This window comes from Streptomyces millisiae (genome assembly GCF_031845425.1).
In the GTDB taxonomy this organism is placed as follows: Bacteria; Actinomycetota; Actinomycetes; order Streptomycetales; family Streptomycetaceae; genus Streptomyces; species Streptomyces millisiae.
The window spans coordinates 1-56097 of sequence record NZ_JAVREM010000008.1; the positions used below are offsets into that span (position 1 = coordinate 1).

At 74.9% G+C, this 56097-nt stretch carries 51 protein-coding genes (1 of these 51 only partly in view); 20 read left to right on the forward strand and 31 right to left on the reverse strand.

Annotated features, from left to right (window positions below; translation table 11 throughout):
- Window positions 1-282 precede the first annotated feature (282 nt).
- The 3 genes from RNC47_RS10030 to RNC47_RS10040 all read right to left on the reverse strand — a co-directional run bounded on the left by RNC47_RS10030 (window position 283) and on the right by RNC47_RS10040 (window position 4813).
- Window positions 283-876 carry a coiled-coil domain-containing protein gene (locus RNC47_RS10030; RefSeq protein ID WP_311597496.1) on the reverse strand — a complete coding sequence of 198 codons (594 nt, stop codon included), beginning with the start codon at window positions 874-876 and terminating at the stop codon, window positions 283-285.
- A gap of 45 nt (window positions 877-921) precedes the next feature.
- Window positions 922-3768 carry a leucine--tRNA ligase gene (gene leuS / locus RNC47_RS10035; protein WP_311597498.1) on the reverse strand — a complete coding sequence of 949 codons (2847 nt, stop codon included), beginning with the start codon at window positions 3766-3768 and terminating at the stop codon, window positions 922-924.
- Between the two features lie 223 nt (window positions 3769-3991).
- Window positions 3992-4813 carry a TIGR02452 family protein gene (locus RNC47_RS10040; RefSeq protein ID WP_311597500.1) on the reverse strand — a complete coding sequence of 274 codons (822 nt, stop codon included), beginning with the start codon at window positions 4811-4813 and terminating at the stop codon, window positions 3992-3994.
- A gap of 148 nt (window positions 4814-4961) precedes the next feature.
- On the opposite strand from RNC47_RS10040, the gene RNC47_RS10045 reads away from it, so the two are divergent.
- The 3 genes from RNC47_RS10045 (at window position 4962) to RNC47_RS10055 (ending at window position 7784) form a co-directional block, all read left to right on the forward strand.
- Window positions 4962-6182, forward strand: coding sequence for a M20 metallopeptidase family protein (locus tag RNC47_RS10045; RefSeq protein ID WP_311597502.1), 1221 nt, complete (start codon window positions 4962-4964; stop codon window positions 6180-6182).
- Window positions 6183-6224: 42 nt separating this feature from the next.
- Window positions 6225-6752 carry a flavin reductase family protein gene (locus RNC47_RS10050; protein WP_311597503.1) on the forward strand — a complete coding sequence of 176 codons (528 nt, stop codon included), beginning with the start codon at window positions 6225-6227 and terminating at the stop codon, window positions 6750-6752.
- Between the two features lie 96 nt (window positions 6753-6848).
- The gene (locus RNC47_RS10055; RefSeq protein WP_311597505.1) at window positions 6849-7784 is read left to right on the forward strand and encodes an alpha/beta hydrolase; all 936 of its coding nucleotides are present in this window, start codon (window positions 6849-6851) and stop codon (window positions 7782-7784) included.
- 4 nt (window positions 7785-7788) lie between these two features.
- Here RNC47_RS10055 and RNC47_RS10060 read toward each other — a convergent pair whose 3' ends face one another.
- On the reverse strand, window positions 7789-8883 hold the full coding sequence (locus tag RNC47_RS10060; protein ID WP_311597507.1) for a helix-turn-helix domain-containing protein: 1095 nt from the start codon (window positions 8881-8883) through the stop codon (window positions 7789-7791).
- Between the two features lie 45 nt (window positions 8884-8928).
- Between RNC47_RS10060 and RNC47_RS10065 the strand changes: the two genes are divergently transcribed.
- Window positions 8929-10230: an extracellular catalytic domain type 1 short-chain-length polyhydroxyalkanoate depolymerase gene (locus RNC47_RS10065; RefSeq protein ID WP_311597509.1), complete on the forward strand. Its 1302-nt coding sequence runs from the start codon at window positions 8929-8931 to the stop codon at window positions 10228-10230.
- Window positions 10231-10264: 34 nt separating this feature from the next.
- The gene (locus RNC47_RS10070) at window positions 10265-11602 is read left to right on the forward strand and encodes an SGNH/GDSL hydrolase family protein (RefSeq protein WP_394814747.1); all 1338 of its coding nucleotides are present in this window, start codon (window positions 10265-10267) and stop codon (window positions 11600-11602) included.
- 34 nt (window positions 11603-11636) lie between these two features.
- On the opposite strand, the gene RNC47_RS10075 is transcribed toward RNC47_RS10070, so the two are convergent.
- The gene (locus RNC47_RS10075) at window positions 11637-12758 is read right to left on the reverse strand and encodes an NADH:flavin oxidoreductase (protein WP_311597511.1); all 1122 of its coding nucleotides are present in this window, start codon (window positions 12756-12758) and stop codon (window positions 11637-11639) included.
- 51 nt (window positions 12759-12809) lie between these two features.
- Window positions 12810-13196, reverse strand: a complete 387-nt coding sequence (locus RNC47_RS10080; RefSeq protein ID WP_311597512.1) for a RidA family protein — start codon at window positions 13194-13196, stop codon at window positions 12810-12812.
- Between the two features lie 95 nt (window positions 13197-13291).
- Between RNC47_RS10080 and RNC47_RS10085 the strand changes: the two genes are divergently transcribed.
- Entirely contained in the window at window positions 13292-13693 is a 402-nt protein-coding gene (locus tag RNC47_RS10085) for a winged helix-turn-helix transcriptional regulator (RefSeq protein WP_311597514.1), read from the forward strand.
- Between the two features lie 54 nt (window positions 13694-13747).
- On the opposite strand, the gene RNC47_RS10090 is transcribed toward RNC47_RS10085, so the two are convergent.
- The 4 genes from RNC47_RS10090 to RNC47_RS10105 form a co-directional block, all read right to left on the reverse strand.
- Window positions 13748-15061 carry an SGNH/GDSL hydrolase family protein gene (locus tag RNC47_RS10090; RefSeq protein ID WP_311597516.1) on the reverse strand — a complete coding sequence of 438 codons (1314 nt, stop codon included), beginning with the start codon at window positions 15059-15061 and terminating at the stop codon, window positions 13748-13750.
- A gap of 110 nt (window positions 15062-15171) precedes the next feature.
- Entirely contained in the window at window positions 15172-16503 is a 1332-nt protein-coding gene (locus RNC47_RS10095; protein ID WP_311597728.1) for an enolase C-terminal domain-like protein, read from the reverse strand.
- Window positions 16504-16533: 30 nt separating this feature from the next.
- On the reverse strand, window positions 16534-17871 hold the full coding sequence (locus tag RNC47_RS10100; RefSeq protein ID WP_311597517.1) for a gluconate:H+ symporter: 1338 nt from the start codon (window positions 17869-17871) through the stop codon (window positions 16534-16536).
- A 33-nt stretch (window positions 17872-17904) separates the two neighbouring features.
- Entirely contained in the window at window positions 17905-18828 is a 924-nt protein-coding gene (locus RNC47_RS10105; RefSeq protein ID WP_394814748.1) for a 5-dehydro-4-deoxyglucarate dehydratase, read from the reverse strand.
- 115 nt (window positions 18829-18943) lie between these two features.
- Between RNC47_RS10105 and RNC47_RS10110 the strand changes: the two genes are divergently transcribed.
- The 4 genes from RNC47_RS10110 to RNC47_RS10125 all read left to right on the forward strand — a co-directional run bounded on the left by RNC47_RS10110 (window position 18944) and on the right by RNC47_RS10125 (window position 21405).
- On the forward strand, window positions 18944-19711 hold the full coding sequence (locus RNC47_RS10110; RefSeq protein WP_311597520.1) for an IclR family transcriptional regulator: 768 nt from the start codon (window positions 18944-18946) through the stop codon (window positions 19709-19711).
- Window positions 19712-19804: 93 nt separating this feature from the next.
- A complete protein-coding gene (locus RNC47_RS10115) occupies window positions 19805-20077 on the forward strand; it encodes a type II toxin-antitoxin system HicB family antitoxin (protein WP_311597521.1) in 273 nt (90 codons plus the stop codon).
- On the forward strand, window positions 20074-20421 hold the full coding sequence (locus RNC47_RS10120; RefSeq protein ID WP_311597523.1) for a hypothetical protein: 348 nt from the start codon (window positions 20074-20076) through the stop codon (window positions 20419-20421). Before RNC47_RS10115 ends, RNC47_RS10120 begins: the two co-directional genes overlap by 4 nt.
- Before the next feature lie 30 nt (window positions 20422-20451).
- Complete coding sequence (locus RNC47_RS10125) at window positions 20452-21405, forward strand: SMP-30/gluconolactonase/LRE family protein (RefSeq protein WP_311597525.1); 954 nt, start codon at window positions 20452-20454, stop codon at window positions 21403-21405.
- Window positions 21406-21425: 20 nt separating this feature from the next.
- Here the strand turns inward: RNC47_RS10125 and RNC47_RS10130 are convergent, their stop codons facing one another.
- On the reverse strand, window positions 21426-22094 hold the full coding sequence (locus tag RNC47_RS10130; protein WP_311597527.1) for a TetR/AcrR family transcriptional regulator: 669 nt from the start codon (window positions 22092-22094) through the stop codon (window positions 21426-21428).
- 60 nt (window positions 22095-22154) lie between these two features.
- Between RNC47_RS10130 and RNC47_RS10135 the strand changes: the two genes are divergently transcribed.
- Complete coding sequence (locus RNC47_RS10135) at window positions 22155-23129, forward strand: quinone oxidoreductase family protein (protein WP_311597529.1); 975 nt, start codon at window positions 22155-22157, stop codon at window positions 23127-23129.
- Window positions 23130-23139: 10 nt separating this feature from the next.
- Here the strand turns inward: RNC47_RS10135 and RNC47_RS10140 are convergent, their stop codons facing one another.
- The 3 genes from RNC47_RS10140 to RNC47_RS10150 all read right to left on the reverse strand — a co-directional run bounded on the left by RNC47_RS10140 (window position 23140) and on the right by RNC47_RS10150 (window position 24976).
- Window positions 23140-23751 (reverse strand): dihydrofolate reductase family protein, encoded by a 612-nt coding sequence (locus tag RNC47_RS10140; RefSeq protein WP_311597531.1) that lies wholly within the window; start codon window positions 23749-23751, stop codon window positions 23140-23142.
- Window positions 23752-23894: 143 nt separating this feature from the next.
- Window positions 23895-24587, reverse strand: coding sequence for a maleylpyruvate isomerase family mycothiol-dependent enzyme (locus RNC47_RS10145; protein ID WP_311597533.1), 693 nt, complete (start codon window positions 24585-24587; stop codon window positions 23895-23897).
- A gap of 32 nt (window positions 24588-24619) precedes the next feature.
- On the reverse strand, window positions 24620-24976 hold the full coding sequence (locus RNC47_RS10150; RefSeq protein WP_311597535.1) for a DUF6223 family protein: 357 nt from the start codon (window positions 24974-24976) through the stop codon (window positions 24620-24622).
- 197 nt (window positions 24977-25173) lie between these two features.
- On the opposite strand from RNC47_RS10150, the gene RNC47_RS10155 reads away from it, so the two are divergent.
- Together RNC47_RS10155 and RNC47_RS10160 are read left to right on the forward strand one after the other, a co-directional pair.
- On the forward strand, window positions 25174-26289 hold the full coding sequence (locus RNC47_RS10155) for a sensor histidine kinase (protein ID WP_311597536.1): 1116 nt from the start codon (window positions 25174-25176) through the stop codon (window positions 26287-26289).
- Window positions 26286-26954 carry a response regulator transcription factor gene (locus RNC47_RS10160; RefSeq protein ID WP_311597538.1) on the forward strand — a complete coding sequence of 223 codons (669 nt, stop codon included), beginning with the start codon at window positions 26286-26288 and terminating at the stop codon, window positions 26952-26954. Before RNC47_RS10155 ends, RNC47_RS10160 begins: the two co-directional genes overlap by 4 nt.
- Before the next feature lie 23 nt (window positions 26955-26977).
- Here the strand turns inward: RNC47_RS10160 and RNC47_RS10165 are convergent, their stop codons facing one another.
- The 3 genes from RNC47_RS10165 to RNC47_RS10175 are packed head-to-tail and all read right to left on the reverse strand — an operon-like array spanning window position 26978 to window position 29967.
- Window positions 26978-27901, reverse strand: a complete 924-nt coding sequence (locus RNC47_RS10165; RefSeq protein ID WP_311597540.1) for a GNAT family N-acetyltransferase — start codon at window positions 27899-27901, stop codon at window positions 26978-26980.
- A 24-nt stretch (window positions 27902-27925) separates the two neighbouring features.
- Window positions 27926-28678, reverse strand: a complete 753-nt coding sequence (locus tag RNC47_RS10170) for a DUF72 domain-containing protein (RefSeq protein WP_311597542.1) — start codon at window positions 28676-28678, stop codon at window positions 27926-27928.
- On the reverse strand, window positions 28666-29967 hold the full coding sequence (locus RNC47_RS10175) for a glycosyltransferase 87 family protein (RefSeq protein WP_311597544.1): 1302 nt from the start codon (window positions 29965-29967) through the stop codon (window positions 28666-28668). Before RNC47_RS10175 ends, RNC47_RS10170 begins: the two co-directional genes overlap by 13 nt.
- A gap of 175 nt (window positions 29968-30142) precedes the next feature.
- Here RNC47_RS10175 and RNC47_RS10180 point away from each other — a divergent pair, with 175 nt between their 5' ends.
- Together RNC47_RS10180 and RNC47_RS10185 are read left to right on the forward strand one after the other, a co-directional pair.
- A complete protein-coding gene (locus tag RNC47_RS10180) occupies window positions 30143-30961 on the forward strand; it encodes a polyprenol monophosphomannose synthase (RefSeq protein WP_311597546.1) in 819 nt (272 codons plus the stop codon).
- A 3-nt stretch (window positions 30962-30964) separates the two neighbouring features.
- Window positions 30965-32155, forward strand: a complete 1191-nt coding sequence (locus RNC47_RS10185; protein WP_311597547.1) for a hypothetical protein — start codon at window positions 30965-30967, stop codon at window positions 32153-32155.
- Window positions 32156-32162: 7 nt separating this feature from the next.
- Here RNC47_RS10185 and RNC47_RS10190 read toward each other — a convergent pair whose 3' ends face one another.
- From RNC47_RS10190 to RNC47_RS10225, 8 genes are all read right to left on the reverse strand, one after another.
- Window positions 32163-33038 (reverse strand): carbohydrate ABC transporter permease, encoded by an 876-nt coding sequence (locus RNC47_RS10190; protein ID WP_311597548.1) that lies wholly within the window; start codon window positions 33036-33038, stop codon window positions 32163-32165.
- Window positions 33035-33949 carry a carbohydrate ABC transporter permease gene (locus RNC47_RS10195; protein WP_311597549.1) on the reverse strand — a complete coding sequence of 305 codons (915 nt, stop codon included), beginning with the start codon at window positions 33947-33949 and terminating at the stop codon, window positions 33035-33037. The genes RNC47_RS10190 and RNC47_RS10195 overlap by 4 nt, the downstream gene beginning before the upstream one ends.
- Window positions 33946-35274, reverse strand: coding sequence for an ABC transporter substrate-binding protein (locus RNC47_RS10200; protein ID WP_311597551.1), 1329 nt, complete (start codon window positions 35272-35274; stop codon window positions 33946-33948). Before RNC47_RS10200 ends, RNC47_RS10195 begins: the two co-directional genes overlap by 4 nt.
- Before the next feature lie 84 nt (window positions 35275-35358).
- Entirely contained in the window at window positions 35359-36015 is a 657-nt protein-coding gene (locus RNC47_RS10205) for an aspartate/glutamate racemase family protein (RefSeq protein WP_311597553.1), read from the reverse strand.
- Between the two features lie 114 nt (window positions 36016-36129).
- Entirely contained in the window at window positions 36130-37134 is a 1005-nt protein-coding gene (locus RNC47_RS10210) for an NAD-dependent epimerase/dehydratase family protein (protein ID WP_311597554.1), read from the reverse strand.
- Entirely contained in the window at window positions 37131-38765 is a 1635-nt protein-coding gene (locus RNC47_RS10215; protein WP_311597556.1) for an AMP-binding protein, read from the reverse strand. The genes RNC47_RS10210 and RNC47_RS10215 overlap by 4 nt, the downstream gene beginning before the upstream one ends.
- Window positions 38762-39697, reverse strand: a complete 936-nt coding sequence (locus tag RNC47_RS10220; RefSeq protein ID WP_311597557.1) for an alpha/beta fold hydrolase — start codon at window positions 39695-39697, stop codon at window positions 38762-38764. Before RNC47_RS10220 ends, RNC47_RS10215 begins: the two co-directional genes overlap by 4 nt.
- A 26-nt stretch (window positions 39698-39723) precedes the next feature.
- Window positions 39724-40752: a 3-oxoacyl-ACP synthase III family protein gene (locus tag RNC47_RS10225; protein WP_311597559.1), complete on the reverse strand. Its 1029-nt coding sequence runs from the start codon at window positions 40750-40752 to the stop codon at window positions 39724-39726.
- Between the two features lie 148 nt (window positions 40753-40900).
- Between RNC47_RS10225 and RNC47_RS10230 the strand changes: the two genes are divergently transcribed.
- Window positions 40901-48385 (forward strand): SDR family NAD(P)-dependent oxidoreductase, encoded by a 7485-nt coding sequence (locus RNC47_RS10230; protein WP_311597561.1) that lies wholly within the window; start codon window positions 40901-40903, stop codon window positions 48383-48385.
- A gap of 9 nt (window positions 48386-48394) precedes the next feature.
- Here RNC47_RS10230 and RNC47_RS10235 read toward each other — a convergent pair whose 3' ends face one another.
- Genes RNC47_RS10235 through RNC47_RS10245 form a run of 3 tightly spaced genes read right to left on the reverse strand, consistent with a single transcriptional unit; the run spans window position 48395 to window position 50132 of the window.
- Complete coding sequence (locus RNC47_RS10235; RefSeq protein ID WP_311597563.1) at window positions 48395-48922, reverse strand: SRPBCC family protein; 528 nt, start codon at window positions 48920-48922, stop codon at window positions 48395-48397.
- A gap of 2 nt (window positions 48923-48924) precedes the next feature.
- Window positions 48925-49233, reverse strand: a complete 309-nt coding sequence (locus tag RNC47_RS10240; RefSeq protein ID WP_311597564.1) for an ArsR/SmtB family transcription factor — start codon at window positions 49231-49233, stop codon at window positions 48925-48927.
- A gap of 56 nt (window positions 49234-49289) precedes the next feature.
- A complete protein-coding gene (locus RNC47_RS10245) occupies window positions 49290-50132 on the reverse strand; it encodes an SDR family NAD(P)-dependent oxidoreductase (protein WP_311597565.1) in 843 nt (280 codons plus the stop codon).
- 63 nt (window positions 50133-50195) lie between these two features.
- On the opposite strand from RNC47_RS10245, the gene RNC47_RS10250 reads away from it, so the two are divergent.
- Window positions 50196-50612: a winged helix-turn-helix transcriptional regulator gene (locus tag RNC47_RS10250; RefSeq protein ID WP_311597567.1), complete on the forward strand. Its 417-nt coding sequence runs from the start codon at window positions 50196-50198 to the stop codon at window positions 50610-50612.
- 150 nt (window positions 50613-50762) lie between these two features.
- Window positions 50763-51860 (forward strand): serine hydrolase domain-containing protein, encoded by a 1098-nt coding sequence (locus RNC47_RS10255; RefSeq protein ID WP_311597569.1) that lies wholly within the window; start codon window positions 50763-50765, stop codon window positions 51858-51860.
- A 7-nt stretch (window positions 51861-51867) separates the two neighbouring features.
- Here RNC47_RS10255 and RNC47_RS10260 read toward each other — a convergent pair whose 3' ends face one another.
- A complete protein-coding gene (locus tag RNC47_RS10260; protein ID WP_311597571.1) occupies window positions 51868-52692 on the reverse strand; it encodes a MerR family transcriptional regulator in 825 nt (274 codons plus the stop codon).
- Between the two features lie 94 nt (window positions 52693-52786).
- On the opposite strand from RNC47_RS10260, the gene RNC47_RS10265 reads away from it, so the two are divergent.
- Window positions 52787-54043 carry a HEAT repeat domain-containing protein gene (locus RNC47_RS10265; RefSeq protein WP_311597573.1) on the forward strand — a complete coding sequence of 419 codons (1257 nt, stop codon included), beginning with the start codon at window positions 52787-52789 and terminating at the stop codon, window positions 54041-54043.
- A gap of 11 nt (window positions 54044-54054) precedes the next feature.
- Here RNC47_RS10265 and RNC47_RS10270 read toward each other — a convergent pair whose 3' ends face one another.
- Entirely contained in the window at window positions 54055-54924 is an 870-nt protein-coding gene (locus tag RNC47_RS10270) for a serine hydrolase (RefSeq protein ID WP_311597730.1), read from the reverse strand.
- A 38-nt stretch (window positions 54925-54962) separates the two neighbouring features.
- The gene (locus tag RNC47_RS10275; protein WP_311597575.1) at window positions 54963-55883 is read right to left on the reverse strand and encodes a LysR family transcriptional regulator; all 921 of its coding nucleotides are present in this window, start codon (window positions 55881-55883) and stop codon (window positions 54963-54965) included.
- Window positions 55884-56001: 118 nt separating this feature from the next.
- Between RNC47_RS10275 and RNC47_RS10280 the strand changes: the two genes are divergently transcribed.
- Window positions 56002-56097 carry the 5' portion of a penicillin-binding transpeptidase domain-containing protein gene (locus RNC47_RS10280; RefSeq protein WP_311597577.1) on the forward strand. The gene runs 1812 nt beyond the window's last position, so the window shows 96 of its 1908 coding nt (coding positions 1-96); its start codon is at window positions 56002-56004; its stop codon lies beyond the right edge, outside the window.

The window sequence follows — 56097 nt, forward strand, 5'->3', positions numbered from 1 at the left end:
CGACACGGCCGCAGGCCGACACGGCCGCAGGCCGACACGGCCGCAGGCCGACACGGCCGCAGGCCGACACGGCCGCAGGCCGACACGGCCGCAGGCCGACACGGCCGCAGGCCGACACGGCCGCAGGCCGACACGGCCGCAGGCCGACACGGCCGCAGGCCGACACGGCCGCAGGCCGACACGGCCGCAGGCCGACACGGCCGCAGGGCCCGGCTCGTGGCGGCGGAGCCGCCGAGCCGGGCCCTGCGAGCCGGTGGCCAACGCCAAGCGCCCAGCGAAACGTCAGGAGGGTGTGCCCTTGTCGAGGCCCGGTGGGGTGGCCTGCGGGGGTGCTTCGGGGGCCGGTGCCGGTGTCCAGTGGCGGAGGGCGTTCGCCTCCAGGTCGATCTGGTCGTGCAGCGCGTCGAGCGCCTCCGTGTCGTGGCGGTGGGCCCGTTCCTGGGCCGCGAAGCGGAGGGAGTCGGCCGAGCGGCGGATCCGGTCGGCGCGGGTGCGGAGTTCGGGGAGGCGTGCCGCGAGTCTGGCGCGGTCCGGTTCGCCGGTCATCAGCGCCGTCAGCTCCCGGTCGAGCTGCTGCGCGTGCCCGGTGAGCTGTTCGAACAGGGCACGCGCCTCGGCAAGCGACGCGTCGGCGCGCAGCGCGGCGCGCGTGCTGTCGAGGGCGGCGCGCAGCTCCCTGCGGGTGCGCGCCGCGTCGCCGACGGCGCCCGGCTGGGCGGCGCGCGCGTTCAGCATGGCGTCGGTGAAGGTGCGGCGGATGTCGTCGCGGGCGTGCGCGGCTCTTCGGGCGACCGCGCGCGCACCCCACACCACCAGCCCGGCGACGACCAGGAAGGCGAGGAACGACAGGCCGAGCAGAGTGATCAGGATGTCCATGTCCGACACACCTCCGCCCTCCAGGGTAGGGCCACCGCCCCGGGATCAGGCCGGGACGATGTTCACCAGCTTCGGGGCCCGGACGATGACCTTGCGGATCCCGGCGCCGCCCAACGCCGCCACCACGGCGGGCTCGGCCAGGGCCCTGGCCTCCAGGTCGGCCTCGGCGATGGCCGGCTCGACCTCGATCCTGGCCCGTACCTTGCCCCTGATCTGGACGACGCAGGTGACGGTCTCGTCGACCAGGTAGGCCGGGTCGGCGACGGGGAAGTCGGCCCGGGTGACGCTGGTGTCGTGGCCCAGCCGCTGCCACAGTTCCTCGGCGACGTGCGGGGCCAGCGGCGCGATCAGCAGCACCAGGGTCTCGGCGACCTGGCGCGGCACCTCGGCCAGCTTGGTGACGTGGTTGTTCAGCTCGGTGATCTTGGCGATGGCGGTGTTGAAGCGCAGCGCGTCCAGGTCCTGCCGGACGCCGTCGACGGCCTTGTGGACGGCCCGCAGCGTGTCCTCGGTGGGCTCGACGTCCACGACGGTGACCTCGCCCGTCGTCTCGTCCAGCACGTTGCGCCACAGCCGCTGCAGCAGCCGGTACTGGCCGACGACCGCCCGGGTCTCCCAGGGGCGGGAGACGTCCAGCGGGCCCATCGCCATCTCGTACAGCCGCAGCGTGTCGGCGCCGTAGGTGGCGCAGATGTCGTCGGGCGAGACGACGTTCTTCAGGGACTTGCCGATCTTGCCCAGCTCGCGGCTGACGCGGGCGCCCTCGTACCAGAAGCCGTCCTCGCGCTCCTCGACCTCGGCGGCCGGGACCGGGAAGCCACGCTCGTCGCGGTAGACGTACGCCTGGATCATGCCCTGGTTGAACAGCTTGTGGTACGGCTCGGCCGAGGACACGTGGCCCAGGTCGAACAGCACCTTGTGCCAGAAGCGGGCGTACAGCAGGTGCAGTACGGCGTGCTCCGCGCCGCCGACGTACAGGTCGACGCCGCCGGTGGGCCGGCCGTCGCGCGGGCCCATCCAGTAGCGCTCCAACTCCGGGTCGACCAGGGCCTGGTCGTTGTGCGGGTCCAGGTAGCGCAGGTGGTACCAGCAGGAGCCGGCCCAGTTGGGCATGGTGTTGGTCTCGCGCCGGTACCTCTTCGGCCCGTCGCCCAGGTCCAGGGTGACGTTCACCCACTCCTCGTTGCGCGCCAGCGGCGGCTCGGGCTGGGTGTCGGCGTCGTCCGGGTCGAAGGTGCGGGGCGAGTAGTCGTCGACCTCGGGCAGTTCCAGCGGCAGCATCGAGTCGGGCAGGGCGTGCGCGATGCCGTCCTCGTCGTAGACGATCGGGAAGGGCTCGCCCCAGTACCGCTGGCGGCTGAACAGCCAGTCCCGCAGGCGGTAGTTGACGGTGCCCTCGCCCAGCCCGGCGGCGGTCAGCCACTCGTTCATCCGGGTCTTGGCCTCGGGCACGGTCAGCCCGTCCAGGGAGACGGCGTCGCTCGCGGAGTTGATCAGCCGGCCGTCGTGGGAGGCGAACGCGTCGTCCCAGGTGGCGGGGTCCGCGGAGCGCCCGTCCGTCGGCTCGACGACGCAGCGGATGGGCAGGTCGAAGGCACGGGCGAACGCGAAGTCGCGGCTGTCGTGGGCCGGGACGGCCATGATGGCGCCGGTGCCGTAGCCGACGAGCACGTAGTCGGCGATGAAGACGGGGATCCGCTCGCCGGTGGCGGGGTTGACGGCGCGGGCGCCGGTGAAGACGCCGGTCTTCTCGCGGGCCTCGGCCTGCCGCTCGACGTCGGACTTGGCGCCGGCCTGCTTGCGGTAGGCGGCGACGGCCTCGGCCGGGGTGGCGTGGCCGCCGGTCCAGGCGTCGCGGGTGTCGGCCGGCCAGGCGTCGGGCACGACGGCGTCGACCAGGTGGTGCTCGGGGGCCAGCACCATGTAGGTGGCGCCGAACAGGGTGTCCTGGCGGGTGGTGAAGACGGTCACCGTGCCGCCGTCGCCCTTCTCGCCCACCTGGAAGTCGATGCGGGCGCCCTCGGAGCGGCCGATCCAGTTCCGCTGCTGCAGCTTGATGGCCTCGGGCCAGTCGACGGTGTCCAGGTCGTCGGCCAGCCGGTCGGCGTAGGCGGTGATGCGCATGTTCCACTGGCGCAGCGTCGACTTGAAGACCGGGAAGTTGCCGCGCTCGGAGCGGCCGTCGGCGGTGACCTCCTCGTTGGCCAGCACGGTGCCCAGGCCCGGGCACCAGTTGACCGGGGCGTCGGCGGCGTAGGCCAGCCGGTGGCCGTCCAGCACGGTGGCGCGCTCGGCGGGGGTCAGTTCGGCCCAGGGGCGGCCGTCCGGGGTGGGGCGCTCGCCGGCCTCGAAGGCGGCGACCAGTTCGGCGATGGGCCGGGCGCGGCCGGCCTCCTCGTCGTACCAGGAGTTGAAGATCCGCAGGAAGATCCACTGCGTCCAGCGGTAGTAGTCCGGGTCGATGGTGGCGAAGGACCGCCGCTGGTCGTAGCCCAGGCCCAGGCGGCGCAGCTGGGCGCGGTAGTTGGCCATGTTGGCCTCGGTGGAGACCCGGGGGTGGGTGCCGGTCTGCACGGCGTACTGCTCGGCGGGCAGGCCGAAGGCGTCGAAGCCCAGGGTGTGCAGCACGTTGTGGCCGGCCATCCGCTGGTAGCGGGCGTAGACGTCGGTCGCGATGTAGCCCAGCGGGTGGCCCACGTGCAGCCCCGCACCCGAGGGGTACGGGAACATGTCCATGATGAACTTCTTGGGCCTGGCCGCCTGCTCCGGGTCGTCGGCCAGGTCGCCGCTCGGGTTGGGCGTCTCGTACGTGCCGTGCCGCTCCCAGTACTCCTGCCAGCGCGCCTCGATGTCAGCGGCCAGGGCGGCGTCGTACCTGTGTGTCTCGCTCATCGTCTTCGGAACTCCATCGATCGTCTCCGCCACGTCATGAAGAAACCCCTCACTCAGGAGGGGCCGCCGCGCTGACGTCTTGCCTGGTCAGCGCGGCCACGTAAGCAGAAGGCGTACGGCACGCATAGCGTCAGGGTAGCGCACGGGGCCAGGGGGCCGCCCGGCCTCGCGCCGGCCGCCGGGGCCGGGCGGCCGGCCGGCCGTCGTGCCGTCGGGAGGCCGCTCAGCCGGCGGTCGTGAAGCGTGCCTCGAAGGCGGCGCGGTTCGGCGACTCGGGGCCGCGGCTCCAGACGGCGAAGACGACCCGGTCGAAGGCGGCGCCGTGCACGGTGAGGGCCCGGTCGAAGGCGGCGGCCACCTCGGCCGGGTCGTTGCGGAAGACGCCGCAGCCCCAGGCGCCGAGCACCAGCTCCCGGGCGCCGTGCCGGGCCGCGACGGCCAGCACGCGCTCCGCGCGCTCGGCGAGCAGGTCGGCGACGTCCACCGGCCGGCCGCCGGAACGCAGGGCGAGCTGGCCGGCGTTGGGCGCGGGGGAGGTCAGGAAGGACACGGGGTAGGGGGTGTCGAGCAGCGCGTGGTGCTGGTCGCGGATCACGGGCACGTGCGGGGACCAGATGACGCGGTGGCTGTAGCGCAGGTCGCGGGAGGCCCGGTGGGCGGCGTAGTAGTCGGGGGCGGCCAGCAGGCAGTGGTGGAGCAGGGCGCCGCGGCACAGGTCCTCCTCCTGGGCGCGGGCGCCGCGCAGGTAGCCGCCGCCGGGGTTGCGGGCGGAGGCGAAGTTGAGGACGGCGACGTGGGCCGCGCCGTCGTCGGTGAGCCGCCTGGCGGCGGCGAGGCTGCCCTCGCCGGTGACCTCGGGGCGGCCGGTGAAGGGGCCGTGGGCGGTGCCGGTGACGCCGGCGTCCGGCGGGTAGGAGACGGTGCCGGCGCGGGCGGCGGCCAGCGGCTCGCCGATGGCCACGAGCGTGCCGGTGGTCGTTCGGTAGGTTCCTCGCTGGGCGATCTCCTCGTTCTCGGTCGCGACGGACCGCAGTCTGCTTGCCATGTGCCGGACACTAGCAAGGAGTTCGCGTCAGTTCGACGAGATTTGGGGGGCCGGTGGGTTGGCCGGGTTCCCTACGCTGGTCGAGCAGGTCGAGGCCGCCGAACGAGCCCTGCCCGACCGGCGGGACGCATTCCAGGGAGAGTGACGCATGAGCACCGCGACCGCACCGACGAGGGCCCAGGCGACCGCCATCGGCGACGAACTGATCGCGCTGCGGCGGGCGTTGCACGCGGACCCGGAGGTCGGCCTGCGGCTGCCGCGGACCCAGCGCCGGATCCTCGACGCCCTCGCCGGCCTCGGTCTGGAGATCACCACCGGCACCGCCACCACCTCGGTCACGGCCGTGCTGCGCGGCGGCGCGCCCGGGCCGACCGTGCTGCTGCGCGGCGACATGGACGCGCTCCCGATCGTGGAGACCACCGGGCTGCCGTTCGCCGCCGCCAACGGGGCGATGCACGCCTGCGGCCACGACCTGCACGTCGCGGGCCTGGTCGGGGCGGCCCGGCTGCTGGCGGCCCGGCGGGCCGAGCTGGCCGGCTCGGTGCTGTTCATGTTCCAGCCGGGCGAGGAGGGGCACGGCGGCGCGCGGGTCATGATCGAGGAGGGGGTCCTCGACGCGGCCGGCGAGCCGCCGGTCGCCGCCTACGGGGTGCATGTCGCCGCCGACCTGCCCGCCGGGCTCGTCACCACCCGCCCCGGCCCCCTGATGGCCGGCTACTCACTGCTCGACGTCACCGTGCGGGGCCGGGGCGGGCACGGCTCCCGGCCGCACCACGCGCTGGACCCGGTGCCGGTCGCCGCGGAGATCATCACCGCGCTCCAGACGTATGTCACCCGCCGCTTCGACGTGTTCGACCCGGTGGTGATCACCGTGGGCGAGGTGTCGGCCGGCACCGCGCCCAACGTCATCCCGGAGACGGCCCGGCTGCGGGCCGGGGTGCGCGCCTTCAGCGCGACGGCCGCCGACCGGCTCGCGGTCGAACTGCCGCACCTGGCACGCCACATCGCGACCGGGCACGGGCTCAGCGCCGAGGTGGAGTACGGCGCGCTGCTGCCGGTGACCGTCAACGACGAGGCGGCGGCGGCCCGTTACGCCGCCACGGCGATCGGTCTCTTCGGCGCCGAGCGCTACCGGCCGCTGCCCAACCCCCGCACCGGGTCCGAGGACTTCTCCCTGGTGCTCCAGCGGGTCCCCGGCTCCTACGGCTTCCTCGGCGCCGCGCCGCCGACCCCCGACGACCGGCCGATCGAGGGCAACCACTCCCCCAACGCCCTCTTCGACGACTCGGTCCTGCCCGACCAGGCCGCGCTCCTCACGGAGCTGGCCCTGGGCCATCTGGTGACAGGCCATCCGTTCAACGGGAGGTAGTCCGTGTCCCACCGTCCCGCACCCCGGACTCCGCGGGCGCCCGTGTCCGCCGCCGACGACGACGACGCCGGCGAGGCCGCCGGCGGGCTGCCGGCCGCCGAGTTCAAGCGGGTCTTCCGGCAACACCCGGCCGGCGTCACGGTGATCGGCCTCGTGCACCGGGGCCGCCCGGTGGGCTTCACCGCGACCTCGGTCATCTCGGTCTCCGCCGAGCCGGCGCTGCTGGCGTTCTCGCTGGCCGCCGGCTCCTCGTCGTGGCCGGCGGTCGCGGCGGCGGAGACGCTGGCGGTGAGCTTCCTCGCCGACCACCAGGACGACGTGTCGGCCCGCTTCGCGACCAGCGGCATCGACCGCTTCGCCGCCGGCGGCTGGTCCACGCTCGACACCGGCGAGCCGGTGATCGACGGCGCGGTCTCCTGGCTCCGCGCCCGCGTGCTGGAGCGGACCCCGGTCGGCGGCAGCTACCTGGTCTCGCTGCTGGCCCTCGCGGCCGGGACCCGCGAGGGCGTGGCGCCGCTGGTCCACCACGACCGCACGTACCACCGCATAGGCGACCACTCGGCGATCTGACCGAGCGGGCCGCGACGCGGGCGTCGGGTGCCGACCCGGCGCACGACCGACGCACGTCTGATGACCCGGACATGCCACTGGTGCCACGGTGGGCGCATGCCCTACGCGTTCGATCCCGAACTGGCCGCGGCGCTGGTCATGATGTCGGCGGTGGACGTATCCGACCTGGCCGCGGCCCGCGCCGCCCAGCGGGCGCAGCTGGCCGCCGCCGTGGCCGCGGCCGACGCCACCGGGGTCACGGTCACCGAGCTGCGCGGGCCCGGCGTGCCGCTGCGCCTCTACCGGCCGGCGGCGGCCGGGAGCGAGCCGCTGCCCGCGGTCTACCGGATCCACGGGGGCGGGTTCACGATGGGCCATCCCGACGTGGACCACGAGATCAACCTGCGGCTGTGCCGGGCGCTGCCGTGCGCCGTGGTCTCCCCCGACTACCGGCTCGCCCCTGAACACCCGTACCCCGCCGGGCTCGACGACTGCTACGCGGGCCTGTGCTGGCTCGCCGAGCACGCCCCCGAACTCGGCGTGCGGCCCGAGGCGCTGGCCGTGGCCGGCGACAGCGCCGGGGCCTGCCTGGCCACCGGCGTCACGCTGCTCGTCAGGGACCTGGGCGGGCCCGAGCTGCGCCTGCAGTACCTCGACAGCCCGGCGCTCGACGACCGGCTCGCCACCCCGAGCGCCCTGCGGTTCACCGACACCCCGATCTGGAACCGGCCCAACGCGCTGCGGAGTTGGGCCGCCTACCTGGGGGAGGGCGTGCCGGGCTCGCCCGACGTGCCGGTGACGGCCGCGCCGGCCCGTGCCACCGCGGCCGACCTCGCCGGGCTGCCGCCCGCCCATGTCACCGTGATGGAGATCGACCCGCTGCGGGACGAGGGCATCGACTACGCCCGCGCCCTGCTCGGCGCCGGCGTCACCACGGAACTGCACCTGTACCCCGGCACGTTCCACGGCTCGGCGCTGGTGCGGCACTCGGCGGTGGCGCGCCGGATGGCCGCGGAGGAGGTCGCGGTGTTGGGCCGGGCGCTCGCGTGGTGAGCGCTCAGCCCTCCGCCGGGGCCAGCGCGAGACGCCGGGCGTACAGGGCGAGTTGGGCCCGGAAACGGTGCGCCGGGTCGCGCAGCCGCCAGCCGGTGGCGGCCTGCACGTGGCCGAGCCTGGCCGCCACCGAGCTGTGGTGCAGGTGGAGTTCGGCGGCCGCCTGGCGCAGCGAGCCGGTGCGGCAGAACGCGGCGAGCGCCGCCAGGTTCAACTCGCCGCCGTCGCGCGCCGCCAGCTCACCGAGCCGCCGCACGTCGGGCAGCGCGCCGAGCCGCGCCGCCGGCACCTCGGCGAGCACCGCGGCCGGGCCGAGCTCGTCGTGGTCCACCACCGCCTCGGCCGGCGGCCCGGCGGCCGCGAACCGCAGGGCGACCGACGCCTGTTCCAGGGAGTGCCTGGCCCGCGGCGCCTCGACGCCGCCGCCGATCCCGACCCGCACGCCGCCGCGCACCGCCGAGCGCAGCTCGACCGCCGGCGAACCGGCGCCGGCCGCCCGGTCCTGCAGCAGCGCCACGCCGAGCCCGCCGAGCCTGGCCACCCGCAGCGTGCCCGGCACCGCGCCGCGGCCGAGCAGCGCCAGGGCCGCCACCTCGGCGTCGCCGCCGTCGGCCGCCGCGAACACCAGGACGCGCAGCGGCGCCTCGGGCGCCAGGCCGAGCAGCCGCAGCGCCCTGGCGCGGTCCGCCAGTGACTCGCGCGCGGAGAGCGCCACCTCGACGAGCGCCGGGTCGGCCACCCGCAGCGGGTGTTCGAGCGTGTGCGCCGCGATGGCCAGCCACTCCAGCAGCAGATCGTCGAACGGGCCGGCCTCGCCCGGCCGTTCGAGCCAGACGCGGCCCGCGGGGCGCAGCGCCGCCTGCCCCGAGGCCCGCCCCGGCGGGCCGGCGAGCCCCGCGCCGTCGGGACCGGCGCGGAAGATCCGGCCGCCCGCCAGCTCCACGCCCACCGGGCACTCGGCGAGGCCGGCCGCCGAGCGGGCCAGCGCCGCCGGGTCGAGCCGGCCGGCCGCGAGCAGCGCCTGGAAGTGCGCGATGACCCGGACGGCGGCGGCGGCGTCGGCGTCAAGGGACGACAGGCGCAGCAGCAAGCCCTTCACAACCGCAAGTCTAGAAAAGGATGTCGAAAGGACAAGGACACCGACATGCCCAACAGAGCCGCCCGACACGTCCGTTCACTGCTCGCCGCGTTATTCGCCGGCGTGCTGCCGCTCCTCGCGGCGCTCCTGGTGACCGCGCCCCCGGCACACGCCGCGACGCTCACCGAGGTCACCAACTTCGGCACCAACCCCAGCAACCTGCGCATGCACCTCTATGTGCCCGACACGGTCGCCACCCGCCCCGCCGTGCTGGTGGCCGTCCACTACTGCACCGGCTCAGGGCCCGCGTTCTACTCGGGCACCGAGTTCGCGTCGCTCGCCGACCGCTACGGCTTCATCGTCGTCTACCCGTCCGCCACCCGCAGCGGCAACTGCTTCGACGTGTCCTCGCCCCAGGCGTTGACGCGCGGCGGCGGCAGCGACCCGGTCGGCATCAGGTCGATGGTCGACTACGTGCAGCGCACCCACAATTCCGACCCGGCGCGGGTGTTCGTCACCGGCGCCTCGTCGGGCGCGATGATGACCAACGTCCTGCTCGGCGTCTACCCCGACGTGTTCCGGGCCGGCGCCGCCTTCGCCGGCGTGCCGTTCGGCTGCTTCGCCACCACCGACGGCTCGGGCTGGAACAGCGCCTGCGCCCAGGGCCAGATCTCCCGCACCCCGCAGGAGTGGGGCAACGCGGTCCGCAACGCCTACCCCGGCTACACGGGCGCCAGGCCGCGCATGCAGATCTGGCACGGCACCAACGACGACACGCTGCGCTACCCGAACTTCGGCGAGCAGGTCAAGCAGTGGACCAACGTGCTCGGCGTCAGCCAGACCCCGGCCTCCACCGACACCCCGCAGGCCAACTGGACCCGCACCCGCTACGGGGGCACCGGCGCCCAGGCCCCGGTCGAGGCCATCAGCCTCCAGGGCGTCGGCCACAACGTGCCGCAGTCCGGCATGGCGGCCCGGGTCATCGAGTTCTTCGGCCTCAACTCCACCACCACGCCGCCGCCGGGCGGCGGCGACCCCGGCACCCCGGCGTCGTCCTGCCGGGTCGGCGTCACCACCAACGCCTGGAACACCGGCCTGACCACGTCCCTCACCGTCACCAACACCGGCGGCAGCCCGGTCAACGGCTGGTCGCTGCGGTTCACGCTGCCCACCGGGCAGACCATCACCTCCGGCTGGAACGCCGGTTACAGCCCGAGCAGCGGCACGGTCACCGCCACCAACGCCACCCACAACGCGACCATCGCGGCCGGCGCGAGCGTCTCCATCGGCTTCCAGGCCAACCACACCGGCAACGCCGGCGCACCGACCGGTTTCACCCTCAACGGCGCCAGCTGCGCCACCGGCTGAGCGGAAAGGACTCGACATGAAGGGGCGCGCTCCCATGAGAGAGCCGAGGAGAACGACGCCGAGAACGACGCCGTGGCTCGTCCAGTTGGCCGCCGTGGCGATGCTCGCGATCGCCCTGGTCGCCGCGTCGTCGGTGGTCGGCGCCTCGGGCGCGGGCAACGCGGCACCGGGCGGCCGGCACTGGGTCAACACCTGGACGGCGATGCCGCAGCTCACCGAACCGGGCAACATGCCGCCCACCCCGTTCACCCAGGACGGGCTCGTGCTGGCCGACGCCACGCTGCGGCAGACCGTGCGGGTCACGGTCGGCGGCGAACACGCGCGGCTGCGCTTCTCCAACGCCTTCGGGGGCGCGCCCCTGCCCATCACCGCGGTCTCGGTGGCGCTGCCGCGCGCCGGACTCGCCGGCGTCAGCGCCGTCGAGCCCGGCACCTCGCGGCCGGTCACCTTCCAGGACCGGCCGTCCGTCACCGTCCCGGTCGGCGCGCAGGCCGTCTCCGACCCGCTCGACCTGGACCTGGCGGCCGGCACCAACCTGACCGTCACGCTCTACCTGGCCGAGGGCCAGGCCTCGAACGACATCACCTCGCACCCCGGTTCGCGCACCGCCTCCTGGCTGCTGGCCGGCGACCACGTCACGGCGGACGACCTGCCGGGCGCCACCCGCACCGACCACTGGTACTTCCTCAGCGGCGTCGAGGTGTGGTCGCCGAGTTCCACCGCCGCCGTGGCCGTCGTCGGCGACTCGCTGACCGACGGCCGGGGCTCCACCACCAACGGCAACGACCGCTGGCCCGACCAGCTCTTCGACCGGCTGCGGGGGTCGACCGCCGTGCTCAACCAGGCGGCCGGCGGCAACCGGGTCCTGAACGACGGCCTCGGCCCCAACCTGCTGGCCCGCCTCGACCGCGACGTGCTCGCCACCAGCGGCGTCTCCTGGCTGGTGGTCTTCGAGGGAATCAACGACATCGGCACCGCGCCCGCCACCCCCGAGGACCAGCGCGCGGTCGCCGACCAACTGATCGCCGCCTACGAGCAGATCGTGGTGCGCGCCCACGCCCAGCGGATCCGGGTCTACGGCGCCACGCTCACCCCGTTCGGCGGCAACGACCTCTACGACGACCCGGGCGGGCTGCGGGAGGCCACCCGGCAGCGGGTCAACGACTGGATCCGCGCCAGCGGCCGGTTCGACGCGGTCATCGACTTCGACGCCGCCGTCCGCGACCCGGCCGCCCCCGAACGGCTCCGGCCGGCGGCGGACGTCGGCGACGGCCTGCACCTGAACCCGCAGGGCTACCGGATGCTGGCCGACGCCGTACCCACCCGCCTCTTCCGGCCGGCGCCGCTCCCCGTCGACTTCGGCTTCGAGTGAGCACGACCTCACATGACGTGCCGGGCTTCCGCCCTCACCGGCCGCCGAGCTCGGTGTCCTTGATGTCCGCGAGGGGTGCGAGCAGGTCGGTGAGCGACCGACTGCCGGGGTCACGGCCTTCCCGGGCGGCACGCACCCAGTCGCGGTCGGCGAGGGCGGGTTTGCCCAGGGCCACCATGTCGGCCGCGCCGGCGGTGATGAGGGAGCGGGCGGCCGCGGGGGTGGCCAGCCCCCCGTTCGCGAGGACCGACGTGCCGCTGTGCCGCTTGGCGTGTTCGGCCAGGGTCAGGGGGCTGTCGCCGAACGCGGGGGCGGTCGCATCGGGTTCGGTGGTGTGCACGTAGTGCACACCGGTCCGGCCGAGGACGCCGAAGATGGTTTCGGCGTCTCCGCTCCGGCCGGCCCAGCGATGTGTGGCGTCGCCGACCTTGGCCTGGGAGATTCTGATGCCGACGGTGACCTCCGAGCCCACGGCCTGGACCACGTCGGCACAGATCTCGGCAGCCAGGCGCACCCGGTTCCGCACCGTGCCGCCGTAGCGATCCGCCCGCTGATTGGTGTAGTCGGTCAGGAACTGGTCGATGAGATAGCCGTTGGCGCCGTGGATCTCGACCCCGTCGAATCCCGCGGTGACCGCGCGTCGCGCGGCGGCGACGAATCCGTGCCTCACCTCGGCGATCTCCTCCAGGCTCAACATCCGCGGTGTCCGGAAAGGGCCACTGCCCCGGTAGAAGCTCAGCTGATGGCCCCGCGGCGCGACGGCCGACGGGCCCACCGCGCGGTCGCGGTGGCGGTTCCCCTGGCTCTGGCCGCCGGCGTGCATGAGCTGGGCGATGATCGCGCCCCCGGCCCGGTGCACGGCGTCGACCACCGTGCGCCACGCGGCTGCCTGCGCGCCGGTGGACAGCCCGGGCTGGTTCCAGTAGCCCTGACTGTATTCGGCGTCCGGATAAATCCCCTCGGTGATGACGAGGCTGAAGCCACCTCGCGCAAAGCGTGCGTAATAGTCGGCGTTTCGGTCGGTGACCCTGCCGTCGTCGGTGGCGCTGATCCGGGTCATGGGCGCCACCGCGACCCTGTTCGGCAGGACGACGTCACCAAGAGGCACGGGCGTGAACAAGGGGTCCGCCACGGTGGTCTCTGATCCTGCTCCCATTATTCCTGAGCCTTGTTCGTCGTCACTTTTCGCATGTGAATCGAGCCGCCGTCATCGGGCGATCGCGATCGCGTCGATCTCCACCAGCCAGTCGGGCTGTGCGAGTCCGGCCACCTGGAGCAGCGTGTCGGCCGGGTAGGGCTCGGTGAAGTACTCCGCACGCAGCCGGATGATCTGGTCCAGGAAGCTCATGTCGGTGACCATGATGGTCACCTTCACGACATCGGCCAGGCTGCTGCCGCCCTGTTCGAGCACCGTGGCCAGGTTCTCGAACGCCCGGCGTGCCTGGGTCTCGAAATCACCCCCGACGGTGCGGCCTTTCTCGTCGATTCCCGCCTGGCCGGAGACGAATACCAGGCCATTCGCCTTGATCCCCAGGGAGATGCGGTACGGCTCATACCAGTCGGGCTCGTTTTCCACACGCTCTATCGCTGTCATGTGGACAGCTTCAGACGTAGTATCGATCACCGCAAGTACGGTCTTTAATGACCTGTACTATCACGTTGTATAGTGCCGAGGTCAGGAGGGTTGGAATGCGCCCGCGCATTGAGGACGTGGCCGAGGAGTGCACGGTGGAGGCCGCACTGGAGGTCATCGGCGGCAAGTGGAAACTGGTCATCCTGCGGCATCTCCTGGAAGGCACCATGCGCTTCGGCGAGCTCGACAGGGCACTCCACGGGATCACCCCGCGCATGCTCACCAGGCAACTTCGTGAACTGGAGACCGACGGTCTGGTGCTGCGGACCGTGTACCCGCAGGTGCCACCGAGGGTCGAGTACTCCGTCACCGCGGTCGGCGAGAGCCTGCGCGCCATCATCGGCCAGCTCGAACAGTGGGGCCAGGAGTACCGGGCATGGAGCCCGGCGGGACACCACACCGCTCCGCCCGGAGTCGCGGCGGCGGGTGCGAGTGCGAGTCCGCTCTCCGGGGAGTGAGGCCGCCGCCTCCGCCACCTCCGGTGCCGGCGGAGGCGGCGGAGGCGTGGGGCGTCACCGCCCGCCGAGCGCCTCCAGCGGGAACGCGGCGGCCAGCGCCGCGTTCCCGGCGTCGTTGAAGTGCAGGTGGTCGCCGCGGTCGTAGGCCGGGTTCAGCCGGTCGGGCTGTGCCGGATCCCGGACGGCGGCCTCGAAGTCGGCGACCGCGTCGAACTCGCCGCTGGTCCTGATCCAGTGGTTGACCTGCTGCCGCACCTCCTCCTTGGCCGGGCTGTAGAAGCCGAGGGTGTCGTCGCGGAACGGGGTGATGGTGGCGCCGATCACCTCGACGCCCCGTTCGTGCGCGCGCCTGATCAACTGCCGCTGCCCGGCGATGACCTCGGCGGCCGTGACCTGCTCGGAGGCCGGCGCGGAGCGGGTGCCGGGCTGGCCGATGTCGTTGATGCCGAGGAACAGCACGAGGTGGGTGACGCCCGGCTGGGACAGCACGTCCCGGTCGAAGCGGGTGATGCCGGCCTGGCCGTAGTACGCGGCCCAGCCGTGGGCGGGCGACCCTTCGGGCGGGTTGGGGTCGCGCAGCAGCCGGTTGCCGCTGATGCCGGCGTTGAGCACGCCGGTCCCCGCCAGCCGGCCCGGCTCCGCGCGCAGCCGCTCGGCGAGGAAGTCGGTCCAGCGGTGGTTGCTGTTGAGGGTCGATCCGACGGTGAGCGAGTCGCCGAGCGCGACGACCGCGCCGCGCGCCGCCTGGCCGGTCACCTGGACGCCGGTGAGGAAGTACCAGCGGTCGGTGGTGCCGGTCGGGGTGATGGTGGCGCGGGCGGCGACGTTGCCGTCGGCCAGGTAGTTCTCCTGGTTGGCGTAGGCGTTGAGGGTGGCGCCCGGGGTGCGCTCCGGCAGGTGGACGCTGATCAACAGGTCGGCGCGGGCCGGGATCCGCAGCCCGACGGGGTCGCTGACCAGCCGCTCGCCGGGGGGCACGGTGACCCGGGCGCGGCCGTTGAACGTCAGCCGCCGGTCGGTGCCGGGCAGGGCGCTCGACCCGTCGCCCGCCGGGTCCCGCCTGGCGATCCTGGCCTCGCCGATGACCAGCGGCTCGGTGCCGAACTCGTTGGAGAACCTGACCCGGGCCGCGGCGCCGCCGACGCTGGCGCGCACCACCTGCCGGATCGTCTGGTCCTCGAAGGTGGTGGTGTCGGTGACCGGCCGCGTGGTGGGCGCGGTCGCCCACGTCCCGACCCAGGACCGCCCGCCGGACCCAGACGCCTGCGCCGACGCCGACGCCTGCGCGGCGGGCGCGAGCAGCAGGGCGCCGAGCAACAGCGCCAACACGGCGGCCGCCAGGCGGCCGAGGTATCTCAAGGGCTTCAACGGTGTCCCCTCCGCTGCGGGTTCGCGCCGGACGGCGCGAAATCACCGACACGTTGCCCTGCGGCTCGCCGCCACACACCCGACATTCGTCGGCCGACGGCAGCGGGTCGTCAGCGGACCAGGGACGGGCGTTTGGGGTCGAAGGTCCAGTCCGGGACCAGGTAGCGCATCGCGGTGGCGTCGTCGCGGGCGCCGAGTGCCTTCTCGCGGTAGAGCTCGTGGGCGGCCAGCAGCCGGTCCTCGTCCAGGTGGACGCCGAGGCCCGGCGCGTCCGGTAGGGCGACCTCGCCGCCCACGATCCTCGGCGGTTCGACGGTCAGCCGTTCCAGGCCCTCCTGCCAGATCCAGTGCGTGTCCAGCGCGTTGTACTCGCCGGGCGCGGCGGCGCCGCAGTGGGCGACCATGGCCAGCGAGATGTCGAAGTGGTTGTTGGAGTGGCATCCCCACGTCAGCCCGGTCGCCTCGCAGAGCTGGGCGACCCGCACCGAGCCGCGCATCGTCCAGAAGTGCGGGTCGGCCAGCGGGATCGACACCGACTGCAGGGCCAGCGCGTGCGTCAACTGTCGCCAGTCCGTGGCGATCATGTTGGTGGCGGTGGGCAGCCCGGTGGCGCGGCGGAACTCGGCGAGGATCTCGCGCCCCGAGTAGCCGTCCTCCGCGCCGCACGGGTCCTCGGCGTAGGCCAGCGTGCCGAGCAGTGGCCGGCAGAGTTCGACGGCCTCGCGCAGCGACCAGGCGCCGTTGGGGTCGAGGGTGATCCTGGCCTCGGGGAAGCGGTCCTTGAGCGCCCGTACCGCCCGTACCTCCTCGGCCCCGGCCAGTACCCCGCCCTTGAGCTTGAAGTCGCGGAAGCCGTACAGCTCGTGGGTGGCCTCGGCCTGCCGCACGATGGCCTCGGGGGTCAGCGCCTCCTCGTGCCTGATCCGGTACCACTCGGCGGCGGCGGCCGGCTCGCGCGTGTACTCCAGGTCGGTGCGGTCCGGGTCGCCCACGTAGAAGAGGTAGCCCAACACCCGTACGGAGTCCCGCTGTTGTCCGTCCCCGAGGAGTGCGGCCACCGGCACCTCCAAGTGCTGGCCGAGCAGGTCGAGCAGCGCCGACTCGACGGCGGTGACGGCGTGCACGGTGGTGCGCAGGTCGAAGGTCTGGGCGCCGCGTCCGCCGGCGTCGCGGTCGCCGAACCGGGCGCCGATCTCACGCAGCACCCGCTGGTGGTCGGCGATCCTGGCGCCCACGACGAGCGGTTCGGCGTCCCGCAGGGTGCGGGTGATCTGCTCGCCGCCCGGCACCTCGCCGAGCCCGGTGCGGCCCTCGGAGTCGGTGAGGACGACGACGTTGCGGGTGAAGTAGGGGCCGTGGGCGCCGGAGAGGTTGAGCGCCATGCTGTCGCGGCCGGCTACCGGGTAGACGGCGAAGGAGGTGACGGTCGGCTGCGGGCTCATGAACTCGGTGCTGCCTTTCACGTGTGGTGCTCAGACGTTGAGGAGGTCGAGGGCCTGTTCCATCGCCAGGACGCCGCCGAGGCCGAGGACGGCGAGCACGGTGGTGTAGCTGGTGCGGGCCTTGAGCGCCTGGACGACGGTGAGGTTGAAGTACTCCTTGAACATCCAGAAGCCCGGGTCGTTGACGTGGGAGAAGGCGATCGAGCCGCAGGAGACGGCGAGCACCATCAGCTCCGGGTGCACCCCGCTGCCGGCGAGCAGCGGCTCCACCACGCCGGCGGCGGTCACCACGGCGACCGTGGCGGAGCCGAGGGCGATGCGCAGGATGACGGCGATCAGCCAGGCCAGGATGATCGGCGAGACGCCCCAGCCGTCGGTGAGGTCCTGGATGTAGTCGGAGATGCCGCCCTCGACGAGGACGTTCTTGAAGGCGCCGCCGGCGCCGATGACGAGCAGGATCATCGCCATCGCCCGCACGGCCGAGGAGCAGGAGTTGGCGACCTCCTCCAGGCTGCGGCCGACGCGCGGGCCGAACGCCCAGACGGCGAGCAGCAGGGTGAGCAGCAGCGCGATGGGGGCGGCGCCGACGAAGGTGACGAACGGCAGCGCGCCGTCGTCGTCCGGCACCGACATGTCGTAGACGGCGGCGCCGGCGATGAGCACCACGGGCACCAGCGCGACGGACAGCGACCAGCCGAGCCCCGGCATCTCGTCCTCGGCGAACTCCCGCTCGGTGACGAGGCCGGTGGGGATGGCCGGGTCCATCCGGCGGATGAACGGCAGCCGCGGCCACACCAGGGCGATGGCCGCGCCGATCGGCACGGCGAAGAAGAGCCCGTAGAACAGGGTCAGGCCGACGGAGGCGTCGAAGGTGGCGGCCACGGCCGTCGGCCCGGGGTGCGGGGGCAGGAAGCTGTGCATGGTGGACAGCGCGATGGACATCGGCAGCCCGACCCACAGCAGGTTCTGGCGGGTGACGCGGACGATGGTGAACGCGACGGGCACGATGATCACGAAGGCGACCTCGTAGAACATGGTGACGCCGATCAGCATCGCGGTCACCACCATGGCCAGTTGGACCCAGCGCACCCCGAACGAGTCGACGAAGTGTCCCGCGATCCGCTGGGCGGCGCCCGAGTCCCCCATGACCCGGCCCACCATGGCGCCGAGCCCGACGACCAGCATGGTGTCGCCGATCTGTCCGCCGACGCCCTCGGCGAGGACGTCGGATATCTCGGCCAGCGGTATGCCCTGGACGAGCGCGACGCCGACGGCGACCAGCAGCAGGGCGACGAAGCCGTTGAGCTTCAGCCTCGTCATGAGGAGCAGCAGGATCAGCACGCTGATCCCGACGACGACGAGTGGCATGCGGGATTCTCCTTCGAACCGCGTGAGTCGTTCTCAGGCGCCGACCAGGTCGAGCCCTCGGGTGAGCAGCCGCTCCAGCTCCGCCAGGTGCGCCGGCCCCGGGTCGGTGAGCGGCGCGCGCACCGGCCCGACCGGCAGGCCGCGCAGCCGGGCCGCGGCCTTGACCAGCGAGACGGCGTATCCGGGCGTGGTGTCGCGGAGTTCGACGAACGGCACGTAGAAGTCGCGCAGCAGCCGCTCGGTGGTGGCCTCGTCGCCCGCCTTCAGCGCCCGGAAGAAGGCGCCGGCGATCTCGGGCGCGAAGGCGTGCACAGCGGACGAGTAGGCGGGCACGCCGACGGTGGCGTAGGCCCTGGCCTGGATCTCGGCGGTGGCGGCCCCGTTGAAGAACAGGAAGCCCTCGGGCGCCGCCAGGGTGAGCCGCTGCAGCCGGTCGAGGTCGCTGTGCCCGTCCTTGAGGCCGACGACGGTGGGGATCTCGGCGATGCGCCGCACGCTCTCCGGGGTGAACGCGACGTGGTCGCGCTGGTAGGCGATCAACGGCAGCGGGGTGGCGTCGGCGATCCGCCGCAGCTGCTCGACGAGGCCGTCCTGCGGCGCCCGGCTGAGGTAGTGCGGCAGGACAAGCAGCGCGTCGGCGCCGGCCGCCTCGGCGATCCGCGCGAACCGGCGGGCCTGCGCCCAGCCGTAGCCGATGCCGGCGACCACCGGGAGCCGCCCGGCCGCGACGTCCACGGCGGCGGTGATCACCTCGCGGTACTCGTCCTCGTCGAGCGCCGCGAACTCGCCGGTGCCGCAGGCCGGGAAGACGGCCCCGGGGTCGGTGGCCAACTGGCGCTCCAGGTAGGCCCGGTACGCCGCGATGTCCAGCCCGCCGTGCGCGCCGAAGCTGGTCAGCGGGAAGGACAGCACGCCTCGCGCCATGCCGTCCCGAAGCCGCACCACGTTCTCATTCATGAACGCCATCCCTGTACAGAAATCCTGTCCACGTATGGGGATGGAAACTAGGCTTGTGAACCGCCCGGGTCAAGAGGCGGGGGTCACTCCCACCCAGGCCACTTACGATCTGCCCATGAAGGTGAAGTCGGCGATGCGCACCGTCGCCCTGCTCGAACTGCTCGCGGCACGCGGCGACCGGCCGTCCCGCCTGCACGAGCTCGCCGAGGAGTTGGACGTGCCGCGCAGCAGCATGTACGCGCTGCTCCAGACCCTCGTCGACCAGGGCTGGGTCCGCACCGACGTCACCGGCGCCCTCTACGGCATCGGCATCCGCGCCCTGCTCACCGGCACCAGCTACCTGGACAGCGACCGCCGCGTGCGACTGGTCAGGCCCCACCTCGACGAGGCGTCCGACGCGCTCGGCGAGACCATCCACCTGGCCCGCCTCGACGGCCCGGACGTCGTCTACCTCGCCACCCGCGAGTCCCACGAGTACCTGCGCACCATCGACCGCGTCGGCCGCCGCGTCCCCGCCCACGCCGGCGCCCTCGGCAAGGCGCTCCTCGCCGAACGCCCGGACGACGCCCTCCCCCTGCCGGCCGGCGAGCTGGCGGCCCTCACCCCCGCGACCCTGACCGACCGCGCCGCCCTCCTCGCCGACCTCGCCGCCACCCGCGACCGCGGCTACTCGATCGAACACGAGGAGACCGTCGTCGGCATCGCCGGCTTCGGCTTCGCCCTCCGCTTCGACTCCCCCGCCACCGACGCCATCAGCTGCTCCGTCCCGATGGCCCGCCTCACCCCGGCCCACGAACGCGAGATCGTCACCGTCATGAGCGAACTCCGCCGCCGCGTCGAATCCCTCCCCCCGACCGGAACGCGGGCACCGCAGTGGCGGTGACCGGCCAGCAGGGTCAGCAGGCCGGACTTACGCGACATTCTCGATGCACATGCTCCCGAAGGCGCCTGATCGCCCGGAACGAAGGAGACACACGTGTCCAAGGCACGCCATGGGGACGAGGTGAAGGTCATCGCCGAAGGGGGCGGCTGGTCCGTGGTCATCCCCGGGCTCCCGGTGGCGGCGGATGGCGCGACCTTCGACGAAGCCATAGGAGAGATGGTGCAAGCCCTGTGGGAGTACGCCGAGGACTGGCGGAACCACCTGCGTACCGTCCCGAACCATCACGAGCACCGGAACCTGGTGCGGTGGGTCGAGCAGAGCGGCGACCAGCGGTTGGCCGACTGGCTGGCAGGTGCCGCCACGTGAACCCGAGCCCCGACGCCGCCTACTCGCTGGCCACCCTCGTCCAGCGGCTCGAGGCCCAGGCCGAGGAACTGCTCGTCGAGGAGCTGCCCTGGCTTGGCCTGCTCCCGAAGGCGGAACGGTCGGCCTGCGTCCGGGAACTGCTGGCCGGCCTCCGTGCCGGTGCGGAGACCGGCTCGCTGCTCCCGTTCGCCCATGATGTGGCCTCGTGGCGGGCCACCGCGGAAGCGTGGGCCGACCCGGAGCTCGCCCGCGATCTCCAGGGTCCCTTCCCCGGCACGGGGCCGGAACTGACGCCACCCGGCGAGACCCCCACGTCTGCGATCTTTACTTCCGAAGACCGATGACGACCCGACACCGCGCCTGGAGGAAGGCCCATGAGCAGCAGCACGCACCCCGGTCTCTACGAGGTCCTCGACGAGCGGTTCCGTACCGGGCGGTGTGTGAACGGGGATGCCGGGCTGGAGGTTCTGCACACCGGCTGCCGGTGGGTCGAGGGGCCGGTGTACGTGCCGGCGTGGCGGCAGGTGATCTGGAGTGACATCCCCAACGACCGGCTGTTGCGGTGGGACGAGGAGACCGGCGCGGTCGGCGTCTTCCGGCGGGACGCCGGGTATCCGAACGGCAACACCCTGGACCGCGAGGGCCGGTTGGTCACCTGCGAGCAGGGGAACCGGCGGGTGACGCGGACCGAACACGACGGCACCATCACGGTGTTGGCCGACCGCTGGGAGGGCAAGCGGCTCAACAGCCCGAACGACGCGACCGTGAAGTCGGACGGCTCGATCTGGTTCTCCGACCCCAGCTTCGGCATCACCAGCGACTACGAGGGCCACCGCGCGCACAGCGAGATCGGCGCCAACAACGTCTACCGGATCGATCCGGCCAGCGGCGAGGTCCGGCTGGTCGCCGACGACCTCAGCGCCCCCAACGGCCTGGTCTTCTCCGCCGACGAGAGCCGGCTGTTCGTCTCCGACACCGGCGCCGGCGTCGTCCGGGTCTACGAGGTGCGGGACGACGGGACGCTCTCGGACGGCGAGGTCTTCGCCACCGCCCGCGCGGGCGCCCGTTTCGACAACATCCGCTTCGACGAGGACGGCCGGCTCTGGGTCGCCGCGATGAAGGACGGCGTCCACTGCTACGACCCGGACGGCACGCTGATCGGCCGCCTGCGGATCCCGGAGGTCGCCGCCAACGTCGCCTGGGGCGGCACCAAGCGCAACCGCCTCTTCATCGCCGGCGACACCAGCCTCTACTCGGTCGTCATGGGCGTCACCGGCACCCACCCGACCGGCCCGGGCCGGCGGCGCTGGCTGGACGCGCCACGCTAGTCGGCGCCATGCGGGCCGCGCTAGTCGGCGCCGTGCGGGCCGCGCGCGAAGGGCAGTTGCGCGAGCCGCAGGCGGCTCGGCTCTGGCAGCGCTCCGCGGGCCGGTCGGGCGCGGAACGACTCGAGGAGGTAGGCCACGAGTCGCCGCGACGCCCGGCGGTCGCCCGGCAGCGCGGCGACCAGGCCGCAGTTGGCCAGCCAGACCACACCGAGGTCGGAGGGGTGGAAGTCGGGCCGCAGCGCGCCCGCCGCCTGCGCCCGGCGGACGAGGGTCAGGACGTCCCGCTCGAAGCCCTCGCGGGCCCGGACCTGCGCCCGCGCGGTGTCGGGGAAGGCGGCGACGAACGCCGCGGGGAAGCCGCGTTCCTCGCCCTGCAAAGCGCAGACCGTCTCGACAAGACGCTGGAAGCCGCGCCACGGGTCGGGGTCGGCGACGGCCTCGGTGAGCACCTCGGCGCAGGTCTCCAGCTGCTCCGCGAAGGCCGCCCGCACCAGGTCGTCCCGCGTCGGGAAGCGCCGGTACAGCGTCGCCACCCCGACCCCCGCCCGCCTGGCCACCGTCGCCATCGGCGCGTCGATCCCCTGCTCGGCGAAGACCGCGCGGGCGGCCGCCAGAACGCGCTGCCGGTTGCGCCGCGCGTCCGCCCGCAGCCCGTCCAACCGGTCCAACCGAGACGATTCCGCCGCCACTTCTTCTCACCTCCGCCGTAAGTGGACGATGTCGTCCGGTTACCAGCCTACGGTCGGGCCATGACGACGACGGACGAGACGATGCGGGCCGCGCTGTACGACCGGTTCGGCGGCCCCGAGGTGCTGTACGTGGGCCGCGTGCCACGCCCCGAACCGAGGGCCGGGGAGGCGCTGGTGCGGGTGCGCGCGGTGAGCGTGAACGGCGGCGAGGCGTTCGTGCGCTCCGGCAGGTACTCGGTGCTCACCGGTCGCGGGTTCCCCAGGCGCGTCGGACTCGACCTCGCGGGCGAGGTCGCCGCGCTCGGCGCCGGCGCCACCGGGCTCGCCGTCGGGGACCGGGTGTGGGGCGTGCTGGGCCGCACCTCCGGGTTCGGCAGCGCCGCGGAGTACGTGGCGGTCCCGGCCGACCGACTCGGCCGCGTGCCGGACGGTCTCGACCTGGTCCCGGCCGCCGCCCTGCCGGTCGGCACCACGGCCCTCACCGCGCTGCGCGACAAGGCCCGCCTGCGCCCCGGCGAGTCCCTGCTCGTGCGCGGGGCGGCCGGCGGCGTCGGCCATGTCGCCGTGCAGCTCGGCCGGGCGCTCGGCGCCGAGGTCACCGGCCTGGCCCGGGCCGCCAACCTCGACTTCGTGCGCGAGCTGGGCGCCCACCACGCCGTCGACCACCGCGCCGTCCGGCCACCCGAGCTGGGCCACTTCGACGTGGTGCTCGACACCGTCGGCACCGAACTCGCCACCTACCGCCGGCTGCTCAACCCCGGCGGGCGCATGGTCACCGTCGCCCTCGACCACCGGCGGCCGGCCGCGACACTCGGCGCCATCGCGGCCAGCGCCGTCCACGGCCACGCCCGGGTGCGGTTCTTCAGCGGCGACCCCAGGCGTCCGCTGCTGGACGACCTCGCCCGCCACGTGACGGAGGGCACGCTGCGCCCGATGGTCGACACCGTCTTCCCCCTGACGGAGATCGTGGCGGCACACCGGGCCCTGGCGGACGGCGGAGTGCGCGGCAAGTACGTGGTCCGCGTCGACTCCTAGCCGGCCTCCGCTACCCGCCGGCCCCGTAGGTGCCGTACCGCGGCAGCCCCGTGGACTCGAAGACGTGCACGGACAGGCCGCCCGGCGTGGTGCGCTGGCTGAGCGGTCGCAGGCCGGCCGGCGCGCCGCCGTCCGGGAAGAGGCGGCGGCCCTGACCCACCACGACCGGGGCGATCACCAGCCGCAGCACGTCGATCAACCCGGCGGCCAGCAGGGACTGGGCCAGCCGGGCGCTGCCGTGGATCTGCAGCTCCCGGCCTGGCTGCCGCTTCACCTCGGCGACCTGGGCCGGGACATCCCCGGACAGGATGGTGGTCGGGTGCCAGCCGGCCTCGGTGAGGGTGCGGGAGGCCACGTACTTCGGCCGGCCGTTCAGGATGGGCGCGGAGGGGTGGTCGGTCATCGTCGGCCAGTCCCGCGCGAAGTTCTGGTATGTGCGGCGCCCGAACAGGAACGCGTCCGCCTCGCCGAGCCAGTCAGCGGTGATCTGCTCGAACTCCTCGTCCAGATACGGCACGAACCAGCCGCCCCGGGTGAACCCGTCACTGGTGTCCTCCTCCGGCGACCCCGGCCCCTGGGACACCCCGTCGAGCGTCAGGAACTCCTGCAACACCAGCCTCATCACGCACCACTCCCTCTCTGGCCTCTTGGGGTTGGGGGACGCGGTCGTCCCCCACCCCTCGGACCGCGTGGCGCGCGAGAACTCATCGGTCCCGACGCGGCCGGTGTGGCCGGCGCGGTCCACTCGAAGGGGGACCCGCCCGGTCAGGGAGTCAGCGGCCCGTCGAGGATCCGTTCGCCGGCCGCGCGGTCGCCGTCCCAGGTGAAGACCGTGGCGTCGCGCGGCAGTCGGCCCCAGAGCAGCAGGAACAGGTGCTCCGCCGGGCCGGCGAGGGTGGCGACCGGGGTGCCGGGGCCGTAGGTCCACGACCCGCCCGTGTCGGTGGCGACGAACCGCAGCGCCGCCTCCGGCGACCGCGCGCGGCCACGGTCGATCTGCCGGGGCGCCATCGTGTCGAAGACCTCCGCGATGCCGTCGGCGACGAGTTCGGGGTCGAGTGGGCCCGGTACGCCGAGCGCGTGTTCGGCGTCCCAGCGGTGCACCAGCGTCTCCAGGGCGCGGCGGCGCTGCCAGAAGCCGACCGTGTGGGGTGGGAAGAACGTCCACGCGTCGGCGCTCGGGTCGGTGTCGAGCGCGCGGAGCAGGATCTCGGCCCCCTTCTCGAACCACCGCGCCAGCTCCGCCGGTTCACGCGGCGCCGGTATCGACTCGTAGTCGCCCCGGTGCTCCACGACGGCCGCCAGCGTCCAGATGTTGCCGCGCCCCAGGTGGTCGGCGAGGTCGTGCAGCGTCCAGTCACCGCAGTGCTCGACGGGCGCGGTCAGGTCGCCGTCGAGACACCGGCGGAAGGCGTCCGACTCACGGCGGAGGTGGGTGAGGTACGCGGCACGGTCCATGGGGCCGAACCTAGCGAACCAGCGGCAGCCGGTCAGCCGGTGCGGCGGGAGCGGGCCAGGACGAGACCGCCGAGGGCCGTGGCCGCGAGCCCCACGACCAGGGCCACGACGGCCCCGCCGAGACCGTTGCCGGTGCCGAGACCGCCGTCGGAGGTCGCCACCACGAGACCGCCGATGGCCATCGCGGCACAACCGGCCGCCAGGGCCACGACGGCCCCACCGGGCCCGGGGCCGAAGGTGACCCGGCCGGCCAGGCGGGCCAGGGCGAGCCCGCCGACGGCCACGCCGGCGAGCCCGAGCAGGGCGGCCACGATGGCCCCGAGCCGTCCGGAGCTCATGGTGTAGGCGCTGGCGGCCAGCGGTGTGGCGAGTGTGGATCGGACAGACATCCGGGGTGCTCCTTCTCCTCCTGCGACGGGATGTGGCCGATCATGTCCGCCGGACCGGCCGTCGGTCGTCCGGCGGACGCGGACTGTTCGCGCTGCCGCCGACGCCGCAGGGGTCGCGGGGGTACCGCGGGTGCGGTAGGCGACGATCGTCCGTGCGGGGGACTCGGGGGCGCGGGGCGCCCGGCTAGGGTGCGCGCATGGGCAGGGGACGGATCGGTGTCGTGGACTGGGCGATCGCCGTCGGCGTGGCCGCGATCCTGCTGGTCACCGGCGTCTCGGGGCAGGAGCCCGCGACGGGTCTCGACCCGCTCGGCCACGCGCTGCTGGCGGCCGGCGGCCTGGCACTGGCCGCGCGCCGCCGGGCGCCGGTCGCCGTGCTGGCCGTGACCGGGCTGTGCGCGGTGGGGTACCAGGCGGCCGGGTTCGACGTGCCCGTCGTCGCGTACCTGTTCGCGGTGTACGCGGCGGTGCGGGCGGGGCACCGCGCCGTCGTGGTGGGGGCCAGCGCGGCGATGCTGGCGGCGCTGCCCCTCGCGGCCCTCGTCTCCGGCCCCTACGACACGGGTGAGGCGTTCGCGCGGGCCCGGGGCGCCCTCGAACTGGCCTGGCTGATCGCCGCCGGCGCCGCGGGCGAGGCGCTGCGGCAGGCCGAGCGGCGGGCCGACGAGGCCGAGCGCACCCGGGAGGAGACGGCGCTGCGCCGCGCCAACGAGGAACGGCTGTGCATCGCACGGGAGTTGCACGACTCGCTCACCCACCAGATCTCGATCGTCAAGCTGCAGGCCGAGGTCGCCGTCCATGTGGCGCGCCGGCGGGGCGAGCGGGTGCCGGAGAGCCTGCTGGCGATCCAGGAGGCCGGACGTGAGGCGAGCCGGGAGCTGCGCGCGACCCTGGAGGCGCTGCGCGACGACGACACGGCCCCGCCGCGCGGGCTCGACCACGTACCGGACCTGGTCGAGCGGGCCCGTGCCTTCGGCCTGGACGCGTCGCTGACCATCGTGGGCCGGCGGCCCGCCGTGCCGGCCGCGGTGGATCGGACCGTCTACCGGATCGTCCAGGAGTCGCTCACCAACATCCACCGGCACGCGGACGCCGCCACCGCGTGGGTGCGGATCGACTGCCGCCCGGACGCCCTCGTGGTCCGCGTCGACGACGACGGCAGGGCCACGCCGGGCACGGCGCCCACGCCCGGCGTCGGGCTGCTGGGCATGCGGGAGCGCGTCACCGCCCTCGGCGGCCGGCTGCGCGCCGAGCCGCGCGGTGAGGGCGGCTTCACCGTGCACGCCGAACTCCCCGTGGGCCGGGCCTCGTGATCCGGGTGCTGCTGGTCGACGACCAGCCGCTGCTGCGCGGCGGCTTCCGCGCGCTCCTCGACCTGGAGGAGGACATCGAGGTGGTGGCCGAGGCCGCCGACGGTCGGGAGGGCCTGGCGCTGGCGAGGGAACACCAGCCCGACGTCGCGCTCGTCGACATCCGGATGCCGGTCGTCGACGGCATCGAGGCGACCCGGCGCATCGCCGGTGACCCGTCCCTGGCCGGGGTGCGCGTCGTCATCCTGACCAACTACGGCCTGGACGAGTACGTCTTCGACGCGCTGCGCGCCGGTGCGGCCGGATTCCTGGTCAAGGACATCCTCCCGGACGACTTCCTGCACGCGGTGCGGGTCGCCGCGCGCGGGGACGCGCTGCTGGCGCCGTCGATCACCCGCAAGCTCATCGAGCGGTACGTGGCCCAGCCGCTCACCACGGCCACCACGGCCGCCGGCACGCGCCTCGACGGGCTGACCAACCGGGAACGCGAGGCCGTCACCCTGGTCGCGCGGGGCCTGTCCAACGACCAGATCGCCGACCGCATGGTGATCAGCCCGATGACCGCGAAGACCCACGTCAACCGGGCGATGACCAAGCTCCACGCCCGGGACCGGGCGCAACTCGTCATCCTCGCCTACGAGTCGGGGCTGGTCGCCCCGGGCCGCTGACAGTCGCCGTCGCGCGGGCCGTTTCAGGCGGGCATCGGCTTGCGGTAGCGGACGAACTCCTCGGTGAGTTGGAAGCCGACGCTCTCATACAGCTCATACGCACGTTGTGGGCCGGCCAGGTTGGTCCAGAGGCGGATGTCGGTGTTCGCCGGGTGTCGGCGGCGGGCGTGGGTCAGGGCGTGGAGGAGCAGGGCGCGGCCGATGCCGCGGCGGCGGAAGGCGGGGTGGACGGAGAGTTCGGTGAGGTGGGGTGTGGGGGCGTGGGCGAGACCGGCGCAGCCGGCCAACTCGCTCCCTTGCCAGGCGGCGAGCCACGTCATGGAGGCGGCGCGGTCGATGAAGCGTCGGCGGGCGGCCGGGGTGCCGACGGGGATGGCGGGGCGGCCGTGGTAGGCGAGTTCGACGAGGTCCCAGAGGCGGCCGTGGTCCGTGGGGTCGGTGACGGGCCGGATCTCCGCCTCGGTGGATGGCGTCCCGGGGAGCGCCGCGTCCGCCGGCAGGCGGTACTCGCCGAGGCGGAGCGCGGGCGCGTAGCCGTGGTCGAGGAGGAGCGCCGTCGCGGCGGGTTCGGCGCGGGCGGCATTGGCGCCGAGGACGGTGGTCGTTGCGGTGGTGGCCAGCGCGTGGGCGCGGCGCTCGGCCCAGCCGAGCATGGTGGTGCCGATGCCTCGGCCGCGGTAGGCCGGGTGGAGGCGCCCGCGGTGGAGGATGACGCGGGTGCCGTCCTCCTCCAGCCAGGAGGTCAGGAAGACATGGCCGACCACCCGGCCGTCGGCCTCGACGACGCGCTGGTCGAGGCCGGCCAGCGCCGCGACGGCCTCCGCGTCGGGGAGGGGTTCCAGCACGGAGTGGAGGTCGCGGCCGTCGCGTTCGGCGGCGGCGCGGTGGACGGCCGCGACGGCGGCGTACTCGTCGACGGTGCCGCGGCAGCGGCGTAAGGCAGGCACGGCGCCCCATCGTAGGCGCGGCGGTCAGCCGGGAGGCGGCGGCGTCCGGCTCGTGATGCGGCGGAAGGTCGTCGCGTCGTGGACGGCCGCGCCGCCTGGGTCGTTGTTGAAGTAGGCGTACACGTCGGCCGCGTCGTCCGGGAACGCCTCGGTGACGCGCGCGGCCCAGGAGTCGAGGGCGCGGCGGCCGTACCGGGGCGGGGGCTGGGCGAGGCCGCCGTGGAAGCGCAGGTAGCCCCAGTCAGCCGTGCGCCACAGCGGGGTGACGGGGCGCGAGCCCCGGTCGGCCCAACAGAGTGCGGCCTCCCGCCGCTCAAGCACCGCGCGCAGGCCGCGTTCGGGCCCCCACCACGAGGGGTGGCGCGGCTCGACCGCGACCCGGACGGCGCGGGGGAAGCGGCGCAGGCAGGCGTCGAGCGAGGCGACGTCCTCCCGCAGGTGGGAGGGGAGTTGGAGCAGCACCGGGCCGAGGCGGTCGCCGAGTGGCTCGGCGCGGTCGAGGAGTCTGGCGACCGGCTCGGCGGGGTCGCGGAGCCGTTTCATGTGGGTGAGGTAGCGGCTGGCCTTGACCGCCATGACGAAGCCGGGCGGGGTCCGTGCGCGCCAGGCGGCGAACGTCTCGCGGGACGGCAGCCGGTAGAAGGCGTTGTTGTTCTCGACGGTGGCGAACCGTCGCGCGTACTCGGTCAGCCAGTCGCGCTGCGGAAGGCCTTGCGGGTAGAGCACGCCGCGCCAGTCCCGGTACTGCCAGCCGGAGGTGCCGATCAGGAGCGGCATCGGTCCCCCGGCACCTTCGCTCGCCAGGCCCGCAGGGCGAGCGCGCCGGTGGTGGCGAGCAGTGCGGCGCCGGCCAACGGGTAGGCGGCGGCGACGAGTTGTTGGGCCGCCGGCAGGTTCAGCTCGGGTCTGGTCTCGTCGTGCGGCAGCAGCCAGCTGGCGTAGGAGCAGCTGAGCAGTGCCGCGCCCCAGGCGCCGGTCCGCCAGGCGCGGTTCTCGCGCCGCTCGGCCTCGGTGAACAGCAGCAGGACGATCGGGATGGCCCACACCCAGTGGTGGGACCAGGAGACCGGGCTGACCAGCAGCGCGGTGACGGCGCAGCTGGTGGCGGCCCAGGCGGGCGCGTGTGGCAGCCGTTCGTCCGCGAGGAGGGCGGCGACGGCGACGGCGAGGCCGGCGATGCAGACGAGGACGGCGACGGGCAGCCACCAGTCGGGGAGGTCGCCGGTGTGCAGGGCCCTGGCGAGCACGCCGCGCAGCGACTGGTTGGCGGAGGCCTCGGCCGGTCCTACGCGGTCGCCGGCCAGCACGATGTCGGTCCAGTAGCGCCAGGAGTCGCGCGGCAGCACCAGCGCGGCGAGCGCTACGGTGCCGGCGAACGCGGCCCAGGCGCGGGTGGCGCGGCGCAGGTGGGGGTTGTCAGCGTGCTCGCCGTGCCGCGGCCGGCGGGCGGCGAGCAGGGCGCCGGCGACGGTCAGCAGCACGGCGAAGAGCCCGGGGGTCAGCTTGATGCCGGCGGCCACGCCGGTGGCCACGCCGGCCCAGCGGTGGTCGGGGCGGCGGGTGAGGTCCCACAGCAGCAGCACGACGAGCAGCAGGTTGATCTGGCCGTAGCGGATGGTCGCCCAGATCGGCTCGCACCAGACGGCGAGGGCGGCCACGACCAGCGGCGTGCCGCGCTCCCAGGCGGTGGGGCGGTGGCCGCCGACCAGCCGCAGCGAGAGGTGGGCGAGGGCGATCACCAGGCCGAGGTTGAGCAGGCAGACGGCGACCCGTATGGCGTCGACGCTCAGCAGGGTCAGCGGGACGAACAGCAGGGCGGCGAACGGCGGGTAGGTGGCGGGGAGTTCGTGCGCCGTGACGGCCAGGTCGTAGATCTCGGCCCCGGTGCGGGCGGCCCAGCCCTCGGCGCGGTACACGTCGAGGTCGCCCAGCGGGATGTCGAGGGCCACCTGGGCGAGCAGGCACAGCGTGAAGGAGAGCGCGCAGGCCGCGCCCGCGAGCAGCGGTGCGGCAGCCCGCACGCCGACCGCTCGCGGCTCCGGTTGGTTGCTTACGGCCGGAAACACGCGCGCCACCCTAGGGCGGCGGGGCGCGGCGCGCGGGCGGGTCGCGTCGAGTCTCCACCCGCCGGCCACCGGCATCACCCGTTCGCCACATATCACCCCTCTTCACCGTGCATCACACCTGAAGATGCATATGTTCCGATTTCCCGCTTTCAGGGTGCCGAGGGGCGTGAAGGACATGGCTGCTGCGCACGGGCGCTACCCGGACGAGCGGGCCGTCGCCGTCACCGTGGTGATGCCGACGTACAACGAGGCCGAGACGCTGCCGGTCGTCGCCGACGAGTTGCTGACCCTGCCGCTGCACGGGCTGCGGCTGCTGGTCGTCGACGACGCCAGCCCCGACGGCACGGGCCAGGTCGCCGACGAGCTGGCCGCGCGCCACCCCGAGCGGGTCCAGGTGCTGCACCGCGCCGGCAAGGACGGCCTCGGCCGGGCCTACGCGGCCGGCATGACCGCGGCCGTCGCGCAGGGCGCCGACTACGTGCTGCAGATGGACGCCGACGGCAGCCACCCCGTGCGCCACGTACCGCAGTTGGTGGGCAGCGCCCTGGCCACCGGCGCCGACCTGGTGGTCGGCAGCCGCTACGTGCCGGGCGGGCGGCTCGCCGCCGGGTGGCCCACCCACCGCCGGGTGCTCTCCCGCTGGGCCAACCGCTATGTCGACACCGTGCTGCGCACCGGACTGCGCGACATCACGGCCGGCTTCGCGCTGTGGCGGGCCCCGGTCGTCGCGGAGCTCGACCTGGAGCGGACCCGCAGCGCCGGCTACAGCTTCCAGATCGAGCTCAAACACGCGGCGGTGCGGGCCGGCCGCTCGGTGGTGGAGATCCCCATCCACTTCGAGGAACGCAGGCAGGGCGTCTCGAAGATGTCGGCCGCCGTCCAGTTGGAGGCCGCCCTGCTGCCGTGGCGGCTGCTGCTCGCCGGGGTGCCGCGTGGCGGCCTCGTCCTCGGCGGCCCACGGCGGCGTCCGAGGACGACGCGCGGGGCCCGGTGAGCCGTGGCCGTCGAACGGACCGCGCCCGCCGCCTCCCGCCCGGCTGCCGGGGCCGGGGCCGGGGCCGCTTGGCGCTTCGGCACGGCCCTGCGGGAGGCCACCCCGGCGCTGCTGACCTACGCCGCGGTCCGGGCCATCGGCCTCGTGGTGATGGGCGTCTGGATGGCGGCCGTGGACGAGAGCCCGCACCGCTTCCTCGCCGAGCGCTGGGACTCGCGGTGGTACGCGCGGATAGCCGAGGAGGGCTACGGCTACTCGTCGTACAGCAGCGGCCGGGACCATCCCGACCTGGCGTTCTTCCCGCTGCTGCCCGCCCTGGAGCGAGCGGTGACGGCCGTCCTCCCGATCTCGACCAACAACGCGGGCCTGGTGGTCGGTTGGACGGCCGGGCTCGCCGCGGCCTGGGGCATGTACGCGGTCGCCGCCCTCTCGCACCGGCGCGCGGTGGGGGTGGTGCTGGTGGCCCTGTGGGCCGCGCTGCCGACCGCCTACGTGCAGTCGATGGCGTACACCGAGACCCTGTTCACCGCCCTGGCGGCCTGGACCCTGCACGCCGTGCTGACCGACCGCTGGCGGCTGGTCGCGGTGCTCGCCTTCGCGGCCGGCCTCACCCGGCCGGCCGGCGTGGCGGTGGTGGCGGCCGTGTGGGTGGGCGGCGCCGCGGTGCTCCTGCGCCGGCGCGGCGGCGGCGACGCGCCGCCGCGCGGGCGGGTGTGGGGGGCCATGGCGCTGGCGCCGCTCGGCTGGCTCGGCTACGTCGCGTGGGTGTCGGTGCGACGGGGCAGCCCCACCGGCTACTTCGACGTGCAGAAGGAGTGGGGCAACGGCTTCGACGGCGGCCGGGCGTTCGTCGGCTTCATGGCGGACATGGTGCGGGTCGATCCACTCCACGGGCTGCTGCTGTTGACGGTCGCCGCGGCGCTCCTGGTCCTGCTGGTGGCGTGCGTGCGGCAGCGGCAGCCGCTGCCGCTGCTCGCCTACACGGCCGTGATCGCCGTGACCGCCCTGGTCAGCGGCGGCTACTTCACCTCGCGCCCCCGGCTGTTGATGCCCGCCTTCCCGCTCCTGCTGCCGCTGGCCGCCCTGTTGACGCGGCTGCCACGCGCGGCGACCGCGGGACTGCTGACGGCCGCCGCCGTCGGCTCCGGCGCGTACGGCACCTGGTTCGTGCTGGGTCAGATGGGGCCGCCGTGACGCGGGCCTACCCCTTGACCGCGCCGTCCGTCAGGCCGGAGAGCACCGCGCGGCGGAAGACCAGGACCAGCAGCGCGACCGGCACGGTGGCGGCCATCGCGGCGGCGAAGATCACGCCGTAGGGCACCTGGTAGCGGTCACCGTAGATGGCGATGCCGACCGGGATGGTGCGGAAGTCGTTCTCGCTGTTGAGGGTGAGCGCCATCAGGAACTCGGTCCAGGTCGCGGCGAACGTGAAGACGCCGGCCGTGAACAGCGCCGGCCCGGCCTGCGGCAGGATCACCGAGCGCAGGGTGCGGACGACGCTGGCGCCGTCGATCGTCGCCGCCTCCTCCAGCTCCCGGGGCAGGTCGAGCATCGAGTTCCGCAACATCCAGATGGCGAACGGCAGATGGAAGGCGACATAGGGGATGATCAGTCCGCCGTGGCTGTTGAGCAGGCCGAGTTCGCGCTCCACCAGGTAGAGCGGGGTCACCACGGCGATCACCGGGAACACCGAGATCATCAGCAGCCCGACCATCACCGGGCCCCGGCCGCGCATCGGCAGCCGGGCGAGCGCGTAGCCCGCGAACAGCGCGAGGCCCAGCACGATGACGGTCGAACTCACGCACACCGCGACGCTGTTGAACAAATAGCGGTCCATGTCGGCGGCGTCCAGCGCGTGCCGGTAGTTGTCGAGCGTCGGGTCCTCGGGGAACAGGGTGGGCGGCGAGGCCCCCGCCTCCACCGGCGACTTGAAGGAGGTCACCGCCATCCAGTACAGCGGCGCCGCCGTCAGCACCACGAGCACCAGGCCGCCGACGGTCACCGGGTTGAGGTAGCGCCGCACGCCCGTCCTGCGCCGCCCGCGACCGCGCCCACGCCCACGCCCGCGTCCGCTCATGCCGTGCTCCCCTCGCCCGCCTCGTCCACGTGCGATCTGAAGGCCCGCAGGAACAATAGGCAACAGCCGAGCACCAGCAGCCCGGTGGCGGTGGCGACGGCCGCCCCCATCCCCATGTTCAGGTCCTGGAACAGCGCCTTGTAGCCGAGCATCGCCAGCGACTGGGTGGCGGTGCCCGGGCCGCCCTGGGTGAGCACGAACGGCAGGTCGAAGATGCCGAACGCCTGGAGCACGCGGAACAGCACGGCCACCACCATCACCGGGCGCAGCGCGGGCAGCACCACGCTGACGAAGGTGCGCCACGCGCCCGCGCCGTCCACCTCCGCCGCCTCGTACCGCTCGGCCGGGATCCGGACCAGACCGGCCAGCACGATGACGGCGACGAACGGCGTGGTCTTCCAGATGTCGGCCACGGCCATCGCGGTGATCGCCGGCGCCGGGGTGCCGAGGATCACCGGCGGCTCGTCGAGGAACAGGCCGAGGCCCCAGGTGACCGCGCCATAGGTGGCGTTGTAGAGGTAGCCCCACAGCTGCGCGGAGACGACGGTGATCATCGACCAGGGGATGAGGAGCAGCGCCAACAGCCAGCCGCGGCCCACCTCCAGACGGTCCAGCAGCACCGCCACCGCGATGCCGAGGACCAGTTCGACGGCGACCGTGACCAGCGTGTAGCCGACGGTGAAGACCAGCGCCTCCCGCCATGCCGAACTCGCCAGCATGGTGGTGTAGTTGGCGAGGGTCCACTCCTCCACGCGCAGCCCGTCGTAGGTGAGCGAGACCTGCGTGAAGCTGATCGCGATCGAGTAGACGACGGGGAAGATCGTCACGGCGGCGACCACCACGAGCGCCGGGAGGGTGAACAGCCACCCCGTGCGGGCGCGGCGCCTGGTCAGGCTCGGCACGTCGCTCACAGCGCGTTGCCCTCCAGGGCGTCCGCGATGCCGGCCCTGGCGCGTTCCAGCGCCTCGGTCGGCGAGGCGCCCCCGCTGAGCACGGTGTTGACCTCCGTGTAGAGGGCCTTGCTGACCTGCGGGTAGTGCGGGGACCTGGTGGGCCTCGGCACCAGCCGGACCTCGTCGGCCAGGGCGGTCACCGGGGTCGGGGAGCGGCGCGCCTCGGCGCCGGCGCGCACGGCGCTCAGCGCCGGCAGGTAGGCCGTGTTCCTGACCATGATCACCTGTGCCTCCTCCTCGGCGCAGAACCGGGCGAACGCGACGGCGGCGCCCGGGTTCTCGGAGTGCGGGTTGACGAAGTTGCACCAGCCGCCGAGGCAGCCGTTGCCGCTCCCGGCCGCGCCCTCGAAGCCGGGGCGCGGCACCACGCCGACCCGGCCGGCGACGGGCGAGTCCGGCGCCTCCACCACGCCCCACACATAGGCCCAGTTGCGCAGGAAGACGGCCCGGCCGCCGACGAACGCGTCGGTGGAGTCCTGCTCGCGGAAGGTGCCGACGGCGCGCGGCGTGACGCCGTCCGCGACCAGGTCGCGCAGGAACGTCAGGGCACGCTCGCCCGAGCGGCCGCCGAGCGTGACCCGGGTGCCCTCGGCGTTCAGGATCTCGCCGCCCGCGTCGGCCACGAACTCGGCGACGTTGGCGGTCAGTCCCTCGTAGACGGCGCCCTGGAAGACCAGCCCGTACTCCGCGTCGCCGGCCCGCTGGACGGTCCTGGCCGCCACCGTCAACTCCTCCCAGCTGGCCGGCACGTCGAGGCCGTGCCGGTCCAACAGGTCACGCCGGTAGAACAGATACGCCTGGTCGGCGAAGAAGGGGAAGGCGTAGGTGTCGTCCCGGTAGCCGAGCGCGTGCACCAACGACTCCGGGTAGGCCCGCCAGTAGTCCTCGCCGACCACCTCGTCCAGCGGCAGCGCCAGCGCGTTGTGGGCGAACTGCGCGGGCCAGGCGACGTCCCCCATGTAGAGGTCGGGCGAGGCGGCGCCGCTGGCGACGGCGGTGGAGAGCACGGACCGGGAGATGTCGGTGACGGCGGGCGCGTCCACGGTGGTCACCGTGATGTTGGGGTGCCTGCTGCGGAACGCCTCGATCAGCAGCCGCCGCAGGTCGTCGCCGTCGTTGGTGGCCATGGGGAACGACCACCAGCGCACGGTGGCCTCGCCCCGGGGCACCTCCGCCGCCCGCGCCAGGTCGGGCGCGCCGCCGCTCCCGGCGCCGCAACCGGCCAGCGCCGCCAGGCCGAGGCCGGTGCCGGCGCCCAGGAGGCTTCTGCGTCTCAACGACATGCAGCACGACTTCCCTGTGCTCCATGTGAGGTAACACCCCATCCGGTGAGGGACGGTGAGGGACCCGCGAACGCCCGGTGCGGGTCAGAGCGACGAGGCGAGCAGCCCGGCGGCACGCACCGCGTCGACCACGGGCACCCCGAACCGCTCCCGCAGCTCGGCGCCGATGCCGATGGTGGTGAGGCCGGTGCAGGCCAGCAGCAGCACGTCGGCGCCCGCGTCGACCAGCAGCCGCGCCGAGTCGACGGTCGCCCCGCGGCCCGCCGGCTCCAGCAGGTCGGTGGTGCGGCGCACCCCGGCGGGCCGCTCGGCGCCCACGAACCGCTCGCCGAGCAGCGCGCGCACGGCGGGCGGCGCGCCCTCGGTGATGCCGATGACCCCGACCCGGGTCCCCAGCCCGAGCGCCACCCCGGCCGCCGCCGAGCCGGCGCCGATGACCGGCACCGGAACGGCCCGCCGCACCGGTTCGAGGGCCGGGTCGGCGGCGCAGCTGATCACGACCGCGCGCGCCCCGTCCGCGACCAGTTCCTCGGCCAGCGCGACGATCTTCGGCTCGGCCCGGCGCTCCGACTCCTCGTCGTGGATGCCGTGCGGCTGGTCGGGGATGGCGCGGGAGACGGTGGCGAACCCGTACTCCTGCTCCATGACGCGCCCGTGCGTCGCCACGAACTCCGGGTCCGCGCTGGTGAGCACCCGGATCACGCCGACGGGACCTGGCGGGGTGGGCGACGTGGCGGCCATGGCGCTCCTCGGGGCGGCGGGACGGTGACAGGGCGGTGCCCGGCGACCACCTTCCCGCCGCGATTGCGGCATTCGCAACTGTTTCTCGTTATGAGAGATGCCAGGTGCGCCCCCTCAGCTGGCCGTGCCGCCGTCGGCCATCAGCCGGGACATGCCCTCGGTGAGGCTGATCGGCGGCGTGAACCCGAGGTCCCGCCGGGCGGCCGTGATGTCGAACCAGTGCGGGTGGACCAGCTCCTGCACCAGGAAGCGGCTCGGCCCGTGGGTGGAGGTGGCGCGCAGCAGCCGGGCGGCCAGCTCGGCGGCCGCCGCGGCGGCGTGCACCACGGGGGGCGGCACGGCGAACCACTCCACCCGGTGTCCGGCGGCCCGCAGCAGCAGGGCGGCCACGGTGCGCAGCGGGGCCGGCTCGCCCTGGGTGACGAAGTAGGCGCGCCCGCCGACGGGATGGCGCCGGTGGAGGAGGTCGAGCGCCAGCAGGTGGGCGTGGGCCGCGGTGCGCACATGGGTGGTGTCGATCAGGTTGGCCCCGCTGCCCGGCATCAGCAGGCGGCCGCCGCGCACCGCGCGGGCCAGCGCGGGCAGGAGGTGTGGATCGCCCGGGCCCCAGATCAGGTGGGGGCGCAGCGAGACGGTGGCGAGCTCAGGGGCGTCGGCCGCCAGGACCAGGGCCTCGGCCGTGGCCTTGGTGCGCGGGTAGGCGGCGAGGTGCCGGGTGGGGTAGGGGGCGGTCTCGTCGACGCCCGCGAGGCCGCCGGGCCGGAAGACGACGCTGGCGGTCGAGGTGTACACCAGGGTGGGCACGCCCTGGGCCCGGCACTGTTCGACGACGTGGCGGGTGCCGAGGACGTTGGTGGCCCAGTAGGGGCCGGCCGGGCCGCTGACGCCGGCCAGGGCGGCGTTGTGGACGACCGCGTCGCAGCCGGCGACGGCCCGGGCGACGGCGTCGCGGTCGGCCAGGTCGCCCCGGTGCTGGCGGACGCCGAGCCGGTCCAGGGCGGCGCTCGGACGGCGGCTGAGCGAGACGGTCTCGGTGCCGCGGGCGACGAGCTGGCGGCAGATCTCGCCGCCGAGGAAGCCGCTGCCGCCGGTGACCAGCACCCTCGACGGGCCGCTCACCGCGCCCCCCGCGCCGTGCGGCCGGCGGCCCAGGCGGCCAACAGCACCCGGTTGATCTTGGAGTTGTGCCGGATGTCGGTCGGGAATCGTCCCGGATGGACCAGCACCGAGGCGATCCGGCGGCCCTCCGGCAGCGCGTCCAGGACGCCGCGCAGCCGGCGCAGCGCCATGGCCCGGCCAGCCCTGTCGCCGCGCCCTCGCGCCAACTCCACGCAGAGCACCGGTCGTTGGGCCCCGGCGGGGCCGACGCCGACCAGCGCGGTGCGGCGCACGCCCGGCACCGCGTCGCAGGCGGCCTCCACGCCCTCGGTGGTGAGGACGAAGCCGGCGCCGACGACCCGATGGGCGCGGCGGCCGTGGAACCACAGGCGCCCCTCGGCGTCGAGGCGGCCCATGTCGCCGGTGCGGTGCAGCAGCCCCCGCTCGGTGACGATCTTGGCGGCGGCGGTGGCCCCGGGGCGCGCGTGGTAGGCGGGGCTGACGTTCGGCCCGGAGACCGCGATCTCGCCCACCCCGCCCTCGTCCGCCTCCAGCACCTGGATCTCGACGCCGGGCACCGCCCGACCCAGGCAGGTGCCGGCGCCCACGCCGCCCGGCGGTGCGGCGGCGAGCTCCCGCGCGCCGACGGCGCTGATGGGCAGGCACTCGGTGGCGCCGTACGCGCTGACCACCTCGGCCTCCGGCGGCAGCACGGCGCGCAGCGCCTCGACGAGCCCGGCGCGCAGCGGCGCGCCGAAGGACACCACCCGCCGCACCGAGGGCCAGCCGAGCGAACGCCGGGCACAGTGGTCGGCGAGCAGCCCGAGGACGGCGGGCGAGGCGGCCACCACGGCGGGGCGGTGCTCGAGCAGCGGGCGCAGCAGGCGGTGGGCCGGGGTGCGGGCCGGCGCCCGGTGGTTGACGGCCGGGGCGACGGTCGGCACGCCGAGGGCGGGGCCGAAGAGGGCGAAGGGCAGGAAGCCGGAGAGCAGCACCCCGCCGGGCGGCACGGCCAGCACCGCGCCGAGGGCGTCCAGCTGCCCGGCGAGCGTGCCGTACCGGTACTCGACGCCCTTGGGGGTGCCGGTGGAGCCCGAGGTGAACGCGATCATCGCCAACTCGCCGGCCGGTGGCTCGGGAACGTCGAACGCGGGTCCGCCGCCCTCGGGCACCAGCACCGGCAGCGGCCTCCCGAGCCTGCCCAGCCCCCCGAACCTCCCGAGCCCGGGCAGCGCGCGGCGGCCGGTGACCAGGGCGGTGTGCGCGTGGCCCCTGGCCCAGCCGAGAACGCGGCGCGCCAGGTGCGCCAGCGGCTCTCCGACGAACACCTGCGGGGCGAGCTCGCGCAGGCAGAACCGCAGTTCGTCCCTGGGCAACCCGGGGTCGACCAGGACGGGGACCGCCCCGACGGAGAGCAGGCCGTAGACGACCGCGACCATCTCGTACGGGTCGCGGGTCATGGTGACGGCCAGGTGGCCGCGGCGGACGCCGGCCTCGGACAGGGCCTCGGCGGTGGTCCGGCAGCCCTCGGCGAGCTGGGCGACGCTGATCGAGCGGGTCGAGCCGTCCCGGCGGCCGGGCAGCAGCGCGGCGCCCTCGGGGCGCTGCTCGACGAGGCGCGCCACCCGGGCGAAGAGCCCCTGGTCGCTCATGGCCGACCCGCCGTGGCGAGGAACTCCCGCAGGTGGCCGCCGAGTTCGTCGGCGGCGTCCTCCATCAGGAAGTGACCGGCGTCGGGGTAGCGGTGGACCCGGGCCTCGGGGTACCGGCGGATCCACTCGTCGAGCACCGGCTGCGTGAAGACGGGGTCGCGCATCCCCCAGCCGACGAACATCGGCAGCCCGGCGAGGCCCTCGGCGGTCTCCTCGAGCAACTGCCAGGCGTCGTCGTCCCGGCCGCGCGGGATGGCCCTGACGTGGTCGACGACGGCCCGGCGGTCGCGCCGGTGCGCGTAGGGCAGGAGGTAGGCGCGCCGCTCGGCCGCGCCCAGCCGGCCGGCCACGCCGCGGCGCACGGCGGCGCGCGGGAAGGCGTTGGTGGCGTGCGCGAGGCCCGCGACCAGCCGGCTGTCCCTGATCCAGCGCAGCGGGCGGGGCAGCCGGTGGCCCGGCGGCCAGCGGAAGCCGATCGTGTTGAGCACGGCGAGCCGGCTGACCACCCCCGGGTTGCGCAGCGTCCAGGCCAGGCCGAACGGCCCGCCCCAGTCGTGCAGGACGAGACCCCAGCCCCGGGCCGGCAGCCCTCCGTCCCCGGTGAGGTGGGCGAACAGGGCGTGGAGGTGGGCGAGATGGTGCCAGAGCCGGCCGGCCGGGTCCGCGGGGGCCGGGAAGCGCGGGGAGAGCCCGAGGCCGGGCAGGTCGGGGACGACGCAGCGGAACTCGGGGGTCAGGGCCGGCAGCAGCCGGCGCCAGGCGTAGCTCCAGGCCGGGTTGCCGTGGAGCAGCAGGACCGGGGGGCCGTCGCCGACGTCCAGGTAGTGCTGGCCGGTGGCGGGGACGCGCCGCCAGCGGTCGGGCGCGGGGTAGCCGGGCAGCCGCTCGGGCGCGAGGTCGGGCGCCGGCCGGCTGTACGGGGTGAACGTCATCGTGGTCTTCTCCCGTCGGTCCCGGACTAGAGCCGGATCAGCGCGAGTCCGAAGCTGAAGCCGCTGGCCATGCCGAGGAGCGCCACGGTGTCGCCCGGCTCGACGCGGCTGGTCTCCATGGCCCTGACCAGTTGCAGGGGCAGGGAGGCGGCCGCGCAGTTGCCGTGCTCGGCGATGGTGGGCAGGCAACGGTCGGCGGGCAGGCCGAGCTTGTCGATCGTCTCGTGGAACTGCTGGGTCGTGATCTGGTGGAAGGCGACGAACGCGGCCTCCCTGGCGGCCTCGATCTCGGGCCCGGCCCGCTCCAGGACCCACGGCACGCTGTCCAGGGCCGCGTTCCGCAGCAGGTCGCCGTTGAGCCGGATGTAGGTGGGCTCGTCGTCCACCGGGCGGAAGTTCCGCGAGCCGCCGGCCTCCACGGTGCAGGCGTCCCAGGCCGACGAGTCGGCGCCGAAGGCCATGCTCAGCACGCCCGGGTCGCCGGCGCCGGCGGGGCCGGCGGTCAGCAGCAGCGCCGCTCCGGCGTCGGAGACCGTGTATCCGGGCATGGCGCGGATCAGCGCCTCGTGGTCGGGGACCCGCCACCTGGCCACGTCGGTGGTGGTCTCCCCACAGGTGATCAGCACGGTGCGGTAGCGGCCGGCGGCGATCAGGGCGGCGGCCGTCTCCATCGCGTTGAGCACGCTGTTGCACGCGTTCTTGACGTCGAAGACGGGGCAGCGGACGCCGAGTTCGGCGGCCACGACGTGCGCGGTGGCGGGCTCGGCGAGGTCCTGGCAGGTGGCCGCGAACAGCAGCAGGTCGACCTCTCCCACGGCCGCCCCCGCGGCGTCGAGCGCCTTGCGGGCGGCGGCCACCGCCAGGTCGGACGCCTGCGTGCCCGGCTCCCGCACGTGCACGCCGCGCACCCCGGTGAGGTCCTCGATCAGCCCGGGCGGGGGCACATAGGCGCCGCCGGAGGCGGCGATCCGCTCCCGCGTCTCGCTCACGGTGCGGTACCTGGGCGGCAGATGGACGGCGGTGGCGACCAGACGGGCGCGCGGGACAGCAGGCATCAGGCCACGGTAATGCGACCAATCCCCAATGAGACTTTCTCTCTTGATATATCACCTGATAGAGGTAAATCTCGCTTGGCCGCCGCCGGTTCGGGTAATCCGGACGAAGGCGGTGACACCGCCCGAGCCACGACGGGAGGGGCTGGCATTGGACCAGGAGAGCGAGGCGGTGGCCGTGGTGGGCGCCGGCTGCCGGCTGCCCGGCGGCGTCGTCGACCTGGCCGGCCTCTGGACGACGCTGCTCGACGGTCGCCATGTCGTCGGCGAGATCCCGGAGAACCGTTTCGACCGGGCCAGGTTCGTGGATCCGGGCGCCCGGCGACCCGGCCGGGGCTACTCGGGCGTCGGCGGCTTCCTCGACGACATCACCTCCTTCGACGCCGGGTACTTCGGCATCTCCCCCAGGGAGGCGGCGGGGATCGACCCGCAGCAGCGGCTGCTGCTGGAGACGGCCGTCGAGGCGCTGGACGACGCGGGCATCCCGGCCGAGTCGTTGGCCGGCTCGGACACCTGCGTCTTCGTCGGCGCGTCCGACACCACCCATCTCCAGTTCCAGCTCGCCATCGGCGAGCACGTCAGCCCCTTCACCATGACCGGCGGCGCGCTCGCCATCACCGCCAACCGGCTGTCGTACTTCCTCGACCTGCGCGGCCCCAGCATGGCGATCGACACGGCCTGTTCCTCCGCGCTGGTCGCGATCGACCGCGCCTGCCAGGCCCTGGCCGCCGGCACCAGCCGCACCGCCCTGGCCGGCGGGGTCAACGTGCTGCTCAGCCCGGCCGGGTTCACGGGCTTCTCGCACGCCGAGATGCTGTCGCGCCGCGGCCGGTGCGCGGCCTTCTCGGCCGAGGCCGACGGCTTCGTGCGGGCCGAGGGCGCGGGCGTCGTCGTCCTCAAGCGGCTGGCCGACGCGTTGGCCGACGGCGACCGGGTGCACGCGGTGATCGCCGCCACCGGCGCCAACTGCGACGGCCGCACCCGGGGCCTGGCGATGCCCAGTTCCCGGGCGCAGGAGGCGCTGCTGCGCGCGGTCTACGAGCGGGCCGGCGTGGGCCCCGACGACCTGGTGTACTTCGAGGCGCACGGCACCGGCACGCTGGTCGGGGATCCGGCCGAGGCGGCCGCGGTCGGGCGGGCGTTGGGGCGGCACCGGGAGCGCGGGCCGCTGCCGATCGGCTCGGTCAAGTCCAACCTCGGCCACCTGGAGCCGGCGGCCGGCGTCGCGGGCCTGTTCAAGGCGCTGCTGGTGCTGCGGCACCGCCTCGCCCCGGCCACGCTGCACGCCACCCCGCTCAACCCGGCGATCGACTTCGCCGGCCTCGGCCTGGCACCCACCGTGGAGCCCGTCGAGCTGCCGGGGACGACGCGCGCCGCGGTCGGGGTCAACTCCTTCGGCTTCGGCGGCGCCAACGCCCACGTGGTACTCACCCCGCCGCCGCCGGCCCCCCGGGCGCCGCACCCCGGGCACGGGCGGCTGCCCGTGGTGGTCTCGGCGCGCTCGGCGAACGCCCTGCGCGAGCTCGCCGCCCGCGTCTCCGCGCGGCTGCGGTCGGCGCCCGCCGAGGAGTTCCACGACCTGGCGCACACCAGCACCCTGCGGCGCGCCGCCCATCCGCACCGCGCGGCCGTGCTGGCGGACGATCCGCGGGCGGCGGCCGAGGAGTTGGACCGGCTGTTCGCCGACGAGCCGGCGCGCGGGGCACGGGTCCACCGCGCCGACCGGGCGGCGGTCTGCTTCGTCTACTCGGGGAACGGCTCGCAGTGGCCCGGCATGGCCGCCGACCTGCTGGCCGCCGAGCCCGTCTTCCGGGCCGCGGTCGACGAGGCCGACGCGGCCCTGGCCCCGCACCTGGGCTGGTCGGTCGCCAAGGAGCTGGCGGAGCCCGACCCGGCCCGCTGGCGGCGCACCGAGGTGGCCCAACCGGCACTGTTCGCCGTGCAGTCGGGGCTGACGGCGGTGCTGCGGGCCGCCGGCGTGCGGCCGGCGGTCGTCCTGGGGCACAGCGTGGGCGAGGTGGCCGCCGCGCACGCCGCCGGGGCGCTCTCCCTGGAGCAGGCGGCCCTGGTGATCGCCGAGCGCGGCCGGGTCCAGGGCGCCACGGCGGGCGGCGGCCGGATGGCCGCGGTGGGCCTCGGGGAGTCGGCCGCCCGCGCGGCGCTGGCCCGCCACGGCGGCGCCCTGGAGCTGGCCGGCGTCAACGGCGAGCGGGACGTGACGGTGGCCGGCGACGCCGACGCGTTGGCCGCGCTCGGCGCCGAGTTGGCCGAGGCGGGCGTCTTCTTCCGCGAGCTCGACCTGGACTACGCCTTCCACAGCCGGGCCATGGACCCGATCGCGGCCCCGCTGCGGGCCGCGCTCGCCGGGCTCGCCCCGACCGCCGCCCGGGTGCCGTTCGTCTCGACCGTCACCGGATCGCCGCTCCCCGGCGGCGAGTTGACCGGCGGCTACTGGTGGCGCAACGTGCGCGAGCCCGTCCGGTTCGCCGAGGCGGTGGCCCATGTCCTCGCCGAGCGGGCCGACATCCTGGTCGAGATCGGCCCGCACCCGGTGCTCGGCCCCTACCTGCGCCGCACCGACGCCTGCCACGTGCCGACCCTCCGCCGCGCGGGCGACGGCCCCCGGGAGCTGGCGGCGGCGGTCGCGGCCCTGCTCGCCGCGGGCGGCGAGGTGGACTGGTCGGTCCACTTCCCCCGTGCCGGCCGGGTCGTGGACCTGCCGGCCTACCCCTGGCAGCGGGAGCGCCACTGGCACGGCTCCCCGCGGGACCACGTGGTGCGCACCAGCGGCAGCGGGCTCCTGGACCATCCGCTGCTCGGCGAGCGGCTGCCGGCGCCACACCCGGTGTGGGAAGGCCAGGTGGAGCCGCAGTTGGTGCCGTGGCTCGGCGACCACGTGGTGGGTGGGGCGGTGCTGATGCCGGCCGCCGGCTATGTCGAGATGGCGCTGGCCGCCGGGCGCCTCGCCTTCGGCGCGGCGGCCGAGGTCCGCCACCTGCGGATCGTCAGGCCGCTCCCGCTGGGCTGGCCAGAACCGGCCGGCGCCCGGCTCCAGACGGCCGTCACCCCGGACGACGGCACGCTGAGCATCAGCGCCAGTGAGGGCCGCGGCGCGGAGCGGCAGCCGGTGGCGCGGGCCCAGGTCCGGGCGCTGCTCGGTGATCCGCCGCCCCCGATCGACCCGGCCGCGGCGCGCGAGCGCTGCCGCCGACCGGTGGCCGCCGCCGCGCACTACGCGGCCTGTGACCGCCTCGGCCTCGGCTACGGGCCGGCCTTCCGGCCGCTGCGGGAGCTGTGGTCGGGGGACGGCGAGGTGCTCGCGGGCTACCGGTTCGAGGGTTCGGTGGCCGGCTACCAGGCCCATCCGGTGGTGGTGGACGCGGCCCTGCAGGCGGGCCTGCCGCTGCTCGACGACCGCGGCCCGGCCGACGCGGCGTTCCTGCCCACCGGGTTCGACGCCGTGCGGGTGTGGCGCTCCCCCGCCGCGTCCGGGCTGCTGCTGGTGCGCGAGCGGAGCCGCACCGCGCAGGAGGTGTGCTGGGACGTCACCGTCGCCGACGAGGACGGGCGGGTGTCCTTCGAGGTGGCGGGCTGCCGGCTGCGGCGGCTGCCCGGTCTCGACCGGGCGCCGCTGACGGTGCGGCGCACGGTGCTGCGCGCGGCCCCGCTCCCGGGCGCCGCCGACCCGGCGCCGCCGCTGCCCTCGCCCGCCGAGCTGGTCGCGGCGGCGGGCCAGCGGATCGACGCGCTGCGCGGCGCGCTCGAAAGCGGCGGGCACGCCGGCTTCCGCGCGGCCGCCCTCGACGTCACGGCGCGGTGCTGGGCGGCGGCGCTCGCCGGCCTGCTGCCCGAGCCCGGCGCGCCGTTCACCATGCCGGAGCTCGTCGCCGGCGGGCTGCTGCCCCAGCACCGCCGGCTGGCGCGGGTGCTGCTGCCGCTGCTGGCCCGGCACGGCCTGGCGACCGAACTGCCCGACGGGCGCTGGCGGTTGGCGGCCGGGCCGCCGCCGGACACCGCCGGGCCGCTGCGCCGGCTGCTGCTCGACCACCCCGCGTCGGCCGCGGAGGCCGGGCTGCTGACCCGCCAACTCCAGCACCTGCCGGCCCTGTTGCGCGGCGCCGCCGACCCGGCCGAACTGTTGGCCGCCGAGCGCGCCAGGGTCGAGCAGTTCCACGACGTCGGCCCCATGAGCCGCTTCACCCACGGCGTCCTCAGGTCCGTGGTGACGGAGGTGGTGCGGCACTGGCCGGCCGACCGGCCGCTGCGGGTGCTGGAGCTCGGTGCCGGGAGCGGCGGACTCGCCGCCGCCCTGCTTCCCGTGCTGCCGCCCGAGCGCACCAGGTACACACTGACCGACGCCTCGGCCAGCGCCCTCTCCCGCGCCCGACACCGGCTCGCCGCCCACGACTTCGTCGACCACCTGACCTTCGACCCGGGCGCCGAGCAGACCCCCGGGGGCCTGCCGGCCGGCGGCTTCGACCTGGTGGTCGCCGCCCACGCGCTGCGCCGGGCCACCGACCTGGCCGCCACCCTGCGGCGGATCGGCCGGCTGCTGGCCGACGGCGGCCGGCTGCTCGCGGTCGAGTCGGACGAACTGGTGCCGCTGGCCGCGCTCTTCGGCACGCTCGACGCGTTCTGGCAGCGCGGCGACCAGGCGCTGCGCCCCGAGTCGCCGCTGCTCGCCGGCGAGGCGTGGCCGCCCCTGTTGGAGCGGTGCGGCTTCGACGGCGTCGTCCGCGTCACCGCCAACGCCGGCCCCGGCGGCGGCTGTTCGGTGCTGGTCGCCTCCGGCGGCCGGCGGGCCACCGCCGAGCGGACCGGGACCGAACCGGCCGCACCGCCACGCGTCCGAGCCGGCGCCGGCTGGCTGGTGGCCGCCGAGACCACGGAGGAGGAGCCGCTGGCCCGGGAGTTGGCCGCGCTGCTCGACGGCGCGGTGGTCCCCTACGGGGGATGGCCCGAGCCGCCGTCGCTGGCGCTGGCCGAGCCATCCACCGCGCCGCCGGCCACCGACGGCCCGGCGACCACCGGGGGGCCGGCCGCCGGGCAATCGTCGGTCGTCGGAGGACCGGCCGTCGTCCTCCTGCTCGGCGAGGCCGACGCGAGGGACGACGCCGACGGAACCGCCGCGTTGACCACCCGGCGCGCCTCCGCGCTCCGGGCACTGACCGACAGGCCGCTCGGCGATACCGGCGGAGCCGCCACCGTCTGCCTGGTCACCCGGCCCAGCGGGCTGTTCCCGGCGCCCGAGCGGCCCGCCCAGCCGGCCGACGCGGCGATCTGGGGCGTGGCCCGCACCCTGGCGAACGAGCGGCCGGATCTCACGGTCCGCCGGATCAGCCTGGACCGGCGCGGCGATCCGGCGGCCGACGCCCGCCGCCTCGCCGCCGAGTTGCTCTCCCCGGACGCCCAAGCCGAGGACGAGGTGGTCCTCACCAGGGGCGGCCGCTTCGTGCCCCGGGAGACCGAGCGGCCCGCTGGCGAGCCGGCCGTCCCGGCCGACCCAGGGCGCTGCTTCACGCTGACGGTCCACGATCCGGGGCCCGGCTACCGGCTCGCCTGGCGGGAGCGCGCCCGGCCCCGCCCCGGCCCGGGCGAGATCCTGATCGCGGTGCGGGCCGCCGCGTTGAACTACCGGGACACCCTCCAGGCCAACGGTCTGCTGCCCGCCGAGGCCGTGGAGTCCACGCCGACCGCCGCCGGGCTCGGCATGGAGTGCGCCGGCGTCATCACCGAGGTCGGTCCCGGCGTCACCGGCTGGGCCCCGGGCGACCGGGTCTTCGGCCTCGCCGCCGCCTCGCTCGCCTCGCACGCCGTGGCCTCCGCGCACGCGGTGGGCGCGATCCCGGCGGGCATGAGCGACGCGGCGGCGGCCACCCTGCCGGTGGTGCTCGGCACGGTCCACCACAGCCTGGCCCGGCAGGCCAGGCTGGCGCCCGGCGAGACGGTGCTGGTGCACGGCGGCGCCGGCGGCATCGGCCTCGCCGTGCTGCAGCACGCGGAGGCGTGCGGGGCCCGGGTGATCGCCACCGCGGGCACCGAGGCCAAGCGCGACCTGCTGCGGGCCCTGGGCGTGGAGCACGTCCTCGACTCCCGCACCCTGGAGTTCGCCCCGCGGGTCCACGAGCTGACGGGCGGCCGGGGCGTCGACGTGGTGGTCAACTCGCTGAGCGGCGAGGCGCTCGCCCGCAGCCTCGAACTACTGCGCCCGGGCGGCCGGTTCGTGGAGCTCGGCAAGCAGGACTTCCTGCGGAACACGCCGCTCGCCCTGCGTCCCTTCCTGCACAACCTGGCGTTCTTCGGCGTCGACCTCGCCGCCCTGACCCAGGACCCGGCCTTCACCGGGCCGCTGCTCGCCGCCGTCGCCGACGGGCTGCGGTCCGGTGCCTACCGGCCGCTGCCGCACACCGTCTACCCGGCGGCCCGGGTGGCGGAGGCGTTCCGGCTGCTCCAGCACTCCCGGCACGTCGGCAAGGTGGTGGTCTCCTTCGACCCGCTCGACGGCCCGGTGCCCGTGGCGGCGGCGCCGGCCGCGCTCACGCTCGACCCGGACGGCAGCTATCTGGTCACCGGCGGCCTCGGCGGATTCGGCGCGGCCGTCGCCGAGTTCCTGGCCGACCGCGGCGCCCGCCACCTGGCGCTGGTGAGCCGGCGCGGCGCGGCGGCGCCCGAGGCCGCGGCGGTGCTCGGGCGGCTCGCGGCGCGTGGCGTGGTGGCCACCCCGTTCGCGGCCGACGTGACCGACGAGGCGGCCATGGCGCGGGTGATCGCGGCCGTCGACGGCGGCGGCCACCGGCTGCGCGGCGTGGTGCACGGCGCGATGCTGCTGCGCGACGCGCCGCTCGCGGAGCTGTCCGACGACGACGTCCGCGCGGTGCTCGCCCCCAAGGCGGCCGGCGCCGCCGTGCTGCACCGGCTCACCGCCGACCGGGAGGTGGACCTGTTCCTGCTGTGCTCCTCGGTGACCGCGGCCGTCGGAAACCTCGGCCAGGCGCCGTACGTCGGGGGCAACGCCTACCTGGAGGCCCTGGCCAGGGCACGCCGGGCGGCCGGCCACGCCGGCACGGCCATCGCCTGGGGCCCGATCGCCGAGGCCGGCTTCGTCGCCCGCCACGAGCTCGGCGCCACCATGGCCGGCCTCGGCTTCACGCCCCTCCCGCCGGCCGAGGCCCTGACCGCGGTCGAGCCGCTGCTCGCCGCCGGGGCCGCCGGGCCACCCGTCGCCGGCGTCGGCCGCCACGACTGGGCCCGCACCCGCCGCCTGCTGCCCCTCCTCGCCACCCCGCGCTTCACACACCTCGTGCCGCCGGGCGCCGCCGAGGCGGAGGACGGCCGTGCGGAGCTGTTGCGCTCACTGGCCGCCATGCCCCGGGACGACGCGGAGCGCGCCATCACCGACGAACTGGCCGGGCTCCTCGCCACCGTCCTGCACGCCGACCGCGCCGAGCTCTCCCCGGACCGCCGCCTGGAAGAGCTCGGCATGGACTCGCTGATGAGCGCCGAGTTCCTGATCCGGGCCAGGGAGCGGTTCGACATCCGGGTCTCCCCCACCGAGCTGATCGGCGCCGGCCGCGACCTGCGGCACCTGGCCCGCCTCGTCCACCAGCGGCTCGGCACCCACCCGGCGGAAGCCTGAGCCGCGCCGTCAGTCCCCCAGCCGCTCGGCGTAGCCGTCCCGCAGCGCCTCCCAGCCGAAGTCGAGGGCGGCCATGCCGCGGATCGGGGCGATGGGGGCGCCGTCGAGCAGCCGCTCGGCGACGTCCAGACAGAGGTGCCAGCCGGCCGCCGCCTGGGCGAGCCCGTCGCGGTCGGCGACGGTGTGGCGCAGCGTGAGCCGGGTGCCGGTGGCGGTGGGCGTGAGCTCCCAGCGCAGCACGTCCTCGCCCCAGGAGTACTCGAGCAGCGCGGGCGGCTCGGCCCGCAGCACGGTGGCCTTCAGGTCCTCAGGGCTGTCGCCGTCGATCATGGTGAGGGTGGCCTCTCCGGGGGCGGAGAGGTCACGGTCCGCGGTGTACGGCGCCCAGGCGGCGAGTTGGTCGGGCTCGCTCAGCGCGGCCCACACCTTCGCGACGGGGTGCGCGAGGTCACGCGTGAAGACCAGCGTCCAGCGGTCGCCCACGGCCTCGCGGCCGACGGGGACGAGCGGGCTCGGCTGGTAGGCGTCGTCGGGCATGGCTACTCCAGGGAGTCGAGGTGGCGTTCGAGCGCGTCGAGGTGCCGGTCCCACAGGGCGCGATACGGCCGCAGCCACTCGTCCACGTCCCGCAGCGGGCGCACCTCGATCCGGTAGACGCGCCGCTGAGCCTCCGTTCTGCGGGACACGAAGCCGGCCTCCCGCAACACCCTGAGGTGCTTGGACACGGCGGGCTGCCCGAGGCCCAGCGTCTCGACCAGCTCGTTGACGCCGCGCTCGCCGGTCAGCAACTCCTCGAGTATCCGGCGCCGCGTCGGCTCGGCGAGCACCACGAAGGGATCAGCGATCACCCGCTCATATTCCGCCCGACGTATATACCTGTCAAGGCATATCACCCGACTGAGCCTCAGCGCCCGCGCAGCAACTCCTCGGTGTACTCGGCCAGCCGGGCAGCGTCGTCCGGGTCGAGGGTCCTCAGGGACAGGTCGAGCCGCCTGCCCCGGTCGACGGCCGTGAGCGGGTCCGACGGCGGGTGGTCGATCCAGTCGAAAATCGGCCGCACCGACTCGGCGACGGGGCGGGCGAAGAGCCGCCCCAGGAACCGGAGCGCGCCGCGGACCACGCGGCTCGGGTGCCCGTCGACCCCGCTGCGGGTGAAACCGGGGTGGTAGAGGACGTAACGAGCCTTGCCCTCACCCCGTGCCGCGAAGGCCACGCCCAGCAGGTCGTTGGCCCGGCCCGCCTGGAGCTGGGCGCGCACCTGGCCGTAGCGGCGCGTCAGTTGGGGGTCGTCCCACTCGATCCGGCCGGAGGTGTTGCCGACGCCCGCGACGTTGACGACGACGGGCGCCGGGGCGGCGTCCAACAGCGGGCGCAGCCGGTGGCTGAGCAGGTAGCGGCTCAGGTAGTAGAGGGCGAAGGTGAACTCGAGACCGTCCGCCGTCACCTTGCGCCTCGGGCTGACCCGGTTGGCGAACAACGCCAGCGCGTCCACCGCCTCATACCGTTCGGCGATGTCCGCGACCACCCGCTCGACCTCGGCGATCGACGACAGGTCGGCCCGGATGAAACGGAGTTCGGTGCTGGCGGCCTCGGCGAGCAGGGCGCGGCCCCTGTCCTGGTCACTGCCGATCACGATGACGCGGTCCCCACGGGCCAACCGCTCCAGGGCGGTGGCGCGGCCCATGCCCGTGGTCCCACCGCTGATGATCACGGTCTTTCGTGGTTGGCCCGGCACGGTGTCCTCCATAGGCTCGGCATCGACTGGTCCGATCCTCAACCGCCCCGCCGAGCGCCGAAAGAAGGCAGTTTGATGTCCGGTACGCACACCGATGTGCCCTCGGTCCCGTCGGTACTCGCCCACGAGCTGCCGCGCCCGGTACCGGCCGACGAGTTCGCCACCTGCCCCGTCAGTGACGTGTTCCGGCGGGTGGGCGACAAGTGGAGCATGCTGCTGGTGATCCTGCTCGGCGGCCGCCCGCACCGGTACAACGAGCTGCACCGTTCCATCGAGGGCATCAGCCAGCGCATGCTGACCCGCACTCTGCGCACCCTGGAGGCGGACGGCCTGGTGCGGCGGGAGGTGCACCCGACCGTGCCGCCGAGCGTGGAGTACAGCCTGACCCCGCTGGGCGGCACCCTGCTGGAGCCGCTCTCGACGCTGGCCGACTGGGCGGTGCGCCACGAGGCCGAGATCAACGAGGCCCGCTCCCGGCTGCCTCCGATCTGACCTGACACCAGAAACGCTACCCCCGGCGATCAACCGGTGACACCTGGGCCGGACCGGGCGACGCCTGCGCGACAACTATGGCGACACATACCCCCACCCGGTATATATTCGGTGCACGCGTGAGCCGTCGCCGACCGGGAGGGGAACACGGTGAGCAACGTCGAGGGATTCGTCGAGGCCGGATACGAGCAGGTGCGGGAGGTCTTCCAGGGGCTGGTGGACGAGGGGCGGGAGACCGGCGCCGGGGTGTCCGTGTGGCGGGGCGGGCGGGAGGTGGTGCGGCTCAGCGGTGGGTGGGCCGACGCCGGGCGTCAACGGCCGTGGTGGGACGACACGTTGGTGATGCCGTACTCGCTGTCGAAGACGTTTGTGACGCTCGCCGCGCTGGTCGCCGTCCGGGACGGCGCGATCGCGCTGGACGAGCCGGTCGCCCGGCACTGGCGGGCGTACGGGGCGCGTGGCAAGGACCGCACCACGCTGCGGCAGATCCTCGTGCACCGCGCCGGGCAGCCGCGTTTCCCGGCCGAGGCGGCCGGGCTCGATCTGCTCGACGACGCCGGGCTGCGGGCGGCGCTCGAGAAGGCCGCGCCCGAGTACCCGCCGGGCGAGGGGCTCGGGGAGCACGCCCTGACCTATGGCCACCTCGTCGACGGCGTGCTGCGGGCCGCCGCCGACACCACGTTGGGCGAGCTGTTCGACGGCGTGGTGCGGCCGGCGCTCCGGCTCGACGCCTGGTTCGGCGTGCCGGAGGCCGAGCTCGGCCGCGTCGCCGAGCTGGAGTACGCGCACCCCGACTGGCCGGAGCGGCTGCACGCGGCGCCCTGGCTCCGCATACCCGACGGGGCGCTCGACACCGGCCGCGTCAACGCGAACGACTTCCGGCGCGCCGTCTTCGGCGCGGTCAACCTGCACACCACGGCGACCGCCATGGCCCGGTTCTTCGCCGAGCTGACCGACGAGGCAGGACCGGTCCGCGAGCTGCTCGGCCAGGAGCTGCACGCCGAGCTCCTCGCCTCCCAGGTCACCGGCTTCGACGAGGTCTTCGGCACCCGGCTCACCTGGACCCTGGGCCTGATCCGGGACCGCGGCAAGATCGCCAAGGGCGGCATCGGCGGCTCGGCCGCCTGGTGGTCGCTGCGGCACGGCCACGGCTGCGCCTATCTGACCCGCCGCCTCGACGACCACGCCAGGGCGGCCGCGGTCGCGGCCGCCCTGGGCGACGACCTGTCGGTCGTCGGCGAGGACTGAGCGCCCGTCAGGCCCGGGCCACGGGAGCCTGGAGCTCCGTCACCCAGTCGTCGCGGTTCTCCGGGCACTCCAGGCTGACCTCCCTCGGGTACCCGGTCGACCGGTGGCCGTTGGCGTCGATCCAGTGGGCCAGGGCCTGGGCGGTGGGCAGCACCGTGTCCATGGAGCCCCGGTGCACGATGGTCGCGGCCTGCTCGACGGGCGGCAGGTCGCGCACCACGAAGTCGCCGTCCTCGCGGAGGGGAGCGGAGACCTGGACGGCGGCGTGGACGAGGATCCGGCCGCCGCCCTCTGGGGCGTCCTCGTAGCAGGCGACGCCCGGACCGGTGGGGGCGATCCCCGCCGCGTCCAGGCGGCGGAACAGCTCGTCGTAGAGGGGGCCGATGACCGGGCCGATGTCCTCCGGCTCGTAGCCGGCGGCGGTCGCGGTCAGCTCGGCCACCCGGACGGCCGGCACGGGCTTGAGGATGACGTCGTTCGTGGGCATGTGCCCCTCGCTCTCGATCGACCGGAGCCTCGCCTCGACCCGCGTCAGGCGCGCCGCCGCCTCGGCCATGGTGGCCGCCAGCTCGGCCCGCCGCAGCCGGAGCATGCCGCGCAGCTCCTCGACGCCCACCCGCTCGTCGATGATGTCCCGCACCTGCTGGAGGCTGAAGCCGAGGTCCTTGAGCGCGATGACCCGGTTGAGGCGGGCGAGTTGGGCGGCGGTGTAGTAGCGGTAACCGGTGGCCGGGTCGACATGGGCCGGCCGCAGCAGCCCGGTGGCGTCGTAGTGGCGCAGCATCCGGACCGACACGCGGCCGTGCCTGGCGAAGTCTCCGATGGTGAACATGACGTCTCCGAGTCGACCGTCTCACACGGTGTGAGAGTCAAGCGACCATCCTGCCCGGGCGCCGCTGTCAGTGGCGCGTGCGACAGTGCGAGGCGTGACGACCGAAGCGAAGGACCCGCTGGCCGGGTTGGACACGATCGACTGGGCCGCGCTCGGCCACGCCTACGGCTCCGCCGCCGACGTGCCGGGGCTGCTGCGGGCGCTGTGCGCCGCGGACGAGGAGGAGCGGCTCGGCGCCCTGGGGAAGCTGTACACCAACATCTTCCACCAGGGCAGCCGTTACGAGGCCACGGCCCACGCGGTGCCGTTCCTGGCCCGGATCGCGGCCGACACCTCGCTGGCCGACCGTGACGCCGTCCTCGGGCTGCTGGCCGGGCTCGCCATCGGCTACGACGAGGCGCACCTGCCGGGCGGCGTGGACACGGCCGGCTGGCGGAGCCGGGTGGCGGAGTTCGTCGCGCGGGACCCGGCCGAGGTGCTGGCCGAGTTCGACCGTTTCGTGGCCGAGGCGCCCGACGAGGGCGAGCGCCGGGCGCGGGAGTGGCGCCGGCAGATGTTCGACTGCGCGTACGAGCAGCGGGCGGCCGCCGCCGAGTTGGCGGCGTACGACGCGGTGCGCGGCGAGGTGCCGGCCGTCACCGCCCTGCTGGCGGACGCCGATCCCGGCGTGCGGGCCGGCGCGGCGTATGTCCTCGGCTGGTTCCCCGAGGAGGCCGCGGGCACCCTGCCCGCGCTGCTCGGCCTGCTGGAGCGCGAGACCGATCCGGGGGCCACGGCCACCGCGCTGGTGGCCGTCGGGCTGCTCGGCACGCCGGGGGACGCCGCCCTCGCCGCCCGGCTCCGCCCCCGCCTCGCCGCCGGGGAGGCCGTGGTGCGCTGGGCCGCCGCCACCGCCCTGGCCCGCCTCGGCCACCCGGCGCGGGACGCCGCCGCGGTGCTGGCCGAGCTGGCCGCCGCCCAGGCGGAGCCGCCGAGCAGCGGCGCGACCGGCGTGCCCTTCCACGAGGGCGACCTGCGGGGCTACTCCGCCGCCAGCCTCACCCTGCTCGCCGACCGCCACCCGGACGAGACGCTGAGCGCGGCCACGGACGGGCTGGCCGCCGCCGCCAGCGGTCCGGCCGTCTTCCCCGTCGCCGCCGCGGCCCTCCGGTTGGCCTTCGGCGACGAGCGGCCGACGCCGCTGCCGCCGTTCGCCGAGCTCACTCCGGGGCAGCGGCGCCTGGTCGGCGTGCTGGCCGAGCTGGACGAGCACACCCGGAGCTGGGTCAACTTCCTGGAGATAGTCGACGCCTGGGGCCTGCCGCGGCAGCGCGAGGCGCTGCGCGCCTACGCCGGCCTCCCGCCCGGGTAGCGCGAAGGGCTTCAGGCGGCGCGGAGTTCGTCCCGCAGCCGGCGGGCGACCTGGCCCATCAGCGCCTCGGCGGCGGGCTGGATGCTCGCCGCCACCCGGGACTCGGTCAGCGCGGCGACCGCGTACGTCTGGCCGTCGGCGTGCCTGACCACCCCCACCTCGTGGCGAAGGTTGAGCAGGGTGCCGGTCTTGGACGCCCAGGTGGAGGTGTCGGAGACGAAGTCCGGGGCGAGGCGCTGGCGCAGCAGGTTGTCGGCCATCAGCCTCCGCACGCCCGCCGCCACGTCGGGGTGGACCGGGGACGGGGTGGTCCACAGGGCCTGCAGGAGGTCGATGAAGGCCCGCGCCGTGCCGGCGTTGGTGCGGGACACGTCGAACTGCGGCAGCCGGTGGCCCCGCCCGGCGGTGCCGGCGTCGATCGCGAGGGCCTGGGCGAGGTGCGCGTCCGGCCCCTGGAAGTGCTCCCACGGGGTGTCGGTGAACTCCCCCATCGTGTGGCGGACCGCGATGCCGCGCAGCCCGAGCCCGTCCAGGATCGCCCCGACCTCGGCGGGCGGGGTGAGCGCGAAGAGCGCGTCGGCGGCGACGTTGTCGCTGATGGCCATGGCGAGGTGGAGGAGGTCGTCGACGGCGACGCGGGCCGGGTGGCGGAAGCGGCTCAGGCCGGTCGGCCCGGGGACCGTGCTGCGCCCGGGCTGGACCTCGATCTGGGTGGCGCCGTCGAGCTCGCCGCGCCGGACGCGCTCCAGGGTGGCCAGGGCGAGCGGGACCTTCGCCAGGGAGGCGACGGGGAAGTCGATGTCGGGGTCGATGCCGAGCTCGTCGCCCGTCTCCAGGTCGCGGACGAGGAACGAGCCGCGCAGCCCGCCGTCCCGCAGCATGCCGCGCAGTTCGCTGAGCACCCGGCTGGTTCCGGTGGTCACGACACCACCTCGACGGTCTCGACCGCCTGCTCGGCGGTGGCGCCGAGACAGCGGGCGATCCCGCGCCCGCACACCTGCCGGACGCGGAGCGCGTCCGCGTCCGTCTCGTCCGCCACGACCAGCGAGAAGCCACGGCCGAAGCCGGCGTCGAGCTCGCCGATCGGCCGCCAGTGGAGGCGGAGTTCACCGGCCTGCGCGGGCGAGCACAGCAGCGCGTCACCGTGGCTCAGCACGTCGGCGGTGGCGGCGGCGACCGAGTGCGCGGCGGCGAGCTGCGCCGGGCGCAGCCCGACGGCGTCACGCAGCCGGGTGAGGCCGTCCCTGACGTGGGGCACGTCGTCCTCGGACTGGAACCAGACGCGGCGGGGGCGTCGGTCGCGGTCGACGCGCCCCGGCCGGAGGGTGTCCAGGTAGATCGGCCCGCCGCCGGGGTCGGCGGCGACGGCGAGGCCGAGGGGGACGGTCCACGTCGCCTCGGCGGGCGGCAGCGCCAGCAGGGCGGCGCGCACCTGGCGGGACCGCAGCAGGTCGGCGCGCTCGGCGGGCGGCCCCGGGCGCGGGTCGAGGCGCAGCCCGTGGCCGCGCGCGTCGGCGATGAAGTGGGCCAGGGCGCCGGTGGGGCAGGTGTCGGGGACGGCGAGCCGCAGCGGCGCGTGCCGAACGGCCTCGGCCTCGTGTTCGAGGCGGTCGGCGACCCGCACCAGTTGGGCGGCGAGCGGCAGGATGTCCCGGCCGAAGGGGGTGAGCGCGGCCGGGCGGGAGGACCGCTCCAGCAGTCGCTCGCCGAGGTGCCGCTCCAGCGCCGCGATGCGGCGGCTCGCGACGGACTGCGCCATCCGGGCCGCCGCCGCGCCGACCGTGAAACTGCCGCGTTCGCTCACGTTGACGAACGCGCGGCACGCCCCCACCAGATCCATGGCGCCACAGTATGCCAAAGCGGCATGGAACCGCGCGTTCAGGGCTTGGACGCCACGGGCCACGGCGCCGGAGGGTGGGCGACACGGGGAGACCCGGAGAAGAGAGCGGAGGATCGGCATGGGACGGAACGGCCGATGGCGCGGGGGCGCCCGGGTGGGCGGCGTGCTCGCGCTCGTGGTGGCGGTGTTCGCGGCGGCGGTGGTGGTGACGCTG

Bases quoted from the DNA above. Each gene is read 5' to 3' on its own strand.
- RNC47_RS10155 (WP_311597536.1), top strand. From the start codon at position 25,174: ATGGGCAGGGGACGGATCGGTGTCGTGGACTGGGCGATCGCCGTCGGC.
- RNC47_RS10225 (WP_311597559.1), bottom strand. From the start codon at position 40,752: ATGCCTGCTGTCCCGCGCGCCCGTCTGGTCGCCACCGCCGTCCATCTG.
- RNC47_RS10245 (WP_311597565.1), bottom strand. From the start codon at position 50,132: ATGGAGGACACCGTGCCGGGCCAACCACGAAAGACCGTGATCATCAGC.
- RNC47_RS10220 (WP_311597557.1), bottom strand. From the start codon at position 39,697: ATGACGTTCACCCCGTACAGCCGGCCGGCGCCCGACCTCGCGCCCGAG.
- RNC47_RS10100 (WP_311597517.1), bottom strand. From the start codon at position 17,871: ATGCCACTCGTCGTCGTCGGGATCAGCGTGCTGATCCTGCTGCTCCTC.
- RNC47_RS10190 (WP_311597548.1), bottom strand. From the start codon at position 33,038: ATGAGCGGACGCGGGCGTGGGCGTGGGCGCGGTCGCGGGCGGCGCAGG.
- RNC47_RS10145 (WP_311597533.1), bottom strand. From the start codon at position 24,587: ATGGACCGTGCCGCGTACCTCACCCACCTCCGCCGTGAGTCGGACGCC.
- RNC47_RS10260 (WP_311597571.1), bottom strand. From the start codon at position 52,692: ATGTTCACCATCGGAGACTTCGCCAGGCACGGCCGCGTGTCGGTCCGG.
- RNC47_RS10105 (WP_394814748.1), bottom strand. From the start codon at position 18,828: ATGAATGAGAACGTGGTGCGGCTTCGGGACGGCATGGCGCGAGGCGTG.
- RNC47_RS10095 (WP_311597728.1), bottom strand. From the start codon at position 16,503: ATGAGCCCGCAGCCGACCGTCACCTCCTTCGCCGTCTACCCGGTAGCC.
- RNC47_RS10205 (WP_311597553.1), bottom strand. From the start codon at position 36,015: ATGGCCGCCACGTCGCCCACCCCGCCAGGTCCCGTCGGCGTGATCCGG.
- RNC47_RS10200 (WP_311597551.1), bottom strand. From the start codon at position 35,274: ATGTCGTTGAGACGCAGAAGCCTCCTGGGCGCCGGCACCGGCCTCGGC.
- RNC47_RS10140 (WP_311597531.1), bottom strand. From the start codon at position 23,751: ATGAGGCTGGTGTTGCAGGAGTTCCTGACGCTCGACGGGGTGTCCCAG.
- RNC47_RS10110 (WP_311597520.1), top strand. From the start codon at position 18,944: ATGAAGGTGAAGTCGGCGATGCGCACCGTCGCCCTGCTCGAACTGCTC.
- RNC47_RS10085 (WP_311597514.1), top strand. From the start codon at position 13,292: ATGCGCCCGCGCATTGAGGACGTGGCCGAGGAGTGCACGGTGGAGGCC.
- RNC47_RS10235 (WP_311597563.1), bottom strand. From the start codon at position 48,922: ATGCCCGACGACGCCTACCAGCCGAGCCCGCTCGTCCCCGTCGGCCGC.
- RNC47_RS10215 (WP_311597556.1), bottom strand. From the start codon at position 38,765: ATGAGCGACCAGGGGCTCTTCGCCCGGGTGGCGCGCCTCGTCGAGCAG.
- RNC47_RS10030 (WP_311597496.1), bottom strand. From the start codon at position 876: ATGGACATCCTGATCACTCTGCTCGGCCTGTCGTTCCTCGCCTTCCTG.
- RNC47_RS10055 (WP_311597505.1), top strand. From the start codon at position 6,849: ATGCCCTACGCGTTCGATCCCGAACTGGCCGCGGCGCTGGTCATGATG.
- RNC47_RS10070 (WP_394814747.1), top strand. From the start codon at position 10,265: ATGAGAGAGCCGAGGAGAACGACGCCGAGAACGACGCCGTGGCTCGTC.
- RNC47_RS10135 (WP_311597529.1), top strand. From the start codon at position 22,155: ATGACGACGACGGACGAGACGATGCGGGCCGCGCTGTACGACCGGTTC.
- leuS (WP_311597498.1), bottom strand. From the start codon at position 3,768: ATGAGCGAGACACACAGGTACGACGCCGCCCTGGCCGCTGACATCGAG.
- RNC47_RS10275 (WP_311597575.1), bottom strand. From the start codon at position 55,883: ATGGATCTGGTGGGGGCGTGCCGCGCGTTCGTCAACGTGAGCGAACGC.
- RNC47_RS10170 (WP_311597542.1), bottom strand. From the start codon at position 28,678: ATGCCGCTCCTGATCGGCACCTCCGGCTGGCAGTACCGGGACTGGCGC.
- RNC47_RS10075 (WP_311597511.1), bottom strand. From the start codon at position 12,758: ATGGGAGCAGGATCAGAGACCACCGTGGCGGACCCCTTGTTCACGCCC.
- RNC47_RS10125 (WP_311597525.1), top strand. From the start codon at position 20,452: ATGAGCAGCAGCACGCACCCCGGTCTCTACGAGGTCCTCGACGAGCGG.
- RNC47_RS10040 (WP_311597500.1), bottom strand. From the start codon at position 4,813: ATGGCAAGCAGACTGCGGTCCGTCGCGACCGAGAACGAGGAGATCGCC.
- RNC47_RS10045 (WP_311597502.1), top strand. From the start codon at position 4,962: ATGAGCACCGCGACCGCACCGACGAGGGCCCAGGCGACCGCCATCGGC.
- RNC47_RS10270 (WP_311597730.1), bottom strand. From the start codon at position 54,924: ATGCTGCGGGACGGCGGGCTGCGCGGCTCGTTCCTCGTCCGCGACCTG.
- RNC47_RS10065 (WP_311597509.1), top strand. From the start codon at position 8,929: ATGCCCAACAGAGCCGCCCGACACGTCCGTTCACTGCTCGCCGCGTTA.
- RNC47_RS10080 (WP_311597512.1), bottom strand. From the start codon at position 13,196: ATGACAGCGATAGAGCGTGTGGAAAACGAGCCCGACTGGTATGAGCCG.
- RNC47_RS10250 (WP_311597567.1), top strand. From the start codon at position 50,196: ATGTCCGGTACGCACACCGATGTGCCCTCGGTCCCGTCGGTACTCGCC.
- RNC47_RS10180 (WP_311597546.1), top strand. From the start codon at position 30,143: ATGGCTGCTGCGCACGGGCGCTACCCGGACGAGCGGGCCGTCGCCGTC.
- RNC47_RS10150 (WP_311597535.1), bottom strand. From the start codon at position 24,976: ATGTCTGTCCGATCCACACTCGCCACACCGCTGGCCGCCAGCGCCTAC.